Below are 56863 nucleotides of genomic sequence, written 5' to 3' on the forward strand. Positions count from 1 at the left end.
ACAATCAACGACGCCACTAAGCCATCGGAGGTCAACCCCCGGTCAGCCGACTGTCACCAACGTCCCTGCCGGGTACAACTAGCGGGCGGGCCGTACGCTCAAAAAGCCCTGCGCACGAACCGGGCTGGCTAGTCTCCACTCGGAGGCGCGAGATGGTTCTCAAGATGAGGGTGTCGCCGGATCTGATCGGCGGCGACATGGCGGCCGGCTACGGCAAGGTGGCCGACGCGTTCCGGACGACCTTTCGCGACCGGGCCGAGGTCGGCGCGGCCGTCGCGGTGTACCGCGACGGCGTCAAAGTGGTCGACCTGTGGGGCGGCTACCGGAACGGGTTGACCAAGGATCCGTGGCGGGCCGACACCATGGTCAATATGTTCTCCACGACCAAGGGCGTCGCCGCCCTGGTCGTGGCGGTGGCGGTGTCGCGCGGCCTGATCTCCTATGACGCCAAGGTCGCCGATTACTGGCCGGAATTCGCGCAGGCCGGCAAGGGCGACGTCACCGTCCGCCAACTCCTCGGTCACCAGGCCGGCGTCTGTGCGCTCACACCGAAGCCGGCGCTGGCCGACGTGGCCGATCCGGAGCGGCTGTCCCCGATCCTGGCCGCCCAGGCACCGGCGTGGCAACCCGGTACCCGGCACGGTTACCACGCCATCACGCTCGGCTGGTACGAATCGGAGTTGATCCGCCGGACCGATCCCGCCGGGCGCACGCTGGGCCGATTCCTGGCCGACGAGCTCGTCGCGCCCTGGGGACTCGACCTGCACATCGGGCTGCCGGAGGCGGTCGACCGCACCCGGGTGGCGCATATCCACAATTGGGCGCGCGCGGAAACGATGCTGCATCTGGGCGTCATGCCCCCGGGATTCCTGGGAGCTTCGCTCAACCCGGTCGGCCTGACGGCCCGCACCATCGCGGTCCCGCGCGGTGTCAACCCGTTCAACGGCGATTACAACCGCGACGACGTTCGGGCGGTCGAGATCCCGTCGGCCAACGGCATCGGTACCGCCAGGTCGGTCGCGCGTATGTACGGCAGCGCGGCCTGCGGCGGCGCCGAGGTTCCGCTGAGCCCCGGCACCCTCGAGGCGCTGACGGCACCGGCGATGTCGCCGAGCCGCGGGGTGCGCGACAAGGTGATGCACATCGATGTGGCCTATTCACTCGGTTTCTGTAAGCCCGTCCCGCAGTTCGTGTTCGGCTCGTCGGACAAGGCCTTCGGCACCCCGGGTTTCGGGGGATCGTTCGGATGTGCCGACCCGGACACCGATGTCGGCTTTGCTTACGTCATGAACCGGCTCGGGTTCCACCTTTGGAGCGATCCTCGTGAATTGGCTCTGCGGCAGGCGCTGTTTCGCGACGTGCTCGGGGCGCGAGCGCAGACGTGACGCCGCCAGGACCGTCGATCGTCTATCCGCCCGCCGGCGCCCCCAACGTCGTCGTGGTATTGCTCGACGACGTCGGATTCGGTGCCGCGTCGACGTTCGGCGGGCCGGTCCCCACACCTGCGCTAGACCGTGTCGCCGGAGCTGGATTGCGCTACAACCAATTCCACACGACGGCGCTGTGCTCTCCGACGCGCGCCGCGCTGCTGACCGGGCGCAACCACCACAGCGCGCACATGGGCACCATCTGCGAGATCGCCTACGGATTCCCGGGCTACGACAGCGTGATACCGCGGAGCACCGCCACGGTCGCCCAGGTGTTGCGGATGAACGGCTACAGCACGGCCCTGTTCGGCAAGGCGCATTTCACCCCGACGTGGGAGACCGGACCCGCCGGCCCCTTCGACCGCTGGCCCACCGGACTCGGATTCGAACGCTTCTACGGTTTCTTGGGCGGCGACACCTCGCAGTACGAACCCGCGCTCTACGACCAGATCACCCCCGTCGAGCCGTATCTCGGCCGCGACCACTACCACCTCACCGAGGACCTCGCCGACAAGGCGATCGACTGGATCAGGCTGCAGAAAACGTCGGCGCCGGACAAGCCGTTCTTCGTCTACTTCGCGCCCGGCGGCACCCACAGCCCGCACCAGGTATGGCCGGAATGGTCGGATCGGTTCGCCGGCCGATTCGACGACGGCTGGGATGCCCTGCAGCAGAACACATATGCCCGCCAACTCGAAATGGGCATCATCCCGCCCAATGCCGTGCTGACGCCGCGACCCGAGCAGATCCCCGCGTGGGCCGACTACCACGACCGCTACAAGCCGGTAGCCCGGCGGCTGATGGAGGTGTACGCCGGCTTTCTGGCCCACACCGACGCCCAGATCGGGCGGGTCATCGACGCCGTCGATGAGTTAGGTCAGTGGGACAACACGCTATTCATCTACCTGTGCGGCGACAACGGCGCGTCCGCCGAGGGCACGATACATGGCGCCTGGAGCTCACCGGCGTTCCAGAACGGAATGCCCGAAGACCCCGAATGGCTGCTCGCCCACATCGACGACTTCGGCACACCCCGATGCGAAAACCATTACAACGTCGGCTGGGCGTGGGCGCTCGACGCACCGTTTCAGTGGATGAAACAGGTGGCGTCGCATTTCGGCGGAACCCGCAACGGGCTGGCGATCTCGTGGCCGCGGGCCATCACCGCGGCGGGGGAGCAGCGCAGCCAGTTCCATCACGTCGTCGACATCGTTCCCACCATCCTCGAAGCGGCCGGCATCGAGATGCCCGCCCGCGTCGACGGCGTCGAACAGAAGCCGATCGAGGGTGTCAGCATGCGGTATTCGTTCGACGACTCCGGCGTGGCCAGCCGGCGCACCACACAGTATTTCGAGATCTTCGGCAATCGCGCTGTGTACCACGATGGTTGGATCGCGTCGTGTTTCCACGGCCGGCTGCCCTGGGTACGCGCCCAGCGCGCAACGCCGTTCGGCGACACCGAGCGCTGGGAGCTCTACCACCTCGCCGAGGATTTCAGCCAGGGCGTCGACCTCGCCACGCAACACCCCGACAAGCTCACCGAGCTGCAGGCCGTATTCGACGCTGAGGCACGCAAATACGATGTGTATCCGCTCAGCGACGCGACGCTGGCCCGCGCGTTGCCGGCGAATCGGCCGAGCCTGCTGGCCGGGCGCACCTCGGTCACCTATTACGCCGGGCAGGTGCGCATCCCGGAGCCGGTGACGCTGAGCTACACCAGCACCTCCTTCGAGCTGCGGGCACAACTGACCATACCGGCGGGCGGCGCTCAGGGAGTGGTCATCAGCATCGGTGGCGCGATGGCCGGATGGAGCCTGTACCTGCGCGACGACATCCCGCACTTTGTCTACAACTATCTCGGGCACCAGCTCACCACCGTTGCGGCCGCCGAGTCATTACCGGAAGGTCCCGTCGCGCTGGGGCTTTCGTTCGACTACGACGGCGGTGGGCTGGGCAAGGGCGCCGCGGTGTCGCTGCGGGTCGACGGCACCGAGGTCGCCCGCGGCCGCGTCGAACATACGGTGCCGTTCCGATTCTCGATGAGTGGGGAGACCTTGGACATCGGCACCGACACCGGATCCCCGGTTGCGCCCTACGGGCACGATTTCCGGTTCACCGGCCGCATCGACCGCATCGACGCCACCGTGTGGCCGCAGCCCGCCGATCTGGCCGTCGCGATCGCCGAGGCCGAGATGCGCGCGGCGCTGGGAGCGCAATAGTGCTCGCCATGTGGGGCGGCCTCGTCCCGTTGATCCTCGGGTGCGCGCTGGAACCGATCGAGATCGTCATCACGATCATGCTGCTGGGCACCCCGTCCCGCGTGCGGGCGGCCGGCGCCTGGGTCGCGGGACACGTCAGCACGCGCCTGCTGCAGGGCCTGATCTTCGGAACGATCCTGCATTGGGGAGCCCGCCGCGGCGCCGGCTCGGACCACCCGCACCACTGGATCGTGTCCACCGTGCTGTTGGTGGTGGCCTTGCTGTTCCTGGTCACCGCGGCGCGGGCGCTGTTCAGCGGCGAAGATCCCAACGCCCCGCCGCCGAAATGGATGACCATGCTGACATCGGCCACGCCCACCAAGGCGTTCTTCATCGGCGCCGGCGTCATCACCGTGTCGGTCAAAGCCTGGGTCTTCACGCTGGCGGCGATCAGCGTGATCGGCAACGCGGATTTGAGCCGGCCCGCCAACATCGGTTCATACGTGCTGTTCGTGGCGCTCGCCGCGAGCATGAATCTGCTCATCATCGGCGTGGCGGCGTTTTTCCCGCAGCGATCACGCTCGCTGCTGGACCGGAGTTTGCGCTGGCTACAGGACCACGATCGGCCCATCGTGGTCGTGGTGGGCCTGATTTTCGGAATCTGGTTTGGCATAAAAGCCCTGCAGGGCTTTGGGATTCTGTAATAACCCGGTGCCCGGGCGGGCGGTGCTCGAACACGGCACCGGACGCCGGCCGTCCCTGGTGGCATCCTGGCCATGTGGGTTTGGTTTTCCGGTTGGCGGAGCTGTTGATCGTCATCCTGCCGCTGACGGGCGCGATCGTCGCCGCCGCACGCGCGTTCGGCTCCTACCGGCGGCGCAGCGATGAGCAGTCGCGGGGCGTCGACCGGACACAACTGCCGGACCCTCCCGCCGCCGAGCGCGCCGGTGGGAACCAGGCGGCCCAGTGGCGCTCGATCCGGCGCATCCTCGACGAGCACGACCGAACGGATGCGCGCTGGCTCGAGTACGAACTCGACGTCGCCAAGCTGCTGGACTTCCCGCTGATGACCGACATGCGCGACCCGAACACGATCGCGTTTCACAAGGCCAAGCTCCGAGCCGACTTCCTGCGGCCGGTCAAGGCCGAGGATCTGCTCGACGACCGCGACGGCGCCGCGCAGTACATGGCCGCCGTCGAGGACTACGTGACCGCGTTCAACGCCGCCGAGGCCGAGGCGATCCGCAGACGCCGCAACGACTTTTCCCGGGCGGAGCAGCAGCGAATCGCGCGGGCGCAGAGCCTGTTGCGGGTGGCGGCCGATCCGGAGGCTGCGGCGCACGAACGCCAGCGCGCCTACCAGGTGGCCCGCAATGAACTCGACGGCCTGCTGGTGTTGCCCTCGGCGGTACAGGCGAACATCGAGCGCGGGATCTCCGGCGAGTTAGAGCGATAGGGCCGACGATCGGATGACCGCGACACCCGGCCCGCCGGCCACCGAACCGAATGAGCCGAGCGGTCTCGAGGGCTATCCGCTGACCCCGCCGCCGCTGGCCCGACCGGTGACGTTCGACCAGCACTGGCGCGATCTGACGTTCATCCACTGGCCGGTGGCACCCGAAAGCATCGAATCGATGTACCCGCCCGGAACCCGTCCCGACATCTTCGCCGATGGGTTGACGTACGTGGGGCTGATCCCGTTTGCCATGAGCAGCACCAAAGTTGGTTCCGCACTTCCCCTTCCGTACTTCGGCAGTTTTTTGGAAACGAATGTCCGGCTCTACTCGATCGACGACGCCGGGCGCCACGGTGTGCTTTTCCGGTCTTTGGAAACGGCGCGTCTGGCCGTCGTACCCCTCACGCGCATCGGCCTTGGCGTCCCCTACACCTGGGCCAGAATGCGGATGCGGCGCGACGGCGACCACATCGCGTACGACAGCGTGCGCCGATGGCCTCGGCGCGGCTTGCGCAGCCGGATCGAGATCGTCGTTGGCGACGTGGTCGAACCGACGCCGCTGGAAGCGTGGCTTACCGCCCGGTGGGGCGCCCATACGCGCAAGGCGGGCCGGACGTGGTGGGTGCCGAACGAGCACGGGCAGTGGCCGCTACGTGCGGCCGAGATCGTCGAGTTAAGCAGCGAACTGGTGGAGGCGGCCGGGGTGCGCCCGGCCGGCGAGCGGTTGCGCGCCCTGTATTCCGGTGGTGTGCGAACGCGTTTCGGCCGCCCCCGGCCGGTGCGGTAAGCACAGAGCTACGGGCAGGTGTAGCCGCCGTCGATGATGACGTCCGAACCGGTCATGTAGCTGGAGGCCTCGCTGGCCAGATAGACGTAGAGCCCGGTGAGCTCTTCGGGGCGACCGATGCGGCCGAGCGGGATCTTCGGCTCCCACTGGCGGTGGTATTCCGTAAGGGGTTCGACGAGTTCCGTGAGGATATAGCCGGGGCTGACGCTGTTGACCCGGATGTTGTGGGGCGCGAATTCGACCGCCATTGCCTTGGTCAGGTGGATGACGGCCGCCTTGGAGGCGCAGTAGTGGCCAACCCGCTGCGGGACGTTGATGATGGTGCCCGACATCGAGGCGGTGTTGATGATGACGCCGCCGCGCCCCTGGGCGACCATCGCCCGGGCGGCCGCCTGCGCGGTCAAAAAGACACCGGTCACATTGGTGTCCTGGATGCGCTGGAACTCCTCGGGCGACATCTCCAGCATCGCGACGTCGCCGATGATCCCGGCATTGCATACGGCGACGTCGATACCGCCCAGCTCCGCGGTCACCTGGTCCACCATGCCGTTCACCTGTTCGGGCCGGGTGACGTCGCATCGGATCGGCACGACCTTGCCTGGGGAATCACCGCCGTCGGCCGCCAGCTCCTCGGCGAGGCTTGCCAGGGCCTCGAAGTTCCGCGCCGCTATCGCCACATCGGCGCCGGCCTGCACGTAGGCCTGCGCCACCGTCCGGCCGATACCGCTGGATGCCCCGGTGACCAACGCCCGCTTGCCGCGCAGATATCCCCATTCCTATGAGCGACCGAAAACCGAAACACGTTCTAGTGTGTCCGCTATGGGCAAATTCACCAGGGCAGAAATCGATCAAGCAGTCGAGAACTACACAAAAGTCGTTGAGGGGTGCAGCGCTTCGGGCGACTGGCGGCCGTTCGCGGACCTCTTCACCGAGGACGTCGTCTACACGGAACATCACTACGGCGTCTTTCACGGGCGCGAGGCGGTCCGCGACTGGATCGTCGCGGTGATGGCGCCGTTTCCGCAGATGCGATTTCCGTCCGACTGGACCGCCTACGACGAGGACAACGACGCGGTGGTCGTCATGATCAAGAACCTGCTGGACCACCCCACCGACCCGAACGGTGAGCCGTTTTGGTTCCCGAACTGGACCCGGCTCGTCTACGCCGGCGACGGGCTGTTCTCCAGCGAGGAAGACATTTACAACCCCGACCGTGACGCTCCCGGAGTGGTTGCGGCCTGGATGCAGGCCGGCGGGCAGCTCGCGACGACCGAGATCCTGCAGCCCGGCGCCTAGCAACGAGGCACGCGCCTAGCGGTGACGCACGATAGTGCCTGCGCGCCAAGCGCTATCACCGGCGCTAGCTTTTGTCTGACTCGCCTACGCCATGCCGGAGGCGACCGCGCGCCCGCGCCGCCGCGACCGGACCTTGCGCAACGCCTGCTCCCAGGCGAGCAGGGTTGTGGCTTTCACGTTGGCGGGTTTCACGCTGTCGCGGGACAGCAGCGCCGTTGCGGCGGCCTTCGTGGTCGCCGACGCCTTCGACGTGTGGCCCGAGTCGAACGGCGGCTGCGGATCGTATTCGAGCGCGAGTTGGATTGCCTTCGCGCGGGATTCGCCGCCGATCTGTGCGGCCAGCCACAGGGCGAGGTCGAGCCCGGCGGACACGCCCGCGCTGGTGACGATGTCGTCCTGATGCACGATCCGTTCGTCGGCCACCGGAACCGCGCCGAATGCCTTTAGCGCGGGAACGGTCAGCCAATGCGATGTCGCGCGCCGGCCCTCGAGCAGGCCGGCGGCCGCCAGAATCACCGAGCCCGAGCACACCGACGTCGTCCAGCTCGCGGTGTCGTGGGCCCGGCGCAACCAGCCGAGCAGCGCCTCGTCGCGGGCATGAACCGGTGTCGACGGGCCACCGGGAACGAGAATCACGTCGGGAGAAGGGGTTTCGGCCAGCGCGTGGGTGGCGCCGATGACCAGCACCCCGGAGTCGGCGGTGATCGGCCCGGCGTCGTGCCACACGAAGCGCACCTCGGCGCCCGGCAGGTTGCGCAGCACCTCGTACGGACCGATCATGTCCAGCGCGGTGAATCCCGGATAGGCCACAATGGCGATTTGGGTCATCGGTGTCGTCCTTTCGACTTCAGGCGAATGCCTTGCGGTATTGGTCGGGCGAAATACCCACGCGGCGAAGGAAATTGCGCCGCATGGTCTCCGCGGTGCCGAAGCCGCACCGGGTGGCGATCGCGACGACGGTGTCGTCGGTCTCCTCCAGCTGCCGGCGCGCGGCTTCGGTGCGGACGCGTTCGACGTATTGACCCGGCGCCTCACCGATTTCGGCGGTGAATACCCGGGTGAAGTGGCGCGGGCTCATCGCGGCCCGGCGCGCCAGATCATCGATGCTGTGCAGACCGCCCGGTTCGGCCTCGATCGTCTCCTGCACCTCGCGGATCGAGTCCCTTCTGGCCCGCGGCATCCACACCGGCGCCGCGAACTGCGTCTGCCCGCCCGGTCGCCGCAGGTACAGCACCAGCCAGCGGGCGACGGTCTGCGCGACCTCGGTGCCGAGGTCGTCCTCGATCAGCGCCAGCGCGAGGTCGATGCCCGCGGTGACGCCCGCGGCCGTCCATACGGTGTCCGAGCTCCGCACGAAGATCGGGTCGGCATCGACCTCGACGGCGGGAAATTCACTCGCCAACTTCTCGGCGAAGGCCCAATGGGTGGTCACCCGGCACCCGTCCAGCAGACCCGCCTCGGCCGCGAGAAACGCGCCGGTGCACACCGTCACCACGCGGCGGGCATGTGTGGCGGCGGTCTTGATCCAGGCGACCAGCGCGGCATCGAACCGCGCCACGTCGACACCGGCGCCGCCCGGCAGCACCAGCGTGTCGATCGGGTCGCCGGGATCCGGCAGCGGGGCCGCCACGAAGGCCAGCCCGGTGGCCGTCTGCACCGGTTGGCCGCCAACCGAGGCCATCGCGACGTCGTACGCATCGCCGGTCAGCAGCGATGCGCCGGTGAACACCTCGTACGGGCCCACCACATCGAGGGCCTGTACGCCGGGAAAGCCGACGATCACCACGTTGCGGGGCATGGATTCAGTGTTGGACACGCCGGGGCGTGTCGTCTACGTCATGCATCCCACGAATTAGGACATGGGACCTGCCCCACGGCTGCCACGGCGGCCTTGGCAGACTGTTGCCCATGGCACAGATAACGTTGCGTGGAAACCCGATCAACACTGTCGGCGAGCTGCCTGCCGTCGGATCCAAAGCCCCGGCCTTCAGTCTGGTCGGCGGCGATCTGGCCGCGGTCTCAAGCGAGCAATTCGGCGGTAAGCCGGTGGTGCTCAACATCTTTCCGTCGATCGACACGCCGGTGTGCGCGAACAGCGTGCGGACCTTCAACGAGCGCGCCGCCGGCGGCGGGGCGACCGTGGTGAACATCTCGAAGGACCTGCCGTTCGCGCAGGCGCGATTTTGTGGCGCCGAGGGCATCGAGAACGTCACGAGCGGTTCGGCGTTCCGGGGCAGCTTCGGTGAGGACTACGGGGTCACCATGACCGACGGTCCGATGGCGGGGCTGCTCGCCCGGGCCATCGTGGTGATCGGCGCCGACGGCAATGTCGCCTACACCGAGCTGGTGCCCGAAATCGCGCAGGAGCCGAACTACGACGCGGCTCTGGCCGCGGCGGGCTGACCTGCAGGCCGCGTCGAGCTAGGGCCGGCCCGCCCGCTGCGACGTGGCCGCCAGCACCTCGCGGCAACCCCGCCACATCTCTTTGATGATGTCGGCGGCCGGGGGCAGATCCCGGATGCGCCCGGCCACCTGACCGGTGTTGGCCACGCTGGCGTCCATGTCGCCCTCGAAGTAGAGCCGCTGCACGCGTTGCAGTGCCGCGGCGCCGTCGGCGGCAGACGTCGCGGCATCGAGCCGCTCGGCGGCGGGTGTGCGGATCACTCGCATCATCCGCTTGCCGTCGAGGGGCAGCATCACCGTGCCGGTCTCGTCGGCGTCTATGACCGCTCGCTTGAGGTTGCCGTGCACCGGGGAGTCGGCCGAGGCGAGCAGCCGGGTGCCCATCTGCACCGCTTCGGCGCCGAGCACAAAAGCGGCCGCCATGGACCGCGCGTCGCAGATCCCTCCGGCGGCCACGATCGGGACGTCGACGTGCGCCGCCACCAACGGCAGCAACACCATCGTCGACGCCCCGAACCGGTTCTTGAATCCGCCTCCTTCGACACCTTCGACCACCAGTCCGTCCACGCCGGCATCGACGGCCTTCTTGGCCGCGGCCAGGGTGCCCACCACGTGGAACACGGTGATGTCCGCATCGTGCAGGCGTTCGGTGAACACCGACGGGCTGCCGGCCGAGGTGGTCACGAACCGAATGTCGTTGGCGACGAGCAGGTCCAGCATCGCCGGGTCCCGGTTGAACAACAGCGCGATGTTCGCGCCGACGGCACCACCGGTCAGCTCGCGCACCCGCCGCAGGTCGGCTCGACCCTGATCCGAGGTGGTCTCGATGATTCCCAGCGCGCCGGCATTCGACACCGCAGCGGCCAGCTGAGCACCGGCGATGTAGGTCATCGGCGCCTGGATGATCGGGATGTCGATGCGCGCGAGCGCGCAGACCCGGTTGGGTGCGGGACCCGGGTCGCCGGCAGTCATCGGTCCCGCGGATCGATGAGATTGCGGAAGCTTTCCGACCGGTGCACGGATGCCCCCAGGCTTCGCACTCGTTCGGTCAGCGCCCGGTCGGAGGTCACGACGCGAAGGTCGTGCGGCGCGGCGTCGGCCGCGACCAGCCGGACGATCTCGTCGTCGGCCGAATTCGCGGCCGCCCTGGGTGCGTGCGCAATCTCGACCACCGATGACGTGATGGCCGCCGACGGCGGCCGCTCAAACACCACTGTCACCGTTTCTCCTTGCCTCGCCGCCCATCGGTCCAGCGTTTCCACCAACGTGACCATGGCACCATTTCGGTCCTTCCACCAGCCATCGGGGCGGCTTCCGATCACATTCATGCCGTCGACAATCCAGCGCACAAGCCATACGTTAGGGCGCTAGTTCGTGGTCCGCCGCAAGATATCGGCGGACACTCGACCGGGGATAATCTCGCGACTGGCGGCAGTGCCCGGGTCGCGCATCCCGCAGAGAAACGACAGCGGGATGTCGGTGTGCGCGAGGGCGCTCTCACCCGCACCGGGCGCCGGAATACCAACCAGCGCCTGAAGTCACTGCACCGCAGCGGCTTTCACTATCATCAGCATAAGGCTGAGCACCACCAGCATGGCCAACGCGAGCAGTTGGGGCCAGGGCCGCCACGGCGCGTCCTGGATCGCATAGGACATCTCCTTGAGCGGGGAGGTTTGCGGCGGAGCGGCGCGCTGCGGCGGCACCGGCCGGTGGAACTGGTGGAAGTACAACTGGATGAGCGTCGCGCCGATCCACAACCCGCCCAGGAAGCTGACGGAGTCGATACCCCGGCACAACACCAGCACGGCGATCCCCACGGTGAAGACCATCAACACGCGATCCGACGTCGAGGTGGCCGACGGCTTGTCGCCGTACTGCTTGTCGAGCAGCGCGCGGCGCCGCCGGTAGGGCAGCGCGAAAAACGCGAACTTTGCGATGATGTGCAGGCCAAGTACGACGACGACGACGGTGGCAACGGTGTTCAGCATGAGGCTCTCTCGGTTCTCAGCGGCGCGATTCGTTCTCGAAGCGTCGAACGGTTGGTACGGTCACCGATATCAGATTCGGGGCCGATGTGCTCGCACCGTAGTCGATGATGGGAAGGGCCATATGACGTCGATCGCCGACACCGACGACCGGGTCGTCGGGCTGGCCCGCGGCATGCGGGACCTGGTGCAGGCCGAAGCCGCCGAATCCGAACGCGCGCGCACCCTCACCCCGGCGATCGTCGACGCGATGTGGGCGAGCGGCCTGATGTCGGCGTTCAACCCGGTGGCGGCCGGTGGCGTCGAGCCGTCGTTCACCGAGATGATCGAGACCTGGATCGAGATGGCTTGGCAGGATGGGTCATTCGGCTGGGTGGGCATCGCCAACCTGCCGTCGTCCTTCGCCGCGGCGGCGTACCTGCCCGACGACGGCTTCGCCGAGGTTTTCACCGCGCACGACAATCGGGTCACCATGGGCGGCCAATTCTTTCCCAACGGACAGGGCGCCGCCGTCGATGGCGGCTACCTTGTGAACGGCGCATGGAACTTCGGCTCGGGCACCGGGCACTCCCAATACATCGCGGCCGGATTCTTTCCGATGGACAACGGCGAGATGCGCTGGATCAGTGAGGGTTTCCCCGAAATGCGGGTGGCGGTGATTCCGCGGGAGCAGATCACTTTCAACGACGGCTGGTTCGTGCAGGGGCTCAAGGGAACCGGTTCCTACGACTACAGCGCTCAGGAGCTGTTCGTACCCGAGAGCCGCACGTTCGAGCTGTTCGTGCGTCAGCCCTACCGGGGGACATCGCCGGCCACCAGGATGGGACTGATGCCCGTGACCGCCGGCGGGCACGCGTCGTGGGCGCTGGGCGTGGCCAAGAGCATGCTCGACGACGTCCAAGAGCTGGCCGCGACGAAGTTCCGGATGAGTGACATGGCATCGCTGGCCAGCCGCCCCACGTTTCAGAAGGGACTCGCGCATCACCGCGCGGCCTGGCGTGCGGCGCGGCTCCTGGTGCTCGACGCGTTCACCCGCGCCGAAAGCGCGGTGGCGGCGGGGGAGGACCTGACACCGGCGCTCCGCGCCGACATGCGGGTGGCAGCGGTCTACGCCACCGACACGGCCCGAAGCTGCGCCGAATGGGCCCATCTGGTCGCCGGGACCAGCTCGATCCGGGAGGGCAGCCGGCTGGAGCGCGCCTTCCGTGACATCTACACCGGCACCCAGCACGCCTTCATCAGTGAGAAGGTCGCCATCGACGTCGCCCAGATCTGGCTGGGCATCATCGACGACCAACCCGGGTTGTAGGTAGCCCGCCCCGCCCGGTCAGGGAGCCTCGCGGAAACCCGTGATCGATCAGTCGTCCGGACACCGCAAACCCACTAGAGCGCAGCCGAATTCAGCAATCAGAAGGCTGATGGTCCAGCAGATCTACTGACTGCGCACCAGGAGCTTCATCTGCTTGTTGCAGCACGTCTCCGCGTGCTCGGTATCCGACGCGCAGGGACACGGCTTTTCGTAAACGAGCACCGCTCCACACTCTTCGCACTCGTAGTGTTGCCCGGCTTCTCGGGACATGATGCCCTCATTTCACGTCATTACCGGACAGCGATTGTTCCGGCGGGTAGACCGATTCGACCGCTAATCCGGCGAAATGGGCCTGAGTCGAATGATGTCGCGGACTCAAGGCGGGAAGTAGGGTCCATCGGCCCTAAACGGAAACACGTCTCCTCAACACCGCTACCATTGCGCGCATGCGCGGCTCGAAAATCCTGATCACCGGCCCTACCGGTCAAATCGCCACCCCCATCGCACGGGCGCTTGCCGCCGACAACGAGGTCTGGGGGATCGCCCGTTTCACCGACCCCGCCGCGCGAGAACGCCTCGAGAAGGCTGGGATTCGTTGTGAGAAGGTGAATCTGGCGGCCGGCGACTTCAGCGCTCTGCCAACCGATTTCGAGTACGTCCTCAACTTGGCGGTGGCCAAGAGCGGCAGCTGGGACAAGGACCTGGCGGCCAACGCGGAGTCGGTCGGCCTGTTGATGGCCCACTGCCGCAACGCGAAGGCCTTCCTGCACTGCTCGTCGGCCGCCGTGTATGACCCGCCCGGCGACGACCCCCGCAGCGAGCGGTCCGCCCTCGGCGACAACCACAAGCCGCTGTTTCCCACCTACTCCATCTCCAAAATCGCCGGCGAGGTCGTCGCCCGATCCGTGGCGCGCGTCGTCGGCCTGCCCACCACGATCGCGCGGCTCAACGTTCCCTACGGCGACAACGGCGGGTGGCCGTTCTATCACATGGAGATGATGCTGGGCGGCATCCCGATTCCGGTCCCGCCCGGCGAACCCGCCCGCTACAACCCGATCCACGAGGACGACATCATCGCGACCATCCCCAAGCTGCTCGAGGTCGCGTCGGTCCCGGCGACCACGGTCAACTGGTGCGGCGACCAGACCGTCAGCCTGCAGGAGTGGTGCGACTACCTCGGCTCACTCGTCGGCGCGGAGCCGATCTTCGAGGCGAGCGAACAGGCGTTGCGCGGCAACCCCACCACCACCGACCGGATGCACGAGCTGATCGGCGGCACGTCGGTCGACTGGCGCGACGGACTCCGCCGCATGGCGGCGAAATTCCACCCGGACCTCGTCGGCGTCTAGGGCACGGTCGCCCCACCGACCAGCGATACGGCCTCGCGACCGCGCCGCGCGCGATCCCGGGGGAAACGTCATCTGCATCCGAGAACTGCGCGGAGCCCATCCGCCTGCGGGTGCTTGACCAGCCGTGTGCACAATGCTAAGCAAGTGCTCAGCACTGAGCGCATATGGCGCTGCGGCGCCACGAGTGGCATACGAAAGGGATCAGATGACGGTGCAGGCGGTATTGGACGACATTCGCAAGCGCCCCGGAACGGGTGACGTCATCGCGGTCATCGATCCCGCGACCGAGGAGACGATCACCGAATTCACCGACTGCGGGCAGGAAGCGGTCAACGAGGCCGCCGCGCGGGCGAAGGCGTCCTTCGAGTCGGGTGTCTGGTCCGAGCTTCCGGGCCGCGAGCGGGCCAAGATCTTGTGGCGGATCGGTGACTTGATCGACGAGCACGCCGAGGAGTTCGCGCAACTCGACTCGCTCAACACCGGCATGCCGTTGCTGCAGGCCCAGTTGCAGATGTCCACCTGCTCGGAGTTCTTCCGGTACTACGCCGGTTGGTGTTCGAAGATCAACGGCGTCGCCTACGACGTGAAGACCGACGGCATCGCGACCGACAACTACGTCAACATGCACGCGTACACGCTCAAAGAGCCCTACAGCGTGGTGGGCCTGATCTTCCCGTGGAACGGCCCCATCTTCAACGCCAGCGCGAAGCTCGCGCCGGCCCTGGCCGCGGGGGGCAGCCTGCTCGTCAAGCCCGCCGAGGAGACGCCGCTGTCGGCGCTGCTGTTGGACAGGCTCATCCACGAGGCGGGCGTGCCCGAGGGCGTCGTCAACCTGCTGACCGGTTACGGCCACACCGCGGGCGCCGCGATCACCGCGCACCCCGATGTCCAGAAGGTCGCCTTCACCGGGTCGACCGAGGTCGGCAAGGAGATCGTGCGGGCCTCGGCGGACAACCTGAAAAAGGTCACGCTGGAGCTCGGCGGCAAATCGCCGGTGCTGATCTTCGACGACGCCAACCTGGACAACGCGATCATGATGGCGTCGCTGGGCATCTTCGTGCACTCGGGCCAGGGCTGCGTGTGCGGGTCGCGCATCTTCGCCCAGCGCGGCGTCTACGACCGGGTCGTGGAAGGCATTGCGATGATGGCGAATTCGTTCAAGCTGGGCGCCCCCAGCGAGGAGGGCTGCGTCAGCGGCCCACTGATCAGCCAGAAGCAACTGAACCGCGTCATGGGCTTCATCGACGAGGGCCGCAAGGACGGCGTCGAAGTGGTCACCGGCGGCCACCGGCTGGACCGCAAGGGCTACTTCGTCCACCCGACGGTGCTCACCAACGTCGACACCAGCATGCGGCTGTACCAGCAGGAGATCTTCGGCCCGGTGGTCACCATCCTGCCGTTCGACGACGAGGACGAGGCCGTGGCCCTGGCCAACGACACCACCTACGGCCTGGCGGCCACCGCCTGGACGGAGAACCTCGGCCGGGCCCACCGGATCATGCGGCGACTGCAGGCCGGCAGTGTCCAGGTCAATTGCCAGCTGGTCTTCGACCACGATGTGCCGTTCGGCGGCTACAAGCAGTCCGGCTGGGGACACGAGTTCGGTAGAGAGGGCCTCGAGATCTACCTCAAGACGAAGTCGGTCTGGGCTCAGCTCTAGATTCGTCGTCTCGCGGCGAAAAGTCCCGGACCACAACAGGTCCGGGACTTTTCCGACGGCCGTCAGAGGGGTCAAGATCCCTTGTTGTAGCGGGTGAGGAATCCGACGGAGGCCACCGCGGCGGCGGTTCCGATCACGCCCCACAGCACCAACTGGAAAGCCATCGCGCCGAAAAACCAGCCGAAAGTCAATCCGATGTAGAGCATCCAGATCAGCCGGAAAAAGCTCCAGACCGCGACCAGGCCGGTGCTGATCCCGATGTACAGGCTTCGCTGCCGATCGACACGGTTGATCTGTTCCTGGATGCTGGTGGGCACGATGTTCATTTGCTGTCTTCCTTTCGTGGGGCGCCGCCTCGTTGGCGTCGTCGTTGCGCCAAGTACAGACCCGCGAACCGGCTACCGATCCCAACCGCCGCGCGCGACGACGGCAGCGCTACCCCTGCCTCGCGCCGGATGGCAAGGGTCGGGTGGCACCGCTATCGGGGAGTGAGCTCACTTGCCGGCACCCGGGCGCGGGTGGGTCAATGCAACTGAAACACCGCGATCGCGGGGGATCGCGTCCGCCGCTCGACTCGAGGGAGGGTCCCATGATGAATCCGATCAAGCTCGCCGAGCAGGTCGCCGAATCGGTCCTGGCGGTGGGCGGCATCCGGGTGGGCACCGAGGAGCCCCAGTACACGCACCGCCGACTTACCGACACCGTCGAGATCCGCCGCTACGGTCCGCGGATCGCCGCCGAGACGGTTGTCGACGCCGACGAAAACCGCGCCCGCAACGAAGGGTTCCGCCGATTGGCGGGATACATCTTCGGCGGTAACCGGCGCGATCAATCGATCTCGATGACGGCACCGGTCAGCCAGCAATCGAGCCGGGGCGGCGAGCGGATCGCGATGACCGCACCCGTCGCCCAATCCGCCGGCACCGAGAGTGGCTGGGCCATCAGGTTTTTCATGCCCGCCAAGTGGACGATGGAGACCCTTCCCGCGCCCAACGACGACCGGGTCCGTCTCGTCACCGTGCCGCCCGCGACCGTGGCGGTGCTGCGATTCAGCGGCGACCGCAGCCCCAAGGCGGTCAGCGCCCGCACGGGCGAGCTGTTGACGATATTGCGGGACAAGGGGATTCAACCGATTGGCGATCCCGAGGCCTGGTTCTACGATCCGCCGTGGACGGTGCCGATGCGGCGTCGCAACGAGATCACCGTCGTCGTCGATCCGGCCTCGGTGCCCGACTAGCCGGCACGGCACGGCTACGGTTTGGCGTGATGAATCCTCGGGACAACCCGCACACCGATGCCGGGCTGCTGACCGGTGTCTCGGAAACGGCGCTTCTCACCCTTTACGGACGGGCATACCAGGCCGGGCGCCCGGACCCGATCATCGACGACCCGGCGGCCGTCAGGCTCGTCGAGTCCATCGACTTCGACTTCGAAAAATTCGGCCGCAAGGGCCAGGAGATGGCGCTGCGCTCGCTGGCCGTCGACCGGTGCGCGATCGACTACCTGACCACGCACCCCCGGGCGACCGTCGTCGCGCTTGCCGAAGGCTTCCAAACGTCCTTCTGGCGCCTGGACCGCGCGCTGCCCGACCCGCAATTCAGGTGGGTCTCGGTGGACTTGCCGCCGGTCGTCGAACTTCGACAGCGCCTGCTGCCGCATTCCGCACGCATCACCCACCTCGCGCAATCCGCGCTCGACTACGGCTGGATCGACAAGGTCGACGCCGGCAACGGCGTGTTCATCACCGCCGAGGGTCTCTTGATGTACCTGCAGCCCGGCGAGGCGCTGGAACTGATCGCCCAGTGCGCCAGAAGCTTTCCCGGCGGCCAGATGTTCTTCGACCTACCGCCGACGATCGTCAAGCGCATCGCGCGGAACGGGCTGCGTTCGTCCAAGCGCTACCGGGTGCCGCCGATGCCGTTCAGCCTCTCGGCGCGTCAACTGGCGAAATGGGCACAGACCACGCCCGGCATCCGCGCCGTGCACGATGTGCCGATGCCCAAGGGGCGGGGCGTGTTCTTCGGAACGCTGTACCCCGCGTTGTGGCGGTTCCCGCCGTTGAAGCCCTACCGGGGGATCTACGCCCTGCTCGAATTCGGTTGAGCCTCAACCGACCTTGACCACCAGCTTGCCGACGTTCTTTCCGTCGAACAGCATGTTGATCGCCGTCGGCAACTGCTCGAACCCCTCGACGACGGTCTCGAGGGGCGTGAGCTTTCCGGCCTCGATCAGGCCGGCGATCTCGCCGATCGCCTCCGGGGCGCGCTCGAAGTGATCCAGCACGATGAAGCCCTGTACGGTGGCGCGCTGAATGAGCAGGTTGCCGAATGCGCGCGGACCCGGCGGGGGGTCTTCGGCGTTGTAGCCGGAGATCAGGCCGCAGAGCGCGACGCGGGCGCCGATGTTGAGGCGCGCGAAGATCGCGTCCATCAGGTCGCCGCCGACGTTCTCGAAGTCGACGTCGATGCCGTCGGGCGTGGCCGCCGCCAGTTGGGCGGCCCAGTCGTTCGCACGGTGGTCGACGGCCGCGTCGAAGCCGAGCTGATCGGTCAGCAGCGCGCATTTCTCGGGCCCGCCGGCGATGCCGACGACACGAGCACCGGCGGCCTTGGCGAGCTGGCCCGCGACCGAGCCGACCGCGCCGGCCGCCGCGGAGACGACGACCGTCTCACCGGGCCGCGGCTTGCCGATGTCGCGGATCCCGATCCACGCGGTCAGCCCGGTCATGCCCAGCGCGCCCAGGTAGGCGCTCGGCGAGATGCCCTGCGCGACGTCGACCGGGTTCACCATCGCCGTGTCGTCGAGGATCGCGTACTCCTGCCAGCCGAGCAGGCCTTGCACCTGCTGGCCGACCGCGAATCTGGCGCTCTTGGACGCGACCACCTCACCGAGCCCGGCGGCGCGCATGACCTCGCCGATGCCGACCGGGGGCAGGTACGTCGGGGTGTCGTTGATCCACATGCGGTTCGTGGGGTCGAGCGAAATCCAGTCGACCCGCACGAGCGCCTGGCCATCGCCGAGCTCGGGGATCGCCTCGTCGCTCAGTTCGAAAGTGTTTGGGCCGATGCGTCCGGTGGGTCGTTCGCGGAGCAGGAAGCGACGGTTTTGTCCGGTCATTAGCGCACCGTACCCTCAGCGCACGCGGGCGTTCTACCCTGCACAAAGGGGGCCGCTCGACCGGAGGTGCGCTCGATGAAGGTGATGTCGCGAGTTGTCCTGGTCTCGCTCGCCGCGATCGCAGTGGCGGCTTTCGTCCAGCCCGGATCCGCGTTCGCCGATCCGCCGCCCACCCAGGTGATCGCCGTGATGGCCGTCGGGCCCGGCGGCGAAGCGATCAACGGCTATCACGTGTTGTCCGGGCCGGACAACGTCGGGCGAGCGAGCGAGTGCTCGGAGCCGTCACCGTCGGCGGTGGCCGACAACGTCTACTACTGTTCGCCGAGCGCGGCCGGGGCGGGCACCTGCTGGCCGTCCACGCCGGGATCGCTGCTGTGCGTGGACAATCCGTGGGACAGGCAGCTACACCGGGTGATGTTCGACGGTCAGCTTCCGCCCGTGCACGCGACCGCCAACCCGGACCCGTTCGCGCTTACCCTCGACGACGGCACCCGCTGCCTGTTGCGCAACGGGGGCGCGTGGGGTGGACGGGCCGACGGCTACGTCGGCGTCTACGGATGCGGCGGCGCCGGCAGCGACCTCGCCGTGCTGTGGCTGCCCAGCCAGGGCGCCGGATCCTGCATCGACCGCTCCTCGGCGGCGTGGACCGTCAAGGTCGGTCGCCTCGGCGCACCCGACGCCGTCCTTCCGCCGCCTGCGACCCGCACCGTGACCGAGGCCTGGCTCGCCGGGGGCAGGGCTGGTCAGTAGGGCGGCGCCGGGGCTGCTATAACGCAACGTATGTCAGGCGACGCGCACACGATCACCCATGTCTCCGACACCGCCCGCTGGACGGCGTTGCACCGGGCGACCGAATCGGCCCGCCCCGATGCGCTGTTCCGCGACCCACTCGCGGAACGCCTCGCCGGTGCGCACGGCCGCGCGATCGTCGACAACGTGCGCTGGACGGATCGCAGCGGTTTTTGGCTGGTCGCTCGCACCAAGCTCATCGACGACGCCATCGCCGAAGCGCTCGCGAACGGCTGCGACCGGGTGCTGAATCTGGCCGCCGGCCTGGACACCCGGCCCTACCGCTTAGACCTCCCGCCCGATCTCACCTGGATCGAGGCCGACCTGCCTAAGTTACTGGAGGAGAAGACGCAAGTACTCGGCGATCAGACCCCGCGCTGCCGGCTCCGCCGCATGGCGGTTGACCTCGCCGACCCGCACGCCCGAGACGCGTTCTTCAACGACGCGCTGGATGGTGCCGCGAAGGCCTTCGTGCTGACCGAGGGTCTGTCGATGTACCTCGAGCCCACCGCCGTCGCCGGGCTTTCGGATGCGATCAAGCGCCCCGAGGTCGCGTGGTGGATGCTCGATTTCGCCTTTCCGGGCCTGAAGAAACGGATCAACAAGAACGTCGCCGGAATTTCGGAAAACGCGCCGTTCAAGTTCGCACCCGACAACGGCCTGGCCTTTTTCGAAGACCTTGGTTGGCGGACCGTGGAGGCGGAGTCGGTACTGGTGGCCGCCCACCGATTGCATCGCCTACCGTTCTGGATGCGTCCGCTTGCCTGGCTGCCTCGGCCGGATTTGCGCCGTCCGGGCGGCAAATCGTCGAGTGCGGTCGCCCTGCTCACCCACTGAGGGCGGCTCCTACCAGACGCGAATCCAGTCGATGAGCATGTCGGCGGGGTAGCTGCCCGGGCCCGGGTCTTCGCCACCCGAACCGGCGACCGCGAGGTTGAACACGGGATACGCCGCGTACCCGGGCGCGTTGAACGGCCAGTCCGGCAGCGAGCTGGCCGGCACGTCGAAGTAGGGCGCCGCGCCGTCGGTGTAGTCCTTCCAGAACCGGATGCCGGCCTCGTCCCACTGCGTGCGCCAGGTGTGCCAGGCGCTGTCCACCGCGATGTTGTGCGTCTTCCATTCGCCGCCGTTGGCCTTGGCGTGCACGGTGGTGGCCGACGGCCATTTGCCGTTGCCGTACCACTCCATGACGTCGATCTCACCCTGGTCCTCATTGCCCAGCCAGTAGGCGGGCCAGGCACCGGGGGTCAGGCAGTCCAGCTTGATCCGCGCCTCCCAGGTGTGGCCGACACCGCCGCGCCACAGGCTCTGCACCTTGCCGCTGTAGTAGGTGGGGCCATCCTTGGCGGCGCGCAACACCAGGTTGGACTTGCCGTCTACGAACACGTTGCGCCGATCATCGCGGTACTGCCCGATGTTCTCGGGTCGTTCCCAGAAGGTCGGGTCCTTGATCGTCTCGCGGGCTTTGGCGACCGCCCATTTCGACCCATCGGGGGCCGAACCGGCCGGGCCGTCGAAATCGTCCGAGAAGATGTAGTTCCCGGATTGACTGCTGGGCGCGGCGGGCGGCGGTATCCGACCAGCAGGCTCGTCCCGCCGGGGCGGGTAGGCCCAGGCCTTGGGGGCCGGCAGCGTGGCTGCCAGCACGCCGATCCCGGTTGTCAAAATCATGCGGCGGCGATCGATCTCCGGCATAAGCAAGGGACCCTAGCAGCCAACCGTGCACAACGTTGAAACGGGAATTCTGTCGGTGCCTGTCGCTATGGTTCAGATCGCGGTCGGACCAGCACGGACGACAGCACGACAGTGGCAACGGATTACGCTCCCGAATTCACGGCCAATTCTCATCTTGGCCGGTGGTTTGGTCTCAGGATTCGGGGGGCATTCTGGAATCACGATCCGATAACCACACTGTTGTAGCTTTTGCGGGTGGTACTGAGAGGAGTGACGATCGTGGCGAATACATCAGAAGGCACGGTTATTTTCCTTCAGTCCCATCCACTGTGGGCCGCCGCTAAACGCCGGGAACGCGAACGCAACGAAGCAATGCGACGTCATCCCTCGTATCGCGCTCGTCAGCGCGCCGCGGCCGCCGGCAGCCCGGCCGTTCCGATGGTCCGCAACTTCAAGCTGTACTCGAGCGGCAACACTCCGGCCTGAATTCGCCACAAATTGTGGTGACCCGTTTGGAACTGGGCGCCGGAAAGATAACGCCGATCAACGAATAACTCGTGGCGCCGGCCAAAACCTTCAGGTTTTGGTCGGGGCATTTGCGGCTCCACCGGCACCGCACCGGTGGGCCAATGTCCGCGGATGCGCTAACACCGCGCCGTCCGGTTATCCCGCGGCCACGATCCCGTCTTCGGCCATCGTTTACACCCCACGGACTCGATCATTCTGCCGGGGATGCCACGCCTCTGCCGAAATCGGGTGGGCTGGTCACAACCGGGCCGGGGGCCGCGCCGGGCGATTGCATACAACTAGCAGCGGGTCGATAGAATCGGCTGGCAAACGGTTATTGACACCCGTCAATTCGGCTCTACTGTATACAAAATGGCCGTCTCGCTCGACGCGCTGTCGTCTGCCTCCGAACTCGACGACCTGCGCGCCATGGTGCGCAAACTCGTCGCCAAGCGTCTTCCCCTGTCCGAGATGCGGCATGCCGACCCGGCGACCGCACGCCGGGCGGGGTGGGCGGAGCTGGCCGAGCTGGGCCTGCTCGGCATTGCGATTCCCGAGCAGTACGGGGGCAGCGGCGCCGGGCTGACCGAACAAGGCGTCGTCCACGAGGAACTCGCGCGGGAATTGGGGGCGGTGCCCTATCTGTCCACCGTTTGCCTGGCGGCCGAAGCGCTGCTGGCCTCCGGCGACGACGCCGCGTGCGCGGAGCTCCTGCCCGGGGTCGCCGCCGGTGAGCTGACGGCCACGCTCGCCGACGGCACCGGCCGGGCCGAGCGCCGGGGGCCGACCTGGGTGATCTCCGGCGAGTTCCACCACGTTCCCGATGGCGGCGACGCTCACGTCGTCCTGGTCGCCGCGGACACCGACGGCGGCGCCACGCTGTACGCCGTGACCGGCTCCGACGGTGTCCACCGCGATCGACTGGCCACGTTGGACGGCACCCGGGGGCTTGCCAATCTCCGACTGACCGGCGCGCCGGCCCGCCAGGTCGGCGCGGCGGGCGGGGCCGGGGCCGTCCTGGCCCGGGTGCGCCTGCGCGCGACGGCACTGCTGGCCGCCGAGCAGGCGGCCGTGCTCGCCGAGCATTGCGTCGCGCTCACCAGGCAATACCTGTTGGATCGACGGCAGTTCGGTCGGCAGATCGGGGCCTTCCAGGCCCTCAAGCACCGTCTGGCGGACGCCGCGGTGCGGGCCGAATTGTGCACCGGCAGCGCCTGGTACGCGATCCGGCAGCTGGCCGACGGCGCGCCCGACGCGGAGTTCGCCGTGACGGTGGCCGCGGCCGCATGCGGGGAAGCCGCGGTCCAGAACGCCGCCGAAATGATTCAGCTGCATGGCGGCATCGGCTACACCTGGGAGCATGTCGCGCACCTGTACCTGCGGCGCGCCAAGGCCGACCAGTATCTGTGGGGGACCCCGTCGGCGCACCGCGACCGGCTCGGCACGGCTGTCGCCGAAAACCGTTCGACGGCAACAGAAACCGTATCGGCCCACGCCCCCGGCGAAGCGCCGGCGCTCGACCAGCTGCGCCGCTGGCTGGCCGACAACCTGACCGCAGAGATCGCCGACGACCACGCACCGCCGCCGCGCGGCGAGAACTACTCACCCGTGCGCCGCGACTGGTATCGCCGCCTCGGCGAGGCCGGCTGGGCCACGCCGACCTGGCCGACCGAATACGGCGGGCGCGGCCTGGGGCGCGACGAGGGCGGTGCCGCGGTGGAGGAGTTGCGGCGCCGTGGTGTCGACCGGCCCGAGGAGGATTTCGTCGGCGTCTGGCTGGCGGGTCCGACGATTCTGCAGTGGGGCACCGACGAGCAACGCGACACCTACTTGCGGCCGCTGGCCCGCGGCGACCACCGCTGGTGTCAGCTGTTCAGCGAACCCGGCGCCGGATCGGATCTGGCGTCGCTGTCCACCTCGGCGGTACGCATCGACGGCGATCGCTGGCTGGTCAACGGGCAGAAAATCTGGAGTTCCTTCGCCGACACGGCCGATTTCGGGCTGTTGATGGCGCGCACCGACCCGGCGCTGCCCAAACATGCCGGCATCACGTATTTCCTGCTCGACATGCGCACGCCGGGCGTGGAAGTGCGGCCGCTTCGGCAGATGACCGGCGACGCCGAGTTCAACGAGGTCTTCCTGACCGACGTGGTGCTGCCGGACTCGGCGCGCCTGGGCCCGTTGAACGCCGGATGGAAGGTCGGCATCAGCACCTTGATGCAGGAACGCAACAGCCTCACCGGGCCTCCCGTCGTCGGCCCCGGCGTGGCCGACCAGCTCATCGCCGAGGCGGTAGACAGCGGAGCGTGGCAGCGCGCCGATGTGCGAGATCGCTTGCAGCACATGCTTGTCGACGAGCGTGCGCTGCAGAGCGCCAGCATCCGGGCCAGCGTCGCCGTGGACCGCAGCCCCGGGGCCATCGACTCCATCCGCAAACTCGAAAGCGCGGACCTGCATGAGCGCGCGGGCCGAATCCGTATCGACCTGCGGCCCGAGCTCACCATCGGCTGGCCCCTCGATGCCGAAATGCCTGCGGGCACAAGGTCTTTTCTGGAGATGAAGAAATACTGCATCGCCGGCGGGACCTCGGAGATCCAGCGCAACATCATCGCCGAACGCGTGCTCGGACTGCCCCGCGAGCCCGACCCGGATCGCGACAAACCCTTCAACCAGCGGACCAGTCGATAGAGGAGACTCCCCAACCATGATGACCGGCGAGCAGTACAAGAATTCACTCCGCGACGGACGGCGGATCTACCAGGACGGCAAGCTGGTCGCCGACATGGACACCGATCCGCTGCTGGCGCAGGCGCTCGACGCGGTGGCCGCCGGTTACGACCAGTACCACCGGCCGGACGCCGACGCGGTGAACCCGTTGGTGGAGGCGCCGCGCAGCGTCGAGGAGTTGCGCGACCGGGTGCCGATCCTCACCAGCATGGACCTGCTGCTCAACGTCACCTACCAATCGCTGATGACGCTCGTGGTGGCGGCAGCGCGACTTGCCGACGCCCACCCGGAGTTCGTCGCCCGCATCAATGCCTATGTGGCACAGGCACGCCGGGATGACATCCGCATCGCCGAGTGCATCACCGACTCCAAGGGTGACCGGTCGAAGGCGCCCGCCGCGCAGGAAGACGCCGACCAGTATGTGCGCGTGGTGGAGCGCCGCGCCGACGGGGTGGTGATCCGCGGCGCCAAGCTGCACATCAGCGCCGCACCGTTCGCCCATCACCTGATGGTGATGCCGACCAAGTCGATGAAGCCGGGGGAGGAGGACTACGCGATCGCCTGCGCGGTACCGGTCAACGCCCCCGGGGTGCACATCATCAGCCGCACCGTGCAGGCCCGCGGCGGGGACGAGCGTGATTACCCGGTGAGTGCCCGGCGCAGCATGCCGGACGGGTTCGTGATCTTCGACGACGTGTTCGTCCCGACCGAACACGTGTTCCTCGATGGCGTTGCGGCACAGGCCGGAATCTTTGCGCACTCGCTGGGTCTGTGGGAGCGGCTCGGGGGCACCGCGGTGATGGTGGAACAGGCCGACGAGATGGTGGGTCTGGCGCAGTTGATGGCCGAAGCCAACGGGACCGCCCGGGTGTCACACATCCGGGAGAAGATCGACGAGATGATGATCCACGCCACCAACCTGCGGGCCGGCATGGAGGCGGCGATCAGCAACGCCCACACCACGCCCGAGGGCTACTACTATCCCGACGACCTGTACACGAACGCGACCAAATACCTTGGCGCGGCGAACTTCAACCTGATGGTGCGCCATCTGCACGACATCGCCGGCGGCGGGGTGATCACCACTCCGTCGATGGCGGACCTGGACAACCCGGACATCGGCCCGCAGTTGCGCAAGTACTTGACCGGAGCGTCCGACGTCTCCGGGGACGCCCGCGCCAAGCTGTTCCACGCCATCCGCGACACCACTGCCGATTCCTATGGCGGCTGGCATCTGGTGACCAACGTGCAATCCGGCGGCGGGCTGTTCGCCCAGCGCCTCGTGACGCGCAAGCACTACGACATGGAACGCGCCAAGCGCCTGGCGCGGCATGCCGCCGCACTGGACTAGCGATCGCAGGCGCGACCGTATCGACCGCAAGCGCGGCGCTGCCGGGCGCTCATCCCTGCCTAGCAGCCGAAGCCACCGATCGCTGCACAGACCAGCCCTGCCGCCGCAGTCCCGGATATGCCCAAATCCGACTGCACGATGTTGTACAGCGCGTCATCGTCTACCTGCGCCATCAGATCGCAAACCTTGTAGCTCTCGGCGAGGAGCTGGGAGGCAGTGAAGGTCGGGTCCAATATTCATCGTGAAGCACGCTGACACGAACCCGGAGCACAACAATGAAGTCCTCAAGGGAGATACGCATTCTCATCGGCGTGCGCCGATGGTACGAGCGTAACCAGTCCTCCGCAGATCACCAACGCGCAACCACGCGGGTTATGTTCATTGGCCGGGCTTTAATGCGGTCGTCTCGGATGCGCGCGGGAAATTAAACAATTCGGGATGTCAGTACGCCCATGAGCGCATACGCTCCGAACTGCCAAGCGGCGGCAGCCAATTGCGTCCGCTTGACGCTCGGTCGACAAAGGGGGCACGAGTCAACTTGGAAACTGCAATCTTGCTGTGGCTTTTCTGTGCGGCTATCGGGGCGGCAATCGCGAAGTCGAAGAATCGCAACTGGACCGAGGGCTTGCTGCTGGGTGGTTTGCTCGGCGTGCTCGGTGTAATCATCGAACTTTTCTTGCGCGCTCAAGCGCCCGGCCTGCCGCCATCCGGCTGGTATCCCGATCCCGAGGGGAGCGGCAGTGAGCGGTTCTGGAATGGCAAAGAATGGACCGACTTTGCGCCGCGCCCAATGCACAGCAGCACGCCGCAAACACCAGACGTGGTCCGAGGACCAACCAAGAAATGCCCAGACTGTGCCGAAACAATCCTTGCCGCCGCCAAGGTCTGCAAGCATTGCGGCTACCGCTTCACTCCTTCGAGCGCACCCGAGACGGCGGTGATTCCGCGGGGCAAGTCCACCAAGGTGAGGTGCCACAAGTGCCAACATGTGCAGACAGTTCCACAGAGCGAGTCGGCATTCGTCTGCGAGCAGTGTGACGCAAAACTGAAACGCCGAACGACCTAAGCTTCTGCGCTGCCCGTAATCGGCACCTCTGGTTTGCACCCCAAAAGACTCGGCAAAGTCCATGACCGCAAACCCCTGCAGGGCGCGATGGGATCGCCCGCCCGACGCCGCCGCCGCGTGCTTGCATGAACGTGAACGTAGACGTAGATTCAAGCCATGCGCTTTGGTGTCTTCATCGCCCCCTACCACATGGTCGGCGACAATCCGACGCTCGCATTCGAGCGTGACCTGCAACTAGTCGAAGCCGTCGAGGACCTCGGCTACGAGGAGGCCTGGTTCGGCGAACACCATTCCGGCGGAACGGAAATCATCGGCGCGCCGGATCTGATGATCGCGACGGCCGCCGCCCGCACCAAGCGCATCCGGCTGGGCACCGGGGTGGCCTCGCTGCCGTATCACCATCCATTCATGTTCGCCGACCGCATGGTGCAACTCGACCACCTGACCCGTGGGCGCCTGATCGTCGGCGTCGGGCCCGGGGCGCTGCCGGGGGATGCCTACATGATGGGCATCGAAACCACCCGCCAGCGCGACATGATGCTCGAGTCCCTGGACGCGGTGCTGGAGCTGTGGCGCGATGAGGCGCCGGTGAACCGGCAGACCGACTGGTTCACGCTGCGCGACGCCCGATTGCAGCTGCGCCCGTACAGCAAGCCCAACATCGAGGTCAGCGTGGCGGTAACGGCCTCCCCGTCCGGCCCGGTGGCTGCAGGCAAGTTCGGCATCGGATTGCTCTCCATCGCGGCCACCCAGAAGAAGGCGTTCGAGGCACTGGCCCGCAATTGGCGCACCGCCACCGAAACCGCCGCCGCGCACGGAACCACGGTGAGCCGTCAGGGCTGGCGGATGTGCGGGCCGATGCACATCGCCGAATCCGAGGAACAGGCCCGCAAAGACGTCGAAATCGGTCTGGCGCAATGGGTCGACTATTTCCAGAATGTCGGCGCGATACCAATTTTGGGCGATTTCGACCCCGGCGAAGACATCGTGTCCGCGGTGAATGAGACCGGCGTGGGAGTGATCGGCACACCCGACATGGCGATCGACCAGCTCCGCCGGCTGGAAAAGCAGTCCGGGGGCTTCGGCACCTACCTGTTGATGGCGCACGAATGGGCCAACCGTGAGGCCACGCTGCGCTCCTACGAGATGATCAGCCGCTACGTGATGCCGGTGTTTCAGGATTCCATCGAACCGCTCGCGCGCAGCCGCGACTGGACGATCTTCCACCGTGAAACGTTGATGGGCAGCATCACCGACGCGATCGTCGGCGCGACACAGCAATTTCTGCAGGAGCGGGACGCCCGTCGCCGCGCCGAGAACGACGCTCAGATCGAAACCCTGCACGCGCGCCAGTGACCGATTTCGGGGCACTGCTGTTTCCCAACGTCGCCTGGGCCACGCTGGTGGACCGCTGCGAACGTGCCGAGGAATTGGGTTTTCGCAGCCTGTGGATCGACGATCACGGCACCAATCCGCAAGCGCCCCGGTCGAATTGGTTCGAAGCCTTCACCACGCTGGCCGGCCTGGCCAACTGCACCCGCCGGATCCTGCTGGGGCCGCTGGTGTCCAACGTCATCCTGCGGCACCCGGTGATGCTGGCACGCCAGGCCGTCTCCGTCGAGAACATGTCGGGCGGACGCCTGCAACTGGGAATCGGAGCGGGATACGCCCCCACCGATCACGAATTCGTCGGCACCGCGCCCTGGACGCGCGACGAACGCGCGAAACGGTTCGCCGAAGCGGTCGAGTTGGTCGATGCGCTACTGCGCGCCGAACCGGTCGACTTTTGCGGCACCCATTACCAGGTCCGCAACTTTCGGTTGCGGCCCGCACCGCTGCAACGACCTCGACCGCCGATATGCGTTGCCGCACATGATTGTTCGAGCCTGCGGCTGGTCGCACGGTTCGGCGACATCTGGAGCTCCTTCGGCGGGTGGGGGTTGTCGTCGCCGCGGCTGCACCAGATCACCGCCGAGCGATCGGCCGCCCTCGACGAATTCTGCGCCGAAATGGGCCGCGATCCCTCAAGCATCCGCCGGCAGATCCTGGCCGGCAACCCCGCGACCACACCGGACCCGATCTGGTCGTCGGTGGGGGCCTTCGATGAATGGGTGGCCGGTTGGGAACAGGTGGGCATCGACGAGATCGTGCTGTACTTCCCGCCCGAACTGCTCTACGAGCCGGCCTTGATCGACCCCGCCGTCACCGAACACCTGCGCGGCCTGCTGTTCGCTCGCCGGTCACGTGATCAGGGCGCCGCCGTCGACGGGCAGCACGGCACCGCTGACGAATGACGACGCCGGACTCGCCAGGAACAGCACCGCGGCGGCAACCTCGTCGGGTTCGCCCAACCGCGCCGCCGGCACCCGGGTGGCGACGAAGTCATCGTTGAAGCCGTCCGGGGTGAGCTCGGTCAGCCCGGACGACAGGAACCCCGGGGCGACCGCATTGACCCGAATGCCCTTGCGCCCGGTCCACTGTCGGGCCAGATCGCGGGTCAGCCCCAGCAGTCCCGCCTTGCTCGACACGTAGCCCGCCTGCGGCAGCGTCGTCGTGGTCACCCCCAGGATGCTGCTGATCATCACCACGGCCGAGCCGGGTCGCATCAATCGGCCACACGCCTGGCTCATCCAGTAGGCACCCATCAGATTCACCTCGACGGTGCGCCGGAACTGTTCCGGGTCTTCGCGCGTCGCCGGTGCGGCCGTGCCGACACCGGCGTTGTTGACCAGCACATCTACCCGGCCAAACCGGTCGAGGACCTGATCCGTTGCCGCCGTGCACGATTCGGGATCGGAGACGTCGACCCGGAAGGCCGCCGCGTCGATGCCGTTCTCGCGCAGAACCGCGCAGCGGGCTTCGGCCTCGTCGAGGCGCCGGCTCCCCATGGCGATTTGTGCCCCCGCACCGCCGAGTGCGCGCCCGATAGCCACCCCCAGCTCGGAAGTCGCCCCGGTCACGACGGCGACGCGGTCGTCCAACCGGAAGCGTTCGCCGACGCCGACGGTCACGAAGCGTGCGTTTCGGTCTCGCGACCCTGTTGCGATCTCAACATCAGCAGGGAATCGCGGCCCTGCAGGATGTGCTCGGCCATCAGCGCGCCGGCCCGCAGCGGCTCGCCGGCCGCGATCGCGTCGCGCACCATGCGGTGAAACAGATTCGACCGCTCACGTTCTTCCCGCCCCTGGTGCCGAAACACCTGGTAGACCAACGGAATATCGACGGCGTGTTCCAGCAGCGCGGACAACCGCCGATGCTGCGCGCCCACGACGATCGCCTGATGAAAAGCGCTGTTGGCAGCGGTGATACGACGCAGACCGGCGTCGGGCGAACCGCCGGACATCAGCTCGATGCCCTGATCGAAGTCCGCGATGGCGGCGTCGAGCGCGGCGATACCGTCATCGCCCATCCGGGTCGCGGCGCGTTCGGCCGCCAGCGACTCCAGTCGGGCACGCAGCTCGTACTGGTCCCGGATGTCGGTGTCGGACATGGTCGCGACGACGGCGCCGCGGTTGCGCTCGATGGTGACCAGGCCGTCGGCCGCCAACGCCCGCAACGCTTCTCGCACGGGCGTGCGGGACAGGTCGAACATCTCGCCGATGCGTTGTTCGACCAGGCGCGAGCCGGGCTCGAACTCGCCTTCGGCGATGGCACGCCTGATGAGCCGGTATGCCAGCTCCGAGCGGCCATCCATCTCGCTCACGTCAGTCGTTCCCGGAGGTTGCGGCACCGATGTCGAGCACACCGCCGCCTTCCGGGTCGACGACCTCGACCGTCGGGTCGTCGACGTCATCGAACTCCAGTCGCAATGCCCGGGACATGATCGCGTGCATCACATACATGGTGGTGGTGTAGGTGAATTCCAGGATCTCGGTGTCGCTGAAGACTTCCCGCAATTGGGTCATCAGCCGCTCCGGCACCCGGCCATGTTGTCCCGCAAGGCAATCCGTGTAGGCGAGCAGCAGCCGTTCGGTCTGGTCGAAACAGTCCGCCGTCTGCCAGGACGGTATGGCCTCGATCTTCTCCTCGGACAGTCCCGCCGACCGGCACGCCTTGCAGTGCTGGGAGAAGACGAACTGGCTGCCGACCACCCAGCCCGCCCGGATCTGGCCCAGCTCGCGGTGATCGGCCCGGATGGAGACCTCTTCGCGGTAGAGGCGGAAGCCGCGCACGGCATGGCGCAGGGCGGCGGGGGACTGCGCCATCACTGTCCACCAGTTGCCCGGCGTGCCGCCGACAGTCCCGGGCTCGGCCACCGGGTCACGATCGCCGAACATGAAGTCGTACATCTTCAGGGTGAATTCGTCGGTGACTTCGTCCCGCGGGATCGGCGTCAGACGCGGCATCGCGTCTCCTCTCGGGCTGGCGCGCATTGGGCAAGGCTGCAGATTGCATTCAATCCTAGGCCGTGCTACTGCGTCAACGCAGCTCGCGATCACCCGGAACGGGAGATTGCGTACAGTCTGCGGGTCAGGGCCGCAGACCGGCCAGCACCATCGCGGCGAAGGCATCACCGATCTCGGCCAGCGAATTGCGTCCACCGGGGACATACCAGCGGTGAATCCAGTTGTGCATGCCCAGGATGCCGAGCATGGCCAACCGCGGGTCCACATCCGAACGGAACGCGCCGGCCGCGACGCCCTCTTCGATGATCGCCAGCAGCGTCTTGCCGTAGGCGTCGGCGTTGGTGACGATGCCCTGCGCTTCGGGAATGGTTGCGATGTGCTGACTTTCGCCGAACAGCAGAAAGAGTTCGGGGTACGTCGCGAGATCGGTGATGTAGGAGCCCAGGGCGCGACGCAACTTCTCCTCGGGCGCCGCGTCGGATTCGAGCGCTTCGCGGCAATGCCGGGTCATCTCGTAGGCCGGCTGCTCGATGAGCGCGATCAGCAGCTCCTCTTTGGTGCCGACGTAGTAATACAGCGAGGCCCGGTTGATGCCGACCTCGACGGCGACGTCTTCGAGCCGCGCCCGGGCGAATCCCTCGCGACGGAACACTTCGGTGGCGCCCTTGAGAATGGTCTGCCACCGCTCGTTGGACGCGCGGCGGTCGGCATTGCGCCGCTCATGGCGGCGACGGGCGTTATCGCTCTGGTCGCGTACGGCTGGAATCGTCGGCCTCCTTGTGTACGGGTGTCGTGTTGTCAAAATACGCCAGTCCGCGGGCTGACCTGAGGATTAGCGCATCTGTCAACGTGAACGTTGACGTTGACAAACTGGTGGCAGCGTTTTAGCGTCCCTACTGATGCACGCCTCACGCGCGGCCCAACTTCGCCATCGCGGCGCGAAAATCGTCGTGCTCCATCGCCGCCGCCTCGAGGGCGAGGGAGAACGGCAGCACCGCGCCCGACGCCATTGCGAGCAGTCGATTCACCGCCGCCTTGGTGCCCTGCACCGCCTGGGGGGCCAGGGTTGCGAGCCGGTTTGCCATCGCCATCGCGGCGGGCAGCACGTCGGCCGGCGCAACAACACGGGAGACCAGGCCGTAGCGTTCTGCCTCCGCGGCGGTGAGGAGCTCGCCCGTCATCAGCAGGTATTTGGCGCGGTTGAGTCCGACGAGCAGCGGCCAGATCACCGCCGCCCCGTTGCCGGCCGGCAGCGCGGCGTGTACATGCAGGTCGCCGAGTTTCGCCGACTCGGACATGTACGAGACATCGGCCAGGGTCGCCAGCACTGCGCCCAATCCGATCGCGTGCCCGTTGACCGCGGCCACCAGCGGCTTGGTCAGCGCCACGATGTCGTCGACGATGTGGCGCGCCTCCTCGATCGGGGTTCGTCCCGAACTGGGTGCGTACTGGCGATCGCTGGACTCGTCGCCGCCGGCGGAGAACGTTCGGCCCGCCCCGGTCAGCACGACGGCGCGCACCCGAACGTCGTCCTGGGCCGCCGCGAACACCCGGGACAGCTCCGAATGCATCACGTCGTCGACGGCGTTGGCCTTGTCCGGCCGGTTCAGCGTCAGCACCGCGACGGCGGTCGCGCCGTCCACGGCGATATCGATGGTGCGGTATGCGGCGGGATCGAGCATCACAGGCGTCCCCTTGGTGACGAGTTGAGCATGAACGTGGACGTAGATTATAGGAGCAGGACGGCATGTTGAGATTCGGAACATTCATCGCCCCCTACCACCCGGTCCGCGAGAGCCCGCTGACCACCTACGAGCGCGACCTCGAACTGATCGAATGGTGCGACCGGTGGGGATTCGACGAGGCATGGGTGGGCGAGCACCACTCAGCGGCGTGGGAGAACATCGCCGACCCGGCGATGTTCCTGGCGGTCGCCGGGCAGCGGACCCGGCGGATCAGGCTCGGCTCCGGCGTGGTCAGCCTGCCGTACCACCACCCGATGATGGTGGCCGACCGATTCGTGCAGCTGGACTACCTGACCCACGGCCGGGCGATGCTCGGTGTCGGCCCCGGGGCGCTGATCTCCGACGCCACGATGATGGGCATCGATCCCAGCACGCAGCGACCGCGGATGAACGAGGCCCTCGGCGTGATCGTCCGGCTGCTCGCCGGTGAGGTCGTCACCCATCACAGCGACTGGTTCACCTTGAACGAGGCTCGGCTGCAGATGCTTCCGGTCAACGGCTCGATGCCGATCGCCGTCGCATCCAGCACCTCGCCCTCGGGCATGACGGCCGCGGGCACGCACGGAGTGGGTGTGCTGTCGCTGGGCGCCGGGCTGATCGGCGGCAAGAAAGACCTGGCGGCGCACTGGGCGCTCGGCGAGAAGGCCGCCGCGGAAAGCGGCAAGCAATTCCGCCGCGACGACTGGCGCCTGGTGATTCGCGCCCATCTGGCGCACACCCGGGAACAGGCCAAGGCCGAGGTGATCGAGGGGCGCGAAGCCGAACGTGTCGGGTACTTCAAGCGGGTCGCGGGGCTGAAGAACGACTACACCCTGGACCAGGAGATCGAGGAGGACGCCGCGATCGTGGGCACGCCCGACGACATGATCGAGGCGCTGCACCGGCTGCAGAACATCGCCGGCGGATTCGGTGGCTTCCTGGTGCTGGCCGGCGACTGGGCGGACCGCGAGGCCACGCTGCGCAGTTACGAATTGATGGGCCGCTACGTGATTCCCGAATTCCGCGGGCACATGGATCCGCTGCGCGCCAGCTACGACATGGTGGTCGCGAAGAAGCGCGACTACGGCGCGCCGGCGATGGCCGCGATCAAGAAGGCCTACGAGGACGCCGGCCAGCAGATGCCCGAGGACCTCAACCCCACCAACCTGCGTTAGGTGTGGCCCGGCCGGCGCCGGGATCAACGGCGTACCGCGTTGCCGCCGCACGGTCCGATGCGCGAATCCGTCTGCGCTCTAAGCGGTTTGTGACGTGCCTAACGGTTGACGTCGCGGCGGCGGAGCCGGCGAATCAGGTCCACCGCAATTTAAGGGCGTTCGGCCCTACTCGGCATGCGGCGAAGGTGCGACCGTGAACCGGAATGCGATGAGCCGCTGTGGGGAGCCCCGTCTTGACAGAGACCGCCGACGAACTTGCCGCGTTGCCGCTGCCCCAACTGCTGTCCGAATTGGAAAGCTCTGCAGCAGGTTTGACGGCCGCGGAGGCACTGCAGCGTCTTCAGAAGTACGGTCCCAACGAGATCGCCGAGCAGCATCGCAATCCGGTGCTGGAGTTTCTGGGATATTTCTGGGCGCCGATCCCGTGGATGATCGAAGTCGCGCTGGCCTTATCCCTGACGACCCGGCACTGGACCGACGCTGTGATCATCGGGGTGCTGCTGGCAATGAATGGGCTGGTGGCCTATGCCGAGGAGCACCAGGCGGCCAACGCGATCGCCGCGCTCAAGCAACGGCTGGCGTCGACGGCGCGGGTGTTGCGCGACGGCGCGTGGGTGACCGTGGCCGTGCGCGAGCTGGTGCCCGGCGACGTGGTGAGGGTGCGCCTCGGTGATGTGGTGTCCGCCGATCTGCGGGTGCTCGACGACGTCACGCTCGAGGTGGACCAGTCGGCGCTGACCGGCGAATCGCTGGCCGTGAGCCGCGGGCAGGGCGACGGCGTGTACTCCGGGTCCGTGCTGGTGCGCGGGGAAGCCGACGCGCTGGTGTGCACGACCGGGCCGTCGTCGTACATGGGAAAGACCACCGCGCTGGTGCAGAGCGCGGGCACGGTCAGCCACTTCCAGCGCGCGGTGCTGCGCATCGCCAATTACCTGATCGTAATCGCGCTCGCGCTGGTCACCTTGACGGTCGTCGTCTCGCTGGTCCGGGGCAATCCCGTGCTGCAGACGCTGGAGTTCGCGCTGGTGGTCACCATCGCGTCGATTCCCGTGGCGCTGCCGGCGGTGCTGTCGGTCACCATGGCCATCGGGGCGCGCCAGCTGGCCCGCCACGAGGCCGTAGTCAGCCACCTTCCCGCCGTCGAGGAACTCGGCGGCATCGATCTGCTGTGCTCGGACAAAACCGGCACCCTGACCCAGAACCGCCTCGCGGTCGCCGCGCGCTGGAACGTCGCCGCCATCAGCGACGACGAGCTGCTCACGGCCGCCGCGCTGGCCTCGCGCGTCGAGGACAACGATGTCATCGATCGGGCGGTGCTCGCGGCCGCGGGCCGACAAGCTGCGGCGCGGGTCGACGAGTTCGTTCCGTTCGACCCGGTGAGCAAACGCACGGAGGCGCTGGTGCGTGATTTTGACGGTCGGACGTTTCGGGTCAGCAAGGGCGCCCCGCAGGTCATCGCCGCGCTGTGTGACGGGGACGGCGCCGCGGCCCTGGTCGACGAGGTCGTCGAAGGTTTTGCCAGGCACGGGCACCGGTCCCTCGGGGTGGCAAAAACCGACGGCGGCGGGTCCTGGCGGCTGATGGGTGTGCTCGCCTTGGCGGACCCGCCCCGCGACGACTCCGCGGCGACCATTGCCGCCGCCAAGGACCTCGGCATCGACGTCAAGATGGTTACCGGCGATCAGGTCGCCATCGGCCGCGAGATCGCCCGCCAGGTCGGCCTGGGCGAGCAGATCCTGGACGCCGCCATCCTCGACGACGCCGCTGACGACGACGATTTGGGCGCCCGGGTCGAGGCGACCGACGGGTTCGCGCAGGTGTTTCCCGAGCACAAGTACCACATCGTGCGGCTGTTGCAGGCACGCGGCCACATCGTCGGGATGACCGGCGACGGCGTCAACGATGCCCCCGCGCTCAAACAGGCCGATGCCGGCATCGCGGTGTCCGGAGCCACCGACGCGGCGCGCGCAGCGGCCGACGTGGTCCTGCTGGCACCCGGGTTGTCGGTGATCGTGGCAGCGATCGGGCTGGCCCGCGAGATCTTCGCCCGGCTGACCAGCTATGCGACCTACCGCATCGCCGAAACCATCCGGGTGCTGCTGCTGATCACCTTGGCCGTGGTGTCGATGAACTTCTTCCCAGTCACCGCCGCAATGATCGTGTTCCTCGCGCTGCTCAACGACGGCGCGATCCTGTCCATCGCCTACGACCACGTGCGCGGCTCGGACAAGCCAGTCAAGTGGGACATGCGGGCGGTGCTCACCATCGCCACCGTGCTGGGTGTCATCGGCGTCGTCGCGACCTTCGCGCTGTTCTTCGTCGCGGACAAGGCCTTCGGCCTCAGCCACGACACGATCCGCACCATGATCTACCTCAAGCTGTCGGTCGCCGGGCAGCTGACCATCTTCCTGACCCGTTCCCGTGGCCCCTTCTGGTCGCCGCCCGCGCCCGCACCGCTGCTGCTGGGCGCGGTCGTCACCGCGCAGACAATCGCGACCCTGATCGCCGTCTACGGGGTGGCGATGACGCCGCTCGGCTGGCGGTGGGCCGGTGCGGTGTGGGCCTACGCGGTGGTGTGGTTTTTGTTCAACGACCGCGTCAAGCTCGCGGCCTACTGGTGGCTTGATCACCACTCCCGGCGCAGCGCCCGAACCACGGGCGCCGCACGCTGATTCGCCGTGCGCGATCGTCCTTGAGCCTTGGGTGAAGGCGATCAGAGCTTGCCAGCGACGAAGTCCGCGGCCTGGTTGGCCATGCCCGCGTCGATGTAGGCGCCGGCCAGATGCTGCGGCCAGTTCTGCTTCCAGGTGTTCGGGTCGGCCGGGTTGCAGATCGGGTCGGCGCCGTGGCACAGCTCGATGGTCCGGTCGTTGTAGGTCGGGTTGAAATTGGTGATCGGACCCACCCATTGGCTTCCGTTGCCGAACAGTGCGACGGCGGCGATGTGCTGATCGACGCCCGGCGGCAGGGGGCTGTCGAAACCGAACGCGCCGATGGGCGCCGCCAGCACGACGTCGGTGACCGCCGCGCCCAGCGAGTAGCCGCCCAGCACCAGCCGGGTGTCCGGGCAGTTGTTGACCATGTCCTGGATGTGGTGACTCATGTCGTTGGCGCCCTGGGCGACCTCGGTATCGGCGGGATACTGCACGGCGTAGACGCCGACGGTCTTGTTCACCTTGGCGCGGACATCGCTGATGAACGCGTTACCCAAGGCGCCCGTCCCGGGTGATTCGTTGCGTCCCCGGGCGAACACGATCTGCACCGGCGGGCAGTTCGCGGCGGCGGCCGGAGGCGCCGCCCACGGCGTCCCGGGTGGAAGCACCGCGGCGGCCAGCACCAGGGCGGTCGCGAGCATTACCGCGGCAAGGCCGACACCAGCAGATTCACGGACAAGCAAGGCACGCACGTCCATGATGTTAAGACGAACCCGCTCCGGCCGCTGGGCGGCCGGTATACCGATTTCGAGTGCTCGCTCAGCGCGAACATCGACCACGGTGTCGACGGGGTCGATCGAGACGATAGGTTCGGCTGATGAGTCACGGCGGCGCGGGTGCGCCCGAGCGCTTGTTCGCGCTGGCCGAACAGGTACAAGGTTTCATGCCCGCCGACGAGGGACGCGCCCTCTACGACGCCGCGCTGCGGTATCTCGGCGGGGGCATCGGCGTCGAGATCGGCACGTACTGCGGCAAATCCACCCTGTTGCTGGGCGCAGCGGCGCAGCAAACCGACAGTGTGCTCTACACGGTCGACCACCATCACGGTTCCGAGGAACACCAGGCCGGGTGGGAGTACCACGACGCGTCGATGGTGGATGAGGTCACGGGCCTGTTCGATACGCTGCCGACGTTTCGTCGTGCGCTCGACACCGCCCGGTTGGACGAACACGTCGTCGCGATCGTCGGCAAGTCACCTCTGGTGGCGCGGGCGTGGCGCGCACCGCTGCAATTCTTGTTCATCGATGGCGGCCACAGCGAAGCCGCCGCGAACCAGGATTTCGACGGCTGGGTTAAGTGGGTCGCACCCGGTGGGGGGCTGGTCATCCACGACGTGTTCCCCGACCCGAAGGACGGCGGTCGGCCGCCGTATCACATCTACTGTCGCGCAATCGATTCCGGACAGTTCCGGGAGGTTTCGGCCACCGGTTCACTGCGGCTGCTCGAACGCGTCAGCGGCCAGCCCGGGGAGCAGGTCTAGCCGGGTATGCGGGCTACCGGCCCGGGCCGGTGACCACGCATTCGCAGTCGAAGTCGGTCTGCAGACCCACCGGCAGCTCGTCGCCGCGGAAGATTCCCGCACCGGCCGTGGTGTTCGACAGGGCGTCCGCCGCCAAGATCACCGCCGCGCCCGTCCAGGTGGTGCGCTCCTCGGGCCATCGCTTCCCGTCCGCGAAAACCAGTCCCGTCCAATACGATCCGTCGTTCTCGCGGAGATGCTGCATCGCCGCGAACTGCCGATGAGCATCGGAGCGCTGCCCGATGGCGTCCAGCGCCATCACCAGCTCGCAGGTTTCGGCACCGGTCACCCACGGGCGATCCCCGACACACCGGATGCCCAGGCCGTCGACCACGAAGGCATCCCAGCGCTGCCTGATGCGCGCGGCCGCCGCCGGACCCCGCAAAGCGCTGCCGAGGATCGGGTAGTACCAGTCCATCGAGTAGCGGTCTTTTTCGGTGAACGCCTCGGGATGCGCGTCGATGGCGTGTCCCAGGCGGCCCAGCGCCAATTCCCACTCCGGCTGCGGATCGCCGACGAATGCGGCCAGCGCAAGGGCACAGCGAATACTGTGAAAGATGCTCGAGCACCCGGTCAGCAGAGCTTCCGGCAATACTCCGGCTTCGCTTCGCGCCCAACCGATCTCGCCGTAGCCGACCTGCATGTCGATGACGAAGTCAATCGCTTTGCGTACCACCGGCCACATCTCGGCCGCGAACGATTGGTCGCCGGTGACCAGGACGTGGTGCCACACGCCGGCGCCGATGTAGGCGCAGAAGTTGCTGTCGCTGTTGGCGTCTTCGATGACACCCGCCCGGAATTGAATGGGCCAGGAGCCATCGGGGCGCTGGGTGCGCCGGCTCCAGTCGAAGGCCGCCCGCGCGGGCTCCAGCAGCCCGGCGGTGGTGAGCGCCATCGCGCATTCGATGTGATCCCACGGATCGGTGTGCCCACCCTCGAACCAGGGGATGGCACCCGTGGGTTCCTGTGTGGCGGCGATAGATAGCGCGGTCTGTCGGCATTGCTCGGGAGTCAGGACCCCCGGAATGGCTGGCGGGTTAGACCGATGCAACTGAATATCCTTCAGTTGCTCGGCTTTTCGCCTCCTGCGATTTGACGAAGTACATCGCTACGCTTTTGCCCACCAGCGGATTGAGCAGCGACTCCGCCAGCTGGGTGATCTTCGGTCGCTGCATCAGGTCCCACACCAGGAGCTTGTGGTAGGCGGTCACCGCGCGGTGGTCGGTGTTCTGCACGCCCACAGCGCATTTGAGCCACCAGAAGGGGGAGTGCAGCGCGTGGGCGTGGTGGGTATGGGTCAGAGTCATCCCGCCGTCGAGGATCTTGCCGCGCAATTCACTGGCCCGGTAGATGCGTACGTGGCCACCCTCGTTGCTGTGGTATTCGTCGGACAGCAACCAGCAGACCTGCTCGGGCAGCCAGCGGGGGACGCTGACCGCCAGCGTGCCACCGGGTTTGAGCACCCGGATCAGCTCGGCGATCGCCGCATCGTCGTGGGGGATGTGCTCCAGAATTTCCGACGCGATCACGCAGTCGAACGTGTGGTCGGCGTAGGGCAGCTTCAGCGCGTCACCGACGACCACCTTCGCCGACGCGCCGGCGGGCGCCTCGCCGGTCTCGCCCATCGCGCGCAGGATGGTGTCCACCGAACGCAATTCGGCCTCGTCGCGGTCGAAGGCGACGACGTCGGCGCCACGTCGATACGCTTCGAATGCATGCCGGCCGGCTCCGCATCCCACGTCGATGACCGTGGTCGACGGCCCGATCCCGAGCCGGTCGAAGTCGACCGTCAGCATGACGCTCCGCTCTGCGCGTTGCGGGCGATCGCCCGCTCGTAGACCCGAACGGTTTGAGCGGCCACGGCTTCCCAGCTGAACACGTTGACGGCACGGCTTCGTCCCGCCCTGCCGAGGCTGCGCCGCTTTTCCGGAGAGTCCAGCAGCTCGCCGAGTGCGTGGGTCAGGGCGTCCACGTCGGCGGGCGGCACCAGTTCGGCGCACGCACCGTCCGTCCCAAGGACTTCCGGCAGCGCGCCCACCCGGCTGGCGACGATCGGGGTGCCGCTGGCCATGGCTTCCACCGCGGGCAGCGAAAACCCTTCGTAGAGCGACGGGATGCAGGCGACCTCCGCGGAGGCGAACAAGGCGGCCAGCTCGGCGTCGGACAGCCCGCTGGTGATGTGCACGATGTCGGAGATCCCGAGTTCGGCGATGAGTTTGTGGGTCGGGCCGTTGGGCTCCACCTTGGCGACCAACCGCAATTCGAGATCCCGCACGGTGCGCAGGCGTGCGACCGCCTGCAGCAGGGTACGGACGCCCTTCAGCGGGGTGTCGGCGCTGGCGATCGCAATGATGCGGCCGGCCTCGCGGGGGCCGGATCCCGGCTTGAACAGCTCGGTGTTCACCCCCAGCGGCACGACGTGCAGCTGTTCCGGCGCGACGCCGAAGTCGGCGATGATGTCCGAGGCCGACGACGACGAGACCGTCAACAGGTCGGGGATGTGGCGGGCGACCTCTTGCTGCATGTCCAAGAACCCATACCAGCGGCGCACCAACGGCTTTCGCCACCATCGCGCGGCGGCCAGGTCCAGCACCCGGTCGCGGGTGATGGGGTGGTGGACGGTGGCCACGACGGGAAGTCCAGCCCCGGCGATGTCGAGCAGGCCGGTGCCCAGGCTCTGGTTGTCGTGGACGACATCGAAATCGGCTGTCCGCTGGGCGAGTAACCGGGCGGCCCGCATCGTGAACGTTCGCGGTTCGGGGAAACCCGCGGTCCAGGTGGTGAGCAATTCCAAAAAGTCAATGGAGTCGCGAATTTCGCTCGGCCGCGGAACGCGGAAAGGGTCGGGCTCCCGATAAAGATCAAGGCTCGGCACTTCGGTGAGCCGGACCCGCGGATCGAGTAGGTCGGGATACGGCTGTCCGGAAAACACCTCGACCTCGTGACCGAGTTCCACCAGACCGTGGCTGAGATGGCGCACGTAGACGCCCTGTCCGCCGCAATGGGTCTTACTACGGTAGGACAGCAGGGCAATTCGCATACTCAACTCTTCTTTGCTGGAAAATGACCGCGGAATGGCGCCGAATCCATCGCGGTCAACGGGCTCCCGAACTCCGTGACAGCAAACTGGACATGTGTCCAGACTATAGTTCGACGACCTAATCGAGCGCAACGAGCCGCAAATCCGCCGTACCGCGGGTAGGCGGCCCCCAGGATGTCCGGCACCCAAAGATCATGCCACTGGTCGGTGGCGGCCATCTTTCCGACCGGTCGGTGCTCAATGCGCGAGGCCGGAGCCGATCGGCGCTGACCGGCGAAGATCCGCCAAACGAAAGCCCGGGCTTTTGTTACCATCGCGCGGTGCGGGATTCGGCCAGACCGGATGGGCGCCGCGATCGGCGGTCGCCCTCGAGGCGCGACCTCCTCAAATACGCCGGCACCTATGCACTGACGCCGGCGCTGTTGAGCCTGGGCGCGCTGCGCGGGAGCCCGCGGGCGTCGGCCGCCGGCATGAAGCTGATCGATTTCGCCGAGCGCAGGATCGCACCGGACGAGATCAAGGCGGCCGGCTACGACGGCGTGGTGAACTACGTGTCGCAGTCGCGGCCGGGCGCCAACTTCGAAGCCAAACCGCTGACCCGGGATTACGCCGATGCGCTCCGCACGGCGGGGCTGCACATCGTCAGCAACTTCCAGTACGGCAAGCCCGGCTGGCCCGACCCGTCGGATCTCACCCGCGGGTATGACGGCGGCGTGGCCGACGCCCATACGGCCATGCAGCTGCACTCCGCGGCGGGCGGCCCGAACTCGGCCCCGATTTTCTTCAGCGTCGACGACGACATCGACGCCGGCACCTGGAATGGCCCTGCGGTCCAATGGTTCCGGGGAATCAACTCGGTGCTGGGCGTGGGCCGCACCGGCATCTATGGAGACGCCCAGGTGTGCGGGTGGGCGATCAGAGACGGCGTCATCGGACCGTCCACCAGCGCCGGACACCAGTGGGTGTGGCAGACCAGGTCGTGGTCGCACGGCGATCGCGAGCCCGCGGCGGTGCTCTTCCAAACGATCGTCAACAGCCCGGGAAATCCGGGGCCGCTGCTGGGCGGCATCAATGTCGATGTCGACGATGTGCTGGCTGCCGACTTCGGGCAGTGGGACCTCAATCGCTGAACCACCCGGCACCCCTTCGATACGCCGAGACGTAAACCAGGGCGACGGATCGCGGCGTGTCGGGTGCGTGGTTTACGTGTCGGGAGATGTCGGGCGGAGTCGCGAAAGAACGGCACCCCGCGAGCCATCCGCTCGCGGGGTGCCGTTTTCTCGTGGACCGGTCTTACTTGAGGTCGAACCGATCGTTGTTCATGACCTTCACCCACGCGGCGACGAAGTCCTCCACGAACTTGCCCTGGGCGTCGTCCTGGGCGTAGACCTCGGCCAATGCGCGCAGCACAGAGTTCGAGCCGAAGACAAGGTCATTCGGGGTCGCGGTCCACTTGAGCGCGCCGGAGGCCCGGTCGTGCCCTTCGTAGACGTTCTCCGCGGTCTCCGACGCCTTCCACTCGGTGCCCATGTCGAGCAGGTTGACGAAGAAGTCGTTCGTCAACGCGCCCGGCCGGTCGGTGAATACGCCGTGCTTGCTGCCGCCGTGGTTGGCGCCCAGGGCACGCATTCCGCCGACCAGGACCGTCAGCTCCGGACCCGTCACACCCAGTAGGTAGGCCCGGTCCATCAGCAGCTGCTCGAGCGGCGCCTTCTCACCCGGCCGCGCGTAGTTGCGGAACCCGTCGGCCCGCGGTTCGAGCACCGCGGCGGACTCCACGTCCGTGTTCTCCTGCGAGGCGTCGGTGCGCCCGGGGGCGAAGTGCACCGAGATCTCGTAGCCGGCATCCTTGGCCGCCTTCTCGACCGCCGCCGAACCGGCCAGCACGATCAGGTCGGCGATCGAGATCTTCTTGCCGCCGGAGGCCGAGGCGTTGAAGTCCTGCTGGATCTGCTCGAGCACCGGCAGCACCTTGTCCAGCTCGGAGGGCTCGTTGACCTCCCAGCTCCGTTGCGGCTGGAGGCGAAGCCGCCCGCCGTTCGGGCCGCCCCGCTTGTCGGTGTTGCGGTAGCTGATCGCGGCCGACCAGGCGGTCTTGACCAGCTGGGGGACGGAGAGACCGGACGCGAGCACCTTGTCCTTCAGGGTCGCGACGTCCTTGTCGTCGACGAGCTGGTGGTCGACGGCCGGGACCGGGTCTTGCCACAGCTGCGGCTCGGGGATCCAGGGTCCCAGGAAACGGGTGACCGGTCCCATGTCGCGGTGCAGCAGCTTGTACCACGCCTTGGCGAAGGCCTCGGTCAGCTCCTCGGGGTGGTCGAGCCAGCGCCGGGTGATGTCGCGGTAGATCGGGCTTTCCCGCAACGAGATGTCGGTGACCAGCATCGTCGGGGCGCGCCCCGGGCCGCCGAACGGATCGGGGATGGTTCCCGCGCCGGCGCCGTCCTTGGCGGTGAACTGCCAGGCCCCGGCGGGGCTCTTGGTCAGCTCCCACTCGTAGCCGTACAGCGTCTCCAGGAAGGAGTTGTCCCACTTGGTGGGCGTCGGCGTCCAGACGACCTCCAGGCCGCTGGTGATGGCGTCCTTGCCCACACCGCTCCCGAAGGAGCTCTTCCAGCCCAGCCCCTGCTGCTCGATCGGGGCGGCCTCCGGCTCGGGACCGACGAGGTCGGCGTCGCCGGCGCCGTGGGTCTTGCCGAAGCTGTGGCCACCGACGATGAGCGCGGCGGTCTCTTCGTCGTTCATCGCCATCCGGCCGAACGTCTCCCGGATGTCGATCGCGGCCGCGATCGGGTCCGGCTTGCCTTCGGGGCCTTCGGGATTCACGTAGATCAGACCCATGGTGGTGGCGCCGTAGGGCTGCGCAAGGTCGCGTTTGCCCGAGTAGCGCTTGTCGGTGCCCAACCATTCCTCTTCTTCACCGAAGAGGATCTCCTCCGGCTCCCAGACGTCTTCGCGGCCGAACGCGAAGCCGAAGGTTTTGAATCCCATCGATTCCAGGGCCGTGTTTCCGGCGAAGAGCAGCAGGTCCGCCCAGGAGATCTTGCTGCCGTACTTCTTCTTCAGCGGCCACAGCAGCCGGCGTGCCTTGTCCAGGCTGGCGTTGTCGGGCCAGCTGTTGAGCGGGGCGAAGCGCTGCATGCCCTGGCCGCCACCGCCGCGGCCGTCATAGATGCGGTAGGTGCCGGCGGCGTGCCAGCTCATCCGGATGAACAGGCCTCCGTAGTGGCCGTAGTCGGCGGGCCACCAGTCCTGCGAGGTGGTCAGCAATTTGACCATGTCCGCCTTCAGCGCGTCGACATCGAGCTTGGCGAACTCTTCGGCGTAGTCGAAGTCCTCGCCGAGCGGGTTGGACTGGGCGACATGCGGGTGCAGCCTGGACACATCGACCTGGTTGGGCCACCAGTCCTGGTTGGTCCGTGGAGCATCCGACTTCGGCTGCGGTGAAGGGATTGCTGGGTTTTCGCTTTCGCTTGTGCTAGCCGACCCGGCGTCAGGCTGGGGAGGGCGGCTGGCGGATGTATCAGATGACACAGCATTCCTTTCGAGGGTGGGTGAATCAGGTTGCGATCACGGGCTGTGATCTAGGAACCTGCCGTCGAGCAATCGGCGCACAGGCCCCAGTAGATGACTTCGGCCTCGTCGAGAACGAAGCCATCAAGAACGTTGTCGTCGTCCGAGGGCGTGAGGCAGGGGGCATCGCCGACGGCGCAGTCGATGTCGGCGATGATCCCGCAGGACCGGCAGACGACGTGGTGATGGTTGTCGCCGACGCGCGATTCGTAGCGCGCGACCATGCCCAGGGGCTGGATGCGCCGCACCAGACCGACGGTGCTCAGCGCGTTGAGCACGTCGTACACGGCCTGGCGAGAAACTTCGGGCAGGCCCACCCGCACCGCCGAGAAGATTGTCTCGGTGTCGGCGTGCGGGTTGGCGTCCACGACTTCCAGCACGGCGACCCTGGGCCGGGTCACCCGCAGATCGGCCATCCGCAACCTGCCCGCGTAATCGACCGTCGATGACACGCCAACCAATATGACGCACTTAATTGGAACGAGTCAAGACTTTATTGTGAAGTGGGGCACAACTGCGGGTGACAAATGAGCTGGATCACCACCTCAGGTGGGCTTGAGCGCGCTGCCCTTGCGCCACTGGTCCCAGGGCAGCGTCCAGTCACCGTTTTGGGCCAGCGTCAGCGGCGGTCCGCCGCTGTTGCGGACCTCGACCACGTCGCCCGGAACCGAGAAGCCGAAGAACCATTTCGCGTTGTCGGCGTTGAGGTTCAAGCAGCCGTGCGACGTGTCGCGGTGACCCTGGGCCCACACCGTCGCGTCGAGCTCGTGCAGATAGATGCCGTCCGAGCTGATCTTGGTGGCCCAGTTGATGGTCTCCCGATAGCCGAGCCTGGAGTTCTTGGGCAGCCCGAAGGTCGAGGAGTCCATGATCACCGGATTGCCCTTGTCGAGGACGGTGTAGACCCCCGAAGGCGTCCATAGCGAGATGGTCTTGCCGCCGACGTCCTCGGTGCCGCCCATGCCCATGCTGGTGGGCATCGTGCGCTGCAGCTGTCCGTTGCTGAAGACGCTGACTTGGTGAGTGGCGTCGTCGGCGATCGAGACGTGTGCGTCGCCGACTCGGAAGGATACCTTGGTGTCGTCTTGCCCGAATAGGCCGTCGCCCAAAGCGATTCCGTAGATCTTTGCCTCGGCGGTGACGGTTGTGCCCGGCGCGTAGTAGCGTTCGGGCCGCCAATGCGCATTCTGGTCATCGACCCAGTACCAGGAACCCTCGACTTTCGGGTTGGTGGTCACCGACAGCTGCCGCTCGGCGGCGGCCCGATCGGCGATCTTCTCGTCGAAGTGCGCCACGATCACCGTGCCGACGCCGTAGGTGCCGCCGTCGCGCAACGAGGCCTCCGACGTGGTGGTGAACGACACCTTGGTCTGGTTGGACGGCTTCAGCGTGGAGAACGACGAAACCTGCTTGGCCGCAACGCCACTGACGCCACTGCTGGTGACCGTCAAAGTGTAGGTGCGCCCGTAACCCAGCGGGACCGTCGGCTTCCACACCGTGTTGTCCGGCGTCATGACGCCCTCGATCGACTTACCGCTCTCGTTGACCATGTCGACGCCCGTCAGGGTGCCGTTGTCGGCCTTGACGGTGACCGGGGCGACCGGGTCGACGTCACGCGTGTCCGGGCCGGGAGTGATCGTGATTTGGGCGGGCCCAGCGGTTTTCGCGGACGAAGTGTCGTGACTGCAACGGCCATCCGGGCAGTGCGGGCCCGACGCGACGTAAATAGCGCCCACCGCGGCGACGACCACGAACACCGCAAGCAAGAGTAGGCGAGGCCGGCGCAGGACCCGGCCGACGAACTGATCGCTGGTCTTGGACGTCATGGAGCTGCCGAATCCCTGCTTTCTGTTTCTCGCAGGCGGGAAGTTCTGGCCGGCGAAGTCGATGTTGTAGATGTCGATGTTGTAGATGAGGTATCCCGCGACGTGCGGTTTCTAAACCGGCGGGCGTCACCCGGGCCGCCACCGGCGGCCCACGAGAGATCATGGCTTCATGGCCGATGAGGAACTCGACCGCCTCTATGAGGTGCCGCCGAAGGAGTTCACCGCCGAACGCACCGGATTGGCCGCCGCGGCCAAGCAGCGCGGCGATACCGCAGCCGCGAAACGGATTTCCGCCGCCAACAAACCCACGACGGCAGCCTGGATAGTCAACCGGCTGGCGCTCCGGCACGCGGACACCCGGCAGCGGCTGGCGGATCTCGGTGAGCGGTTGCGCGCCGCGCACGCGGCGATGGATGGCGGACGCATCCGAGACCTGTCGGCCGAGCAGCACAAGCTCATCGACGAACTCACCCGTAAGGCGCTGCAGGAGGCCGACCTGACGCAACCGTCGGCCAGCGTGCGCGAGGATCTGACCAGCACGCTGCAGGCTGCCGTCGCCGACCCGAAGATCAGCGCGCGGCTGGGTAGGTTGACCCGGCCCGAGCAGTGGTCGGGTTTCGGCGCCTTCGGCGATGAGGTGCCGGAATCGGTGGATGCCCCCAGCGCGCCGGCGAAGCGGCAGGGCACACCGGCGCGGAAACCGCCCGCGGCGCAGCCGGCGAAAGAAAAGGCACGGGACCGACGACGAGAAACACTCGGCGCGGCCGTCGCCGCCGCCGAACGCGCCAAGGCCGAAGCCGACGACGCGTTAGTGCAGCGGCACGCTCAACGGGATGCCGCCCGGCGCCGGCGTGACGACGCGGCACGGGCGCTGCGGGCGGCCGAGCGGGAGCTGAGCGGCGCCGGCAAGGACTACGACAAGGCGCAGCAAGCCGCCCGGGACGCCGCGGACGTCCTGAAGGAAGCGAAGGCGCGGCTGAAGCGGGCGTGAGTTCGCCGATGCGTTTCTCCGGGCCGGGCCGGGGTATCAGCTCAGCCGTGACTTCTTTATGGATGACCGAACGAACCGAACAGCCTTGGGCGGCAAGCCCGCTTGACCAAGGCTCGGGGTCCGCCGATGTCATCGTCGTGGGCGCCGGCATCACCGGGCTGATGACGGCCGTGCTGCTGGCCCGCGCCGGCAAGGACGTGCTGGTGCTGGAGGCGCGCACGGTGGGGGCGTGCGCTACCGGAAATACCACCGCCAAAATCAGCCTGCTGCAGGGCAGCCAGCTCTCCAAGGTGCTGCCGCGGCACGGGAGGGATCTGGCGCGGGCGTACGTCGACGGCAACCGCGAAGGTCAGGAGTGGGTGCTGGGCCACTGTGAGGCCAACGGTGTGGCGGTGCAGCGCGAGGATGCCTACACCTACGCGCAGTCGGTGCGGGGAGTCCCGTCGGCGCGCGCCGAGCTCGCGGCATGCCAGGCGGTCGGCCTGCCGGCGACGTGGGCCGACGATGCCGACGTGCCGTTTGCGTATCACGGCGGCGTCCGGCTGGCCGAACAGGCGCAGTTCGACCCGATGCCGTTCCTCGACTCGCTGGCGGTCGAGCTGCTGGGCCGCGGCGGACGGCTCGTCGAGCACACCCGGGTGCGGCGGGTCTCCTGGCGCGGCAAGCAGGTGCGCGTGCATGTCAACGACGCCGCCCAACAGGATGTCGAACTTCAGGCCGGCCAACTGGTCCTTGCCACCGGGATCCCGATCCTGGATCGCGGCGGCTATTTCGCGCGGGTGAAGCCGAGCCGGTCCTACTGCCTGGCCTTCAAGGTTCCGGGCAACATCACCCGGCCGATGATGATCTCCACCGATTCGCCGACCCGTTCGGTGCGGTACGCGCCGGTCGCGGACGGCGAGCGGCTGATCGTGGGCGGGGCCGGCCACACCGTGGGCCGTGAGAAGAGTCCATCCGAGGCGCTGGACGAGCTGTCGACGTGGACGCGCAAGCACTACCCGGGTGCCGTGCAGACCCACTTCTGGTCGGCGCAGGACTACACGCCAATCGACCATCTGCCCTACGTGGGACCCATCCTGCCGAACACCGAAAGTATCCTTGTCGCAACGGGTTTCAATAAGTGGGGGATGACCAACGGTCCGGCAGCGGCGTTGGCGCTCTCGAGCCGCATCCTGGGGGGCCGGATGGACTGGGCCCGGGCGTTCGCCAGCTGGAGTCCACACGAGCTTACGGGCCTGACGACGGCCCTGCAGGCCAACCTCGAGGTCGGCTTCAACCTCACGAGGGGCTGGATCACCCCGGCGCTGCGTACCCACCGGCGCAGCCCCGTCGACGGCGAAGGCGGCGTAGTGAGCGGCCCGCCGTGGCATCTGGAGGCCCGCTGCCGCGTCGACGGGACCGAGCACCGCGTCTCACCGGTGTGCCCGCATCTGGGCGGAATCGTGAACTGGAACGACGCCGACCAGGCGTGGGAGTGTCCGCTGCACGGGTCGCGGTTCGCACCCGACGGGACCCTGCTGGAGGGCCCGGCCACTCGCGATCTCACCGGGTAGACCGGCGCCGAATTCAACCCACCTTTTGAAAGACGAGCCAGCGCAACTCGATTGGCGAGTCGTCACGTTCGACGTCGAACACGTCGAGGCCGCCGGCCCAACCCTCGAACCAGCCCGTGGGCGGCCAGGCGTCCGAAGGTAATTGCGCCTTCTCGTATTCGTAGGCGGAATCGTCGGCGATCGGCTCGAGAGGCAGGCCGGCCGCGGCCGCGGTCAACTCGTCGCGCGTGAAGATCATGCTGTTGAACTGCTGACTGAGTTGCACCGCGACGTCGTCGGGAACGTAGCCGTTGCGCGCCAGGAAGGTGTTGAACACCAGGCGCCCGCCTGGGGCCAGACAATCCGTGGCGAGTTCGAACATGCCACGCAACTCGTGCGGCGTGCGGAAGTCGGACACCACCTCCGAGAGCACCATCAGCTGGTACTTATCGCGCACCCCCTCCATCGCCGTGAAGACATCGCTCTGAATGACGTTCACGCGCAACGATTCACGAGCGGCTTCGGCCTCGATCACCTCGGCGAACTTCGCGGTCATCTCGACCGCATCGACCAGATAGCCGCGCCGGGCCAGCGCCAGCGCGTTGCGTCCGGTTCCGGCGCCGACGTCCAGCACTCGATAGGTCGTCGGGTCGGTCGCCCCGGCGGCCAGCGCCAGCACGCGCGCGTCCGGTTCGGTGCCGAACAGCGGTGGCGGGCGGACGGCCATCCACTGGTCGTAGTCGGCCTCGATCGTGCGCCAATCGGCTTGGACGCGGAAATTCACGTCGGTCCCGAATGGAGCCTGATACGAGATGAGGACGTCGGAACGGGGGGAGGCCTTGAAGGCTTTCGCCAGCTCGGCTTGCAGCGCGGCCCGCAGCTGTGCGGACTGTTCGGGGGGACACCAGACGCCCAGGGTGGCGCAGACGTTGTTGCACAGCTGGACGTACTCGTCGATCAGGCCCGGCACCGCCGGCACCCTGATGTGGCCCTCGGCCGACAATCGGCGATACATCCGCCTGATCATCGCCTCGCGCAGCATCGACGGGTCGAACGACCGATTCGGCGGATCCTGCACCAGAACCTTCTACACGACCGGCCGGCTTTGCACCACCGCAGAGCTGAACGGGCGGAACCGGCTACACCGGCCGGGCGGCGCCCTCGAGAAGATCGGCCGCCGCGGCGACGCTTTCGCTGGACGTGGTCATCCGGGTGGCGACCTCCCGGGCTCTGCTCAGGTGGTGCGCAGAGCGCACCGAGCGCAGGTCCGCAACCAGCGAGTCCAGCGTGGAGGCCGAGAACGCCCGCCCCGCGCCGACTTCCAGTCTGCTGACGGCCTCGGCCCAGATCGGCTGATCGAGCCAGAGCCAGAGAATCAACATGGGCACGCCGGCCCGCATGCCCGCAGCGGTGGTTCCGGCACCGCCGTGGTGCACGATCGCACGGCAGGCCGGAAAGACGGCGGCGTGATTCACCGCCTCCACGATCTTCACGTGGTCGACCGGCGGAATGTGGGTGAAATCGTTTGGGCCGCTGCAAATCAACGCCCGCTCGCCAATCTGCGCGCAGGCCGCGCTGATCACGGCGACGGTCTCGGCGGGGGAGGTGACGGGCGTACTGCCGAATCCGAAGTAGATGGGCGGCGTCCCCTCGGCCATCCAGGACAGCACCTCGTCGTCGGCATCGGTCGGCGTTCCCAGGGTCAGGGAACCGACGAAGGGCCGTCGGTACCCCGACTCGCCCCATTGCTGTGCCAGGTCGGGTGCGCACAGCTCGTCGTAGGCCTGGATCTCGAGCGCGGGTTGCGTCGACGACCCGGCGTTGTCGGGCAGACCGAGCGCCCGGCGCTGCGCCCTTTCGGCCGCGCTGGTGACGTCTGACTGCAGCCGTCCGAGTTCCAGGACGCCGGCGGGAAAGAAGTGCAGCGCGGCCAGCGGTATGCCCAAGCGCTCGGCGACGTTGGCGGCGAGCCGCTGCTCGTTCATCCCGGCTACCAGCAGATCGGCACCCTCCGCCAGCGAAGCCAGCGTTTCGCTCTTTCCGGTCCACACCGTGGTGACCCGCTCGATGAGTTGCGGCAACGCACTCACCGGGTTCTGCACGTTGCGGACGAAGCTGGTCGCCATGGTGATCTGCTCGCGGCTGTCGGGTCCGTAAGCGACCGCCGCGACTCCCGCGGACTCGGCCACAGCAAGCTTGTCGGGCGGCACCGCGACGACGACGTCGTGTGCTCGGCGGTGCAGCTCACGTGCGACGGCGACGCAGGGCTCGACGTCGCCTCGGCTGCCGTAGGCGGCCAGCACAATTTTCATCAACAAACCTCACTCGCGGGGACGCCACAAATCCAAGCAGAATCGACGCCGCCAGACCCGCCGGGCGCGCGCCGGCTCGTTGACCACGGGTGTTATCGGCCGCCTGACCTGCAAACACCGGCCGGGAAGCGGTTCCACGTCCCGCTGAAGCGCGGCTGAGAGTGATTTGCGCAAACCGAGCCCAACCCTTGTGAGGTCTCGGCGTCATGTGCAGGTAACCTTGCGATAACCTAAGGCAACAATTTCGCTGTAATCGTTAACGTGGGGGAACCTGCAAACCTATGAGGCCGGTCCGCTAACGCCGGGAACGGTCTCATTCGGCCGTGTTGGTTCGGGGTGCCGTTGGCAGCGGAGGGAAAGCGATTTGTTTGCTGCTCGGGTGGCTATCCACATACGACGCGCATCGGGGCCAGTCGATGCGCCAGCGGCCATGAGATTGATCGGAAGGAAGCGACATGGACTTCGCAGTACTACCGCCGGAGGTTAACTCCGCGCGGATGTACGCCGGTCCAGGGTCGGGACCGATGCTCGCCGCCGCGATGGCCTGGGACGAATTGGCCGCCGCGCTGCAATCGACGGCGAACTCGTACCAAGCCGAGATCACGGCCCTGACCTCCGGTCCGTGGGTTGGCCCGTCGGCGGAGTCCATGGTCGCAGCGATCACCCCCTACCTGGAGTGGATGAGGACCACCGGCGCCCAGGCCGAAGAAGCCGCCACCAAGGCCAGGGCCGCGGCCTTCGCCTACGAGACGGCGTTCGCCGAGACGGTGCCTCCCCCGGTGGTCACGGCCAACCGCGTCCTGCTGGCGAACCTGGTCGCGACCAACATCCTCGGGCAGAACACGCCGGCGATCGCCACCACCGAGACGGAGTATGCCGAGATGTGGGCGCGCGACACCGCGGCCATGTTCGGCTACGCGGGTGCTACGGCGTCGGCGACGCGGTTGACACCATTCGCCCAACCCGACCCGACGACCAACTCCGATGTCGCGCAGTCCCAAGCGGTGACCCAGGCCACCGGGACCGCCGCCGGGACCGCACGCAATGCCGTGACCCAGCAATCGTTCTCCGCCGTACCCAACCTGCTCAACAGCGCCTCGCTGGCGCCAAGTGCCGCCACCCCGACCTCGGCGACGGACCTGCTGAACCTCGAGGCCGATCTCATCACGGTGTTCCTTGACGCGCCGGCCGCCGTCGCCGGCCTCGGCGTCGACTCACCGTCGGCCGCGCTTGCCCTCCCCTTCGACATCGCCGGTGCGCTGACCGGGTTCCACACCGACGACATCGTCAGCGGTTGGGCCGGGGTGCAGTCCTGGCCGGGCACCGGCGCCGTGCCGCCATCGCCATTCCCGGTCATCACGAACCCGGCCGGCGGATTCGGAACGTTGGCGTCGGCGGGACTGGGTCAGGCGAACACTGTCGGCAGCCTGTCGGTTCCGCCGGGGTGGGCGGCGGCCGCCCCCGCAATTCGCCCCGCCGCCCTGGTTCTCCCGACCACCACCGCCGGCGCAGCGGCGGAGGCCGCGGCCGCGGCCGCTCCCAGCGGCGCGGGGAGTTTGTTCGGCCAGATGGCCGTGGCAAGCATGGCCGGGCGCGCCATGGCCGGCACGGGCGGCGCTTTGGGCCGCGAGCGGGCCCGGGGCGGCGAGATCGAGAAGGCGACGCGCGAGGCACCCAAGGAGCCGACGACCGACCCGGCAGCGCCGCAGGTTCCGGCAGGGGGACCGATCACGAGCATCGCCGCCGAACTGCGCGAACTGGCGTCGCTGCGCGACGCGGGAATCTTGACGCAGCAGGAATTCGAAGAGCAGAAAAAGCGGCTGCTGCCAAGCTGATCCGGGCCGAGGTGCTGCGCGTTCGTCGACGGATGCGCGCGACGCAAGGGTTCGCGGATTGTTTCGGAGGCGGCGGGGAACTGTGGGTGCTACCGTTTGCTGGCCATTGGACCGTCGACGGGATGTTCCTCGCTCATGCTCAAGTTGCGGCCGTCTCCCGAAGCCCGCGTCGCCGTGGCTGCCGCATGCATCGGCCTGGCCGGCGCGCCATTGGTCGCGGCCTGCGGTTCGGCGCCATCGGCAACGACGGCCGCTACCACCTCGTTGACCACAATTGTTGCGGCGCAGACTAATCCGTCGCCCGCGCGTGGGGCCGGCCCCGCGACACCAACCGCGCCCGGCGTGTACGGCGACCCCGCCGCCGCGGCCAGGTATTGGGCCGCGCAATCGCTCGAGGACAATTGCGGACTCGTGTCGATCGCCGACGTGGTGGGCGAGATCACCGGACACGCACCGACCGAACGGCAGATGCTGGACCTTGCGGAGTCGACGCCGTCGGGGGCCAATCCCGGTCCGATATACGCGCCACGCAACGACCCGAGCCACTCCGGCCCCGATAGCGGGATCTCGATGTCCGATCTGGTCATCCTGCTCGACCACTTCGGCATCAAATCGGAGATGACCTCCGCATCCGACCGGGATGAGAACGGGTTGCCCGCCCTCGAGCACCACCTGGCGAAGGATCGCAAGATCATCGCCTTCGTCAACTCCTCGGTCATCCTGAACGCCGATGACCAGCGCACCAAGGCCGACCATTTCCTGGTCGTGACGGGCATCGACACCGGCAAAGCGACCGTGCATCTCAACGACCCCGGCATCGACCACGCGGACGAACAGGTCGGCTTCGCCACGTTCATGACGGCCTGGCAGACCAGCGATCAGTCGGTCATCGTGACCGCGGCGCCCAGCTGATCACTGGTCACACCAAGCGATTTCGGGCACAGTGTGCGGTAATACTTCAGTGAAGGCGCCTCATGGACAACTCGACCGCCCAGACTTCTGACGCCGTGCCGATGCGGGTTCAGGCGCTGCTTCGCTACCCGGTGAAATCGATGCTCGGCGAAACACTCGATCGCCTGCCGGTCGACGAGCGCGGCGCCGAGGGCGACCGGCGGCTGGCGCTCGTGGACGGCGAAACCGGGCACGTCGCCAGCGCCAAGAACCCCCGGCTATGGCGTGGCCTGCTGACGTGCACCGCGCATGCCGATGCCCAGGGTGTGCGGATCAGCCTGCCCGATGGAACCGACGTGGCCGCCGACGATCCCGGTGTCGACGAGCTGATCTCCCGGCTGACGGGGCGGCGGGTCCGGCTGGTCACCCGGCGCCCCGACGGCGCGACACTCGTGCGTCCCGATCCGGAGCAACTGCTCGAACTCGGCCTCGACGCAGAGGTCGGTGGCCGCATTCTGCGGATCGCGGCGGCCACCCCGGGCGAGTCGTTCACCGACGAGGCTCCGTTGCACGCGATCACCACGGCCACCCTCGAGCACATCGGTGTCGAGGCCCTGCGCTACCGGCCGAATCTGGTGATCACGACGCCGGCGGACTACCCACCGTATGCCGAAAACGATTGGGTGGGCGGCGAAATCGTCATCGGTGAGGTACGGCTGCGGGTCCTCACGGCCACTTCGCGCTGCGTGGTTCCGACCCTGGAGCACGGACCGCTGCCGCGAGCGCCGCAGGCGCTCCGCATACCCGCAGCCGAAAATCGTTTGGACACAGGCGGTCACGGCGCACAGCCGTGCGCGGGCGCCTACCTTGCGGTGGTGACCAAGGGCGTCATCCGCGTCGGTGACCGAGTCGCCGTCGGGCCGTAAACGATTCTGCCCCAGCAGGCACCGATGGTCACGAGCCGCCCCGGCCGGTCCGTTGTTGTAGCTCGTCGATCAGGCTGGAGGCCTGGGCCTTGGTGAGATTGTCCGGGATCTCTTCGCCTGCTTCTTGCGCCAGCGTGTTCAAGTAGCTGCGCTGCGGACCGGTCATGGGTTCGTCGCCGGTCACCCACTGCGACCGGTCCTTTTCCGGATTCTCCTGCGGCGCCTGCGCGGCATCATCGACCATGCCTTTGGCTATGCCCACTACCGAGCAAACGTAATCAGGAAGTGCGGTGGGCGGTTTCGACGTGCTAGCCGGTCGCCCCGACCATCTTCATCACCAGCGGCACCGGCCACAGCGATGAGCGCGACCGCGAATATGCCCGTTAGCTCTCTGAGTTCGGCGTGGGACTCTGCGCAGACTCCCACTTCGCCTCGAGCGAGCGTTTCACCCTGGTGCCGGCCGCCAGATCGAGCTGGAAGGTCTCACCGCCGTCGGCCTCGAACGTGATGAGATACCCCGAGTCGCTGGCGTCCTTGAAGACGACTTTGTAGGGCTGTTCACCCGAGCCGCGGTCCACGGCGATGATGTCGCCAGGGGTGACGTCGTCGATCAGGTCATTACCGGAGACTTTGGACATACGGTCGACGTTAGCCGAAACGAATGCGGCGACCGTCCGGGCCGGACGGCTCAGTGACCGACCTCACCTAGGGCCGCAGGAAGGTCTTGATGGCGCGGCGCTCGTCCATGGCCCGGTAGCCCTCGGCGACCTGCTCGAGGGGCAGGCTCAGGTCGAACACCTTGCCGGGGTTGATCCGTCCGTCGAGCACCAACGCGATCAGGGACGGCAGGAATTGCCGGACCGGGGCGGGTCCGCCGCGCAGCCCGACTTGTTTGGCGAAGAGTTCCTCGCCGTTGATGCTGACGTCGTGGGGCACGCCGACGAATCCGACGAAGGCGCCCGGGCGGGCGGAATCGATCGCTTGTTGCATGGCTTGCCCCGTTCCAACGCATTCCAGAACGGCATCGGCGCCGATACCGTCGGTCATGTCCTTGATCGCCGCGACACCGTCGTCGCCGCGTTCGGTGACGATGTCGGTGGCACCGAACTCGCGCGCCAGCTTCTGCCGAGGCGCGTGGCGGCTCATGGCGATGATCCGTTCGGCGCCCTTTTCGCGCGCGGCCAGCACCGCACACAACCCCACCGCGCCGTCACCCACCACGGCCACGGTCATGCCGGGAACGACCCCGGCGGCCTCGGCGGCGAACCACCCGGTGCCCATCACGTCCGACAGGGTCAGTAGGTCGGGAAGCGATTCCTTGTCGGGCTGATCGGGGAGTGCGACCAAACTGCCGTCGG

The 56863-nt window shown here is 67.4% G+C and carries 56 protein-coding genes (1 of these 56 cut by a window edge); 29 read left to right on the forward strand and 27 right to left on the reverse strand.

Annotation, left to right across the window (positions count from 1 at the left end):
- Positions 1–152 precede the first annotated feature (152 nt).
- The 5 genes from A5688_RS08605 (at position 153) to A5688_RS08625 (ending at position 5868) form a co-directional block, all read left to right on the forward strand.
- Positions 153–1385: a serine hydrolase domain-containing protein gene (locus A5688_RS08605; RefSeq protein WP_067910061.1), complete on the forward strand. Its 1233-nt coding sequence runs from the start codon at positions 153–155 to the stop codon at positions 1383–1385.
- Complete coding sequence (locus tag A5688_RS08610) at positions 1382–3646, forward strand: arylsulfatase (RefSeq protein WP_242662866.1); 2265 nt, start codon at positions 1382–1384, stop codon at positions 3644–3646. The genes A5688_RS08605 and A5688_RS08610 overlap by 4 nt, the downstream gene beginning before the upstream one ends.
- An 8-nt stretch (positions 3647–3654) precedes the next feature.
- Positions 3655–4329, forward strand: coding sequence for a GAP family protein (locus A5688_RS08615; protein ID WP_067827108.1), 675 nt, complete (start codon positions 3655–3657; stop codon positions 4327–4329).
- 74 nt (positions 4330–4403) lie between these two features.
- Positions 4404–5081 (forward strand): hypothetical protein, encoded by a 678-nt coding sequence (locus A5688_RS08620; protein WP_067910055.1) that lies wholly within the window; start codon positions 4404–4406, stop codon positions 5079–5081.
- 13 nt (positions 5082–5094) lie between these two features.
- Positions 5095–5868: a YqjF family protein gene (locus tag A5688_RS08625; protein WP_082951021.1), complete on the forward strand. Its 774-nt coding sequence runs from the start codon at positions 5095–5097 to the stop codon at positions 5866–5868.
- A gap of 8 nt (positions 5869–5876) precedes the next feature.
- On the opposite strand, the gene A5688_RS08630 is transcribed toward A5688_RS08625, so the two are convergent.
- Positions 5877–6632: an SDR family oxidoreductase gene (locus A5688_RS08630; protein WP_067910051.1), complete on the reverse strand. Its 756-nt coding sequence runs from the start codon at positions 6630–6632 to the stop codon at positions 5877–5879.
- Between the two features lie 55 nt (positions 6633–6687).
- Here A5688_RS08630 and A5688_RS08635 point away from each other — a divergent pair, with 55 nt between their 5' ends.
- The gene (locus tag A5688_RS08635; RefSeq protein ID WP_067827037.1) at positions 6688–7164 is read left to right on the forward strand and encodes a nuclear transport factor 2 family protein; all 477 of its coding nucleotides are present in this window, start codon (positions 6688–6690) and stop codon (positions 7162–7164) included.
- Positions 7165–7248: 84 nt separating this feature from the next.
- Here A5688_RS08635 and A5688_RS08640 read toward each other — a convergent pair whose 3' ends face one another.
- Positions 7249–7992 (reverse strand): DJ-1/PfpI family protein, encoded by a 744-nt coding sequence (locus tag A5688_RS08640; RefSeq protein ID WP_067827041.1) that lies wholly within the window; start codon positions 7990–7992, stop codon positions 7249–7251.
- 19 nt (positions 7993–8011) lie between these two features.
- Positions 8012–8962 carry a GlxA family transcriptional regulator gene (locus tag A5688_RS08645; protein ID WP_067827044.1) on the reverse strand — a complete coding sequence of 317 codons (951 nt, stop codon included), beginning with the start codon at positions 8960–8962 and terminating at the stop codon, positions 8012–8014.
- 110 nt (positions 8963–9072) lie between these two features.
- On the opposite strand from A5688_RS08645, the gene tpx reads away from it, so the two are divergent.
- A complete protein-coding gene (tpx, locus tag A5688_RS08650) occupies positions 9073–9567 on the forward strand; it encodes a thiol peroxidase (RefSeq protein ID WP_067910048.1) in 495 nt (164 codons plus the stop codon).
- An 18-nt stretch (positions 9568–9585) separates the two neighbouring features.
- Here the strand turns inward: tpx and A5688_RS08655 are convergent, their stop codons facing one another.
- The 3 genes from A5688_RS08655 to A5688_RS08665 all read right to left on the reverse strand — a co-directional run bounded on the left by A5688_RS08655 (position 9586) and on the right by A5688_RS08665 (position 11555).
- Positions 9586–10539 (reverse strand): NAD(P)H-dependent flavin oxidoreductase, encoded by a 954-nt coding sequence (locus tag A5688_RS08655; protein WP_067910046.1) that lies wholly within the window; start codon positions 10537–10539, stop codon positions 9586–9588.
- Positions 10536–10916, reverse strand: a complete 381-nt coding sequence (locus tag A5688_RS08660) for an NYN domain-containing protein (RefSeq protein ID WP_067910044.1) — start codon at positions 10914–10916, stop codon at positions 10536–10538. The genes A5688_RS08655 and A5688_RS08660 overlap by 4 nt, the downstream gene beginning before the upstream one ends.
- Positions 10917–11105: 189 nt before the next feature.
- The gene (locus A5688_RS08665; protein WP_067827056.1) at positions 11106–11555 is read right to left on the reverse strand and encodes a hypothetical protein; all 450 of its coding nucleotides are present in this window, start codon (positions 11553–11555) and stop codon (positions 11106–11108) included.
- Between the two features lie 121 nt (positions 11556–11676).
- Here A5688_RS08665 and A5688_RS08670 point away from each other — a divergent pair, with 121 nt between their 5' ends.
- The 3 genes from A5688_RS08670 to A5688_RS08680 all read left to right on the forward strand — a co-directional run bounded on the left by A5688_RS08670 (position 11677) and on the right by A5688_RS08680 (position 15870).
- Positions 11677–12861: an acyl-CoA dehydrogenase family protein gene (locus A5688_RS08670; RefSeq protein ID WP_067910041.1), complete on the forward strand. Its 1185-nt coding sequence runs from the start codon at positions 11677–11679 to the stop codon at positions 12859–12861.
- Between the two features lie 446 nt (positions 12862–13307).
- Positions 13308–14210: an NAD-dependent epimerase/dehydratase family protein gene (locus A5688_RS08675; RefSeq protein ID WP_067827063.1), complete on the forward strand. Its 903-nt coding sequence runs from the start codon at positions 13308–13310 to the stop codon at positions 14208–14210.
- Between the two features lie 205 nt (positions 14211–14415).
- A complete protein-coding gene (locus A5688_RS08680) occupies positions 14416–15870 on the forward strand; it encodes an aldehyde dehydrogenase family protein (RefSeq protein WP_067827066.1) in 1455 nt (484 codons plus the stop codon).
- A gap of 71 nt (positions 15871–15941) precedes the next feature.
- Here the strand turns inward: A5688_RS08680 and A5688_RS08685 are convergent, their stop codons facing one another.
- Positions 15942–16196, reverse strand: coding sequence for a hypothetical protein (locus A5688_RS08685; RefSeq protein ID WP_067827068.1), 255 nt, complete (start codon positions 16194–16196; stop codon positions 15942–15944).
- 263 nt (positions 16197–16459) lie between these two features.
- Between A5688_RS08685 and A5688_RS08690 the strand changes: the two genes are divergently transcribed.
- Both A5688_RS08690 and A5688_RS08695 read left to right on the forward strand, forming a co-directional pair.
- Entirely contained in the window at positions 16460–17107 is a 648-nt protein-coding gene (locus A5688_RS08690; RefSeq protein WP_067827071.1) for an SOUL family heme-binding protein, read from the forward strand.
- Positions 17108–17136: 29 nt separating this feature from the next.
- Entirely contained in the window at positions 17137–17973 is an 837-nt protein-coding gene (locus A5688_RS08695) for a class I SAM-dependent methyltransferase (RefSeq protein WP_067910038.1), read from the forward strand.
- Between the two features lie 3 nt (positions 17974–17976).
- On the opposite strand, the gene A5688_RS08700 is transcribed toward A5688_RS08695, so the two are convergent.
- Positions 17977–18987 carry an NADP-dependent oxidoreductase gene (locus A5688_RS08700; RefSeq protein WP_067827077.1) on the reverse strand — a complete coding sequence of 337 codons (1011 nt, stop codon included), beginning with the start codon at positions 18985–18987 and terminating at the stop codon, positions 17977–17979.
- Between the two features lie 84 nt (positions 18988–19071).
- Here A5688_RS08700 and A5688_RS08705 point away from each other — a divergent pair, with 84 nt between their 5' ends.
- Together A5688_RS08705 and A5688_RS08710 are read left to right on the forward strand one after the other, a co-directional pair.
- Complete coding sequence (locus A5688_RS08705; protein WP_431602659.1) at positions 19072–19737, forward strand: hypothetical protein; 666 nt, start codon at positions 19072–19074, stop codon at positions 19735–19737.
- A 30-nt stretch (positions 19738–19767) separates the two neighbouring features.
- The gene (locus A5688_RS08710) at positions 19768–20613 is read left to right on the forward strand and encodes a class I SAM-dependent methyltransferase (protein WP_067910035.1); all 846 of its coding nucleotides are present in this window, start codon (positions 19768–19770) and stop codon (positions 20611–20613) included.
- A gap of 9 nt (positions 20614–20622) precedes the next feature.
- On the opposite strand, the gene A5688_RS08715 is transcribed toward A5688_RS08710, so the two are convergent.
- Complete coding sequence (locus A5688_RS08715; RefSeq protein WP_067827088.1) at positions 20623–21471, reverse strand: glycoside hydrolase family 16 protein; 849 nt, start codon at positions 21469–21471, stop codon at positions 20623–20625.
- 249 nt (positions 21472–21720) lie between these two features.
- Between A5688_RS08715 and A5688_RS27290 the strand changes: the two genes are divergently transcribed.
- The 3 genes from A5688_RS27290 to A5688_RS08725 all read left to right on the forward strand — a co-directional run bounded on the left by A5688_RS27290 (position 21721) and on the right by A5688_RS08725 (position 26035).
- A complete protein-coding gene (locus tag A5688_RS27290) occupies positions 21721–21936 on the forward strand; it encodes a hypothetical protein (RefSeq protein WP_120312363.1) in 216 nt (71 codons plus the stop codon).
- A 393-nt stretch (positions 21937–22329) separates the two neighbouring features.
- Positions 22330–24645 carry an acyl-CoA dehydrogenase gene (locus A5688_RS08720; RefSeq protein WP_067910032.1) on the forward strand — a complete coding sequence of 772 codons (2316 nt, stop codon included), beginning with the start codon at positions 22330–22332 and terminating at the stop codon, positions 24643–24645.
- A gap of 16 nt (positions 24646–24661) precedes the next feature.
- The gene (locus A5688_RS08725; protein ID WP_067910029.1) at positions 24662–26035 is read left to right on the forward strand and encodes a 4-hydroxyphenylacetate 3-hydroxylase N-terminal domain-containing protein; all 1374 of its coding nucleotides are present in this window, start codon (positions 24662–24664) and stop codon (positions 26033–26035) included.
- Positions 26036–26094: 59 nt separating this feature from the next.
- Here the strand turns inward: A5688_RS08725 and A5688_RS27710 are convergent, their stop codons facing one another.
- The gene (locus tag A5688_RS27710; protein ID WP_165606860.1) at positions 26095–26268 is read right to left on the reverse strand and encodes a hypothetical protein; all 174 of its coding nucleotides are present in this window, start codon (positions 26266–26268) and stop codon (positions 26095–26097) included.
- 320 nt (positions 26269–26588) lie between these two features.
- Between A5688_RS27710 and A5688_RS26790 the strand changes: the two genes are divergently transcribed.
- From A5688_RS26790 to A5688_RS08735, 3 genes are all read left to right on the forward strand, one after another.
- Positions 26589–27101 (forward strand): zinc ribbon domain-containing protein, encoded by a 513-nt coding sequence (locus tag A5688_RS26790; protein ID WP_082951022.1) that lies wholly within the window; start codon positions 26589–26591, stop codon positions 27099–27101.
- Positions 27102–27257: 156 nt separating this feature from the next.
- Positions 27258–28457 (forward strand): LLM class flavin-dependent oxidoreductase, encoded by a 1200-nt coding sequence (locus A5688_RS08730; RefSeq protein ID WP_067827097.1) that lies wholly within the window; start codon positions 27258–27260, stop codon positions 28455–28457.
- Positions 28454–29395: an LLM class flavin-dependent oxidoreductase gene (locus A5688_RS08735; protein WP_067827100.1), complete on the forward strand. Its 942-nt coding sequence runs from the start codon at positions 28454–28456 to the stop codon at positions 29393–29395. Before A5688_RS08730 ends, A5688_RS08735 begins: the two co-directional genes overlap by 4 nt.
- Here A5688_RS08735 and A5688_RS08740 read toward each other — a convergent pair.
- The 5 genes from A5688_RS08740 to A5688_RS08760 form a co-directional block, all read right to left on the reverse strand.
- Positions 29342–30112 carry an SDR family NAD(P)-dependent oxidoreductase gene (locus tag A5688_RS08740; RefSeq protein WP_067827103.1) on the reverse strand — a complete coding sequence of 257 codons (771 nt, stop codon included), beginning with the start codon at positions 30110–30112 and terminating at the stop codon, positions 29342–29344. The genes A5688_RS08735 and A5688_RS08740 overlap by 54 nt on opposite strands.
- Complete coding sequence (locus A5688_RS08745) at positions 30109–30795, reverse strand: GntR family transcriptional regulator (protein ID WP_067910064.1); 687 nt, start codon at positions 30793–30795, stop codon at positions 30109–30111. Before A5688_RS08745 ends, A5688_RS08740 begins: the two co-directional genes overlap by 4 nt.
- A gap of 10 nt (positions 30796–30805) precedes the next feature.
- Complete coding sequence (locus A5688_RS08750; RefSeq protein WP_067827116.1) at positions 30806–31447, reverse strand: carboxymuconolactone decarboxylase family protein; 642 nt, start codon at positions 31445–31447, stop codon at positions 30806–30808.
- Positions 31448–31571: 124 nt separating this feature from the next.
- A complete protein-coding gene (locus tag A5688_RS08755) occupies positions 31572–32249 on the reverse strand; it encodes a TetR/AcrR family transcriptional regulator (RefSeq protein ID WP_242660252.1) in 678 nt (225 codons plus the stop codon).
- A 106-nt stretch (positions 32250–32355) separates the two neighbouring features.
- Complete coding sequence (locus A5688_RS08760; protein WP_067827105.1) at positions 32356–33129, reverse strand: enoyl-CoA hydratase/isomerase family protein; 774 nt, start codon at positions 33127–33129, stop codon at positions 32356–32358.
- A 65-nt stretch (positions 33130–33194) separates the two neighbouring features.
- On the opposite strand from A5688_RS08760, the gene A5688_RS08765 reads away from it, so the two are divergent.
- Together A5688_RS08765 and A5688_RS08770 are read left to right on the forward strand one after the other, a co-directional pair.
- Positions 33195–34346 carry an LLM class flavin-dependent oxidoreductase gene (locus A5688_RS08765; protein ID WP_068268126.1) on the forward strand — a complete coding sequence of 384 codons (1152 nt, stop codon included), beginning with the start codon at positions 33195–33197 and terminating at the stop codon, positions 34344–34346.
- Between the two features lie 233 nt (positions 34347–34579).
- On the forward strand, positions 34580–37018 hold the full coding sequence (locus A5688_RS08770) for a plasma-membrane proton-efflux P-type ATPase (protein ID WP_067831689.1): 2439 nt from the start codon (positions 34580–34582) through the stop codon (positions 37016–37018).
- Between the two features lie 41 nt (positions 37019–37059).
- On the opposite strand, the gene A5688_RS08775 is transcribed toward A5688_RS08770, so the two are convergent.
- A complete protein-coding gene (locus tag A5688_RS08775) occupies positions 37060–37752 on the reverse strand; it encodes a cutinase family protein (RefSeq protein WP_067831737.1) in 693 nt (230 codons plus the stop codon).
- Between the two features lie 125 nt (positions 37753–37877).
- On the opposite strand from A5688_RS08775, the gene A5688_RS08780 reads away from it, so the two are divergent.
- On the forward strand, positions 37878–38540 hold the full coding sequence (locus A5688_RS08780; RefSeq protein ID WP_067831687.1) for a class I SAM-dependent methyltransferase: 663 nt from the start codon (positions 37878–37880) through the stop codon (positions 38538–38540).
- Positions 38541–38553: 13 nt separating this feature from the next.
- Here the strand turns inward: A5688_RS08780 and A5688_RS08785 are convergent, their stop codons facing one another.
- The 3 genes from A5688_RS08785 to A5688_RS08795 are packed head-to-tail and all read right to left on the reverse strand — an operon-like array spanning position 38554 to position 41619.
- Complete coding sequence (locus tag A5688_RS08785; RefSeq protein ID WP_067909122.1) at positions 38554–39630, reverse strand: prenyltransferase; 1077 nt, start codon at positions 39628–39630, stop codon at positions 38554–38556.
- The gene (locus A5688_RS08790) at positions 39617–40375 is read right to left on the reverse strand and encodes a class I SAM-dependent methyltransferase (RefSeq protein WP_067909119.1); all 759 of its coding nucleotides are present in this window, start codon (positions 40373–40375) and stop codon (positions 39617–39619) included. Before A5688_RS08790 ends, A5688_RS08785 begins: the two co-directional genes overlap by 14 nt.
- Entirely contained in the window at positions 40369–41619 is a 1251-nt protein-coding gene (locus A5688_RS08795; RefSeq protein ID WP_067909116.1) for a glycosyltransferase family 4 protein, read from the reverse strand. The genes A5688_RS08790 and A5688_RS08795 overlap by 7 nt, the downstream gene beginning before the upstream one ends.
- Positions 41620–41939: 320 nt before the next feature.
- Here A5688_RS08795 and A5688_RS08800 point away from each other — a divergent pair, with 320 nt between their 5' ends.
- Positions 41940–42749, forward strand: coding sequence for a DUF1906 domain-containing protein (locus A5688_RS08800; RefSeq protein WP_067909128.1), 810 nt, complete (start codon positions 41940–41942; stop codon positions 42747–42749).
- Between the two features lie 163 nt (positions 42750–42912).
- On the opposite strand, the gene katG is transcribed toward A5688_RS08800, so the two are convergent.
- The 3 genes from katG to A5688_RS08815 all read right to left on the reverse strand — a co-directional run bounded on the left by katG (position 42913) and on the right by A5688_RS08815 (position 47018).
- Positions 42913–45153: a catalase/peroxidase HPI gene (katG, locus tag A5688_RS08805; RefSeq protein WP_067909113.1), complete on the reverse strand. Its 2241-nt coding sequence runs from the start codon at positions 45151–45153 to the stop codon at positions 42913–42915.
- A 50-nt stretch (positions 45154–45203) separates the two neighbouring features.
- Positions 45204–45644, reverse strand: a complete 441-nt coding sequence (locus A5688_RS08810) for a Fur family transcriptional regulator (protein WP_067831677.1) — start codon at positions 45642–45644, stop codon at positions 45204–45206.
- Positions 45645–45737: 93 nt separating this feature from the next.
- On the reverse strand, positions 45738–47018 hold the full coding sequence (locus A5688_RS08815) for a L,D-transpeptidase (protein ID WP_067909110.1): 1281 nt from the start codon (positions 47016–47018) through the stop codon (positions 45738–45740).
- Between the two features lie 169 nt (positions 47019–47187).
- Between A5688_RS08815 and A5688_RS08820 the strand changes: the two genes are divergently transcribed.
- Both A5688_RS08820 and A5688_RS08825 read left to right on the forward strand, forming a co-directional pair.
- Positions 47188–48009, forward strand: a complete 822-nt coding sequence (locus A5688_RS08820; protein WP_067831674.1) for a hypothetical protein — start codon at positions 47188–47190, stop codon at positions 48007–48009.
- A gap of 62 nt (positions 48010–48071) precedes the next feature.
- Entirely contained in the window at positions 48072–49562 is a 1491-nt protein-coding gene (locus A5688_RS08825) for an FAD-dependent oxidoreductase (RefSeq protein WP_067831672.1), read from the forward strand.
- 13 nt (positions 49563–49575) lie between these two features.
- On the opposite strand, the gene A5688_RS08830 is transcribed toward A5688_RS08825, so the two are convergent.
- Together A5688_RS08830 and A5688_RS08835 are read right to left on the reverse strand one after the other, a co-directional pair.
- Positions 49576–50619, reverse strand: a complete 1044-nt coding sequence (locus A5688_RS08830; protein ID WP_067831670.1) for a class I SAM-dependent methyltransferase — start codon at positions 50617–50619, stop codon at positions 49576–49578.
- A 61-nt stretch (positions 50620–50680) separates the two neighbouring features.
- Complete coding sequence (locus A5688_RS08835) at positions 50681–51853, reverse strand: glycosyltransferase (protein ID WP_067909107.1); 1173 nt, start codon at positions 51851–51853, stop codon at positions 50681–50683.
- Positions 51854–52308: 455 nt separating this feature from the next.
- Between A5688_RS08835 and A5688_RS08840 the strand changes: the two genes are divergently transcribed.
- The 3 genes from A5688_RS08840 (at position 52309) to A5688_RS08850 (ending at position 55505) form a co-directional block, all read left to right on the forward strand.
- Positions 52309–53688 carry a PPE family protein, SVP subgroup gene (locus A5688_RS08840; RefSeq protein ID WP_067909104.1) on the forward strand — a complete coding sequence of 460 codons (1380 nt, stop codon included), beginning with the start codon at positions 52309–52311 and terminating at the stop codon, positions 53686–53688.
- Positions 53689–53823: 135 nt separating this feature from the next.
- Complete coding sequence (locus A5688_RS08845) at positions 53824–54600, forward strand: C39 family peptidase (RefSeq protein WP_067909101.1); 777 nt, start codon at positions 53824–53826, stop codon at positions 54598–54600.
- A gap of 62 nt (positions 54601–54662) precedes the next feature.
- The gene (locus A5688_RS08850; protein WP_068268128.1) at positions 54663–55505 is read left to right on the forward strand and encodes an MOSC domain-containing protein; all 843 of its coding nucleotides are present in this window, start codon (positions 54663–54665) and stop codon (positions 55503–55505) included.
- Positions 55506–55533: 28 nt separating this feature from the next.
- Here the strand turns inward: A5688_RS08850 and A5688_RS08855 are convergent, their stop codons facing one another.
- The 3 genes from A5688_RS08855 to A5688_RS08865 form a co-directional block, all read right to left on the reverse strand.
- Positions 55534–55749: a DUF3072 domain-containing protein gene (locus tag A5688_RS08855; protein ID WP_067831653.1), complete on the reverse strand. Its 216-nt coding sequence runs from the start codon at positions 55747–55749 to the stop codon at positions 55534–55536.
- Between the two features lie 139 nt (positions 55750–55888).
- Positions 55889–56143, reverse strand: coding sequence for a hypothetical protein (locus tag A5688_RS08860; protein ID WP_067831652.1), 255 nt, complete (start codon positions 56141–56143; stop codon positions 55889–55891).
- A gap of 67 nt (positions 56144–56210) precedes the next feature.
- Positions 56211–56863, reverse strand: partial view of a zinc-dependent alcohol dehydrogenase family protein gene (locus A5688_RS08865; protein WP_067911276.1) — the 3' portion only. The gene runs 364 nt beyond the window's last position; the window shows 653 of its 1017 coding nt (coding positions 365–1017); its start codon lies beyond the right edge, outside the window — the gene reads right to left on this strand; its stop codon occupies positions 56211–56213.

Source organism: Mycobacterium mantenii (genome assembly GCF_001667865.1).
GTDB classification, from domain to species: Bacteria; Actinomycetota; Actinomycetes; order Mycobacteriales; family Mycobacteriaceae; genus Mycobacterium; species Mycobacterium mantenii_A.

Coding starts and splice junctions, on each gene's coding strand:
- A5688_RS08605 (WP_067910061.1), top strand. CDS start 153: ATGGTTCTCAAGATGAGGGTGTCGCCGGATCTGATCGGCGGCGACATG.
- A5688_RS08615 (WP_067827108.1), top strand. CDS start 3,655: ATGTGGGGCGGCCTCGTCCCGTTGATCCTCGGGTGCGCGCTGGAACCG.
- A5688_RS08625 (WP_082951021.1), top strand. CDS start 5,095: ATGACCGCGACACCCGGCCCGCCGGCCACCGAACCGAATGAGCCGAGC.
- A5688_RS08635 (WP_067827037.1), top strand. CDS start 6,688: ATGGGCAAATTCACCAGGGCAGAAATCGATCAAGCAGTCGAGAACTAC.
- A5688_RS08640 (WP_067827041.1), bottom strand. CDS start 7,992: ATGACCCAAATCGCCATTGTGGCCTATCCGGGATTCACCGCGCTGGAC.
- A5688_RS08645 (WP_067827044.1), bottom strand. CDS start 8,962: ATGCCCCGCAACGTGGTGATCGTCGGCTTTCCCGGCGTACAGGCCCTC.
- tpx (WP_067910048.1), top strand. CDS start 9,073: ATGGCACAGATAACGTTGCGTGGAAACCCGATCAACACTGTCGGCGAG.
- A5688_RS08655 (WP_067910046.1), bottom strand. CDS start 10,539: ATGACTGCCGGCGACCCGGGTCCCGCACCCAACCGGGTCTGCGCGCTC.
- A5688_RS08665 (WP_067827056.1), bottom strand. CDS start 11,555: ATGCTGAACACCGTTGCCACCGTCGTCGTCGTCGTACTTGGCCTGCAC.
- A5688_RS08670 (WP_067910041.1), top strand. CDS start 11,677: ATGACGTCGATCGCCGACACCGACGACCGGGTCGTCGGGCTGGCCCGC.
- A5688_RS08675 (WP_067827063.1), top strand. CDS start 13,308: ATGCGCGGCTCGAAAATCCTGATCACCGGCCCTACCGGTCAAATCGCC.
- A5688_RS08680 (WP_067827066.1), top strand. CDS start 14,416: ATGACGGTGCAGGCGGTATTGGACGACATTCGCAAGCGCCCCGGAACG.
- A5688_RS08685 (WP_067827068.1), bottom strand. CDS start 16,196: ATGAACATCGTGCCCACCAGCATCCAGGAACAGATCAACCGTGTCGAT.
- A5688_RS08690 (WP_067827071.1), top strand. CDS start 16,460: ATGATGAATCCGATCAAGCTCGCCGAGCAGGTCGCCGAATCGGTCCTG.
- A5688_RS08695 (WP_067910038.1), top strand. CDS start 17,137: ATGAATCCTCGGGACAACCCGCACACCGATGCCGGGCTGCTGACCGGT.
- A5688_RS08700 (WP_067827077.1), bottom strand. CDS start 18,987: ATGACCGGACAAAACCGTCGCTTCCTGCTCCGCGAACGACCCACCGGA.
- A5688_RS08705 (WP_431602659.1), top strand. CDS start 19,072: ATGTCGCGAGTTGTCCTGGTCTCGCTCGCCGCGATCGCAGTGGCGGCT.
- A5688_RS08710 (WP_067910035.1), top strand. CDS start 19,768: ATGTCAGGCGACGCGCACACGATCACCCATGTCTCCGACACCGCCCGC.
- A5688_RS08715 (WP_067827088.1), bottom strand. CDS start 21,471: ATGCCGGAGATCGATCGCCGCCGCATGATTTTGACAACCGGGATCGGC.
- A5688_RS08720 (WP_067910032.1), top strand. CDS start 22,330: ATGGCCGTCTCGCTCGACGCGCTGTCGTCTGCCTCCGAACTCGACGAC.
- A5688_RS08725 (WP_067910029.1), top strand. CDS start 24,662: ATGATGACCGGCGAGCAGTACAAGAATTCACTCCGCGACGGACGGCGG.
- A5688_RS08730 (WP_067827097.1), top strand. CDS start 27,258: ATGCGCTTTGGTGTCTTCATCGCCCCCTACCACATGGTCGGCGACAAT.
- A5688_RS08745 (WP_067910064.1), bottom strand. CDS start 30,795: ATGGATGGCCGCTCGGAGCTGGCATACCGGCTCATCAGGCGTGCCATC.
- A5688_RS08750 (WP_067827116.1), bottom strand. CDS start 31,447: ATGCCGCGTCTGACGCCGATCCCGCGGGACGAAGTCACCGACGAATTC.
- A5688_RS08760 (WP_067827105.1), bottom strand. CDS start 33,129: ATGCTCGATCCCGCCGCATACCGCACCATCGATATCGCCGTGGACGGC.
- A5688_RS08765 (WP_068268126.1), top strand. CDS start 33,195: ATGTTGAGATTCGGAACATTCATCGCCCCCTACCACCCGGTCCGCGAG.
- A5688_RS08780 (WP_067831687.1), top strand. CDS start 37,878: ATGAGTCACGGCGGCGCGGGTGCGCCCGAGCGCTTGTTCGCGCTGGCC.
- A5688_RS08790 (WP_067909119.1), bottom strand. CDS start 40,375: ATGCTGACGGTCGACTTCGACCGGCTCGGGATCGGGCCGTCGACCACG.
- A5688_RS08795 (WP_067909116.1), bottom strand. CDS start 41,619: ATGCGAATTGCCCTGCTGTCCTACCGTAGTAAGACCCATTGCGGCGGA.
- A5688_RS08815 (WP_067909110.1), bottom strand. CDS start 47,018: ATGACGTCCAAGACCAGCGATCAGTTCGTCGGCCGGGTCCTGCGCCGG.
- A5688_RS08820 (WP_067831674.1), top strand. CDS start 47,188: ATGGCCGATGAGGAACTCGACCGCCTCTATGAGGTGCCGCCGAAGGAG.
- A5688_RS08825 (WP_067831672.1), top strand. CDS start 48,072: ATGACCGAACGAACCGAACAGCCTTGGGCGGCAAGCCCGCTTGACCAA.
- A5688_RS08835 (WP_067909107.1), bottom strand. CDS start 51,853: ATGAAAATTGTGCTGGCCGCCTACGGCAGCCGAGGCGACGTCGAGCCC.
- A5688_RS08840 (WP_067909104.1), top strand. CDS start 52,309: ATGGACTTCGCAGTACTACCGCCGGAGGTTAACTCCGCGCGGATGTAC.
- A5688_RS08845 (WP_067909101.1), top strand. CDS start 53,824: ATGCTCAAGTTGCGGCCGTCTCCCGAAGCCCGCGTCGCCGTGGCTGCC.
- A5688_RS08850 (WP_068268128.1), top strand. CDS start 54,663: ATGGACAACTCGACCGCCCAGACTTCTGACGCCGTGCCGATGCGGGTT.
- A5688_RS08855 (WP_067831653.1), bottom strand. CDS start 55,749: ATGGTCGATGATGCCGCGCAGGCGCCGCAGGAGAATCCGGAAAAGGAC.
- A5688_RS08860 (WP_067831652.1), bottom strand. CDS start 56,143: ATGTCCAAAGTCTCCGGTAATGACCTGATCGACGACGTCACCCCTGGC.